Genomic DNA, 57,116 nt, shown 5'->3' on the forward strand with positions numbered 1-57,116 from the left:
GACGGTGGTCGTCGTCTTGTCCCCGGTGTGGGTGAGGTCGTCGATGCCGGCCGACGCGGACGTCATGACGGCCTCTGTGCGCAGCGGGTTGATCTCCGAGACGGCGCCGACGAACGTGGTCTTGCCCACGCCGAAGCCGCCCGCCACCACGATCTTCGCGGAGGTGGTGGCCCGTCCCGCGTCAGAGCTTGCGAAGTCCACTGAGCACCCTTTCGAGCAGCGTCACATCCGGAGCGCCGCCGTTGTTCTCGTCGCCACCAGGCTGGTGAATGGCGACCATGCCGGCCTCGGCGAGGTCGGCCACCAGGATCCGGGCCACACCGAGCGGCATGTTCAGCAGCGCCGACACCTCCGCGACCGACTTGACCTCGCGGCACAGGTGGCAGATGCGCTGGTGCTCCGGGAGCAGCCCCATGAGCACGGCCGGGTCGGCCGTGGTGCTGATCAGCGCCTCTATGGCGAGCTGGTAGCGGGGCCGGGTCCGGCCGCCGGTCATGGCGTAGGGCCTCACCAGCGGCTGGTCGCCCTCGTCCCCGTACGGCTCCGCGTACGGATCATGATGGGCGGTGGGCGGGGTCATGAATCCTCCGGGCGGGACAGCAAGTCGGTCAGTCAAGCCGTCTGACGGGGCCGGTGGGGGGATTGTGGCGGCCGGACGGTGTTTTCGTGAGGTGGGTGGTGCCGGGGCCGGTCAGTGGAGCAGACTGCCCTGGAGTTCGGCGCGCAGGTCCGGGGTGAGTACCGCACCCGCGCGGTCCACGAGCAGTGCCATCTCGTAGCCGACGAGGCCGATGTCCGCCTCCGGGTGGGCCAGCACCGCGAGGGACGACCCGTCCGAGATGGACATCAGGAAGAGGAACCCGCGTTCCATCTCCACGACCGTCTGCGCCACGGTGCCGCCCTCGAAGATCCGGGACGCCCCGGCCGTCAGCGAGGTCAGCCCGGAGGCGACGGCCGCCAGCTGGTCGGCGCGGTCTCTCGGGAAGCCTTCGGACATCGCCAGCAGAAGGCCGTCGGCGGAGACCACCACCGTGTGGGACACCCCGGGGGTGTTGTCCACGAAGTTGGTGATCAACCAGTTCAGGTTCTGTGCCGCCTGGCTCATCGGACTCAACTAACGCTCCTGCTGGTGAGTGGGGCTCGGGAAGCTGCCGGTCTGGCCGCTGCCGGCCTGACGGCCCTGAGCGATGCCCCGACGGAGATTGGTCAGCCGGCCGCGTACGTCATCGGGCGCACGCGAGACCTGCGGACCGCTTTGGTGCTGTTGCTGCTGGGCGGTGCCGGGCACGAGGTTCGCCCGGGGCACGCGACGCGGCAGGCCGGAGGTGGTGACCCCGCCCGCGGCGGGCTGCCGTACGCGCTCGGCCTGCCGGACGAGTTCGTCGTTCGGCGAGGTGCGCCAGGAGCCGGTGTTCGACCCGGACCGCTGCGGAGCGGACGCGGGCGACTGCGACTGCGACTGCGACTGCGGCTGCGTCTGGGGCTGCTGCGGCGCGGGCGCGTTCTCCTGCTGCTGCTGGAACCAGTTGGTCTCCAGCGTGTCGAACAGCGGGGTACGACCGTCTCCCGGGCCACTGGCCGGCGGCAGGGCCTCCGGCTCGGTGCGGGCCGGGCGCTGCTGCTGCGGCGCGGCCGGGTGCGGCGCGCCGAAGTCGTCGTGACCGGCCGGCCGCGGACGCTCGAACTGCCCGGTGTGGCCGGGGTCCGGCCGGCCGGGAAGGGCGTGCTGTCCGGTGGAGCCGCCGTCGTAACCGCCGTCGTACGCCTGCGGGGCCTGCGGCGCCGGGAACTGGCCCGTGTGCCGGCCGCCGTTGTCCGGCCGGCCGGAGCCCGGCGCGCCGAACACGTCGGAGCGGGCGAACGAACCGGTGTCCTGCCGGGCACCGGGAGCGTCGAAGGGCCCCGCCTGCCGCTCGGCGTCCGGACGCGCGAACTGCCCCGTGTGGTGGGCGTTGTCGAGCTGCGGGTACTGACCAGTCTGTTGGCCGTTGTCGAGCTGCGGGTAGCCGCCGGTCTGCCGGCCGTTGTCCGGCTGCGGGAACTGGCCCGTCTGCCGCGTGTTGTCGAGCTGCGGGAACTGGCCCGTCTGCTGGGCGTTGTCCGGCTGCGGGTAGCCGCCGGTCTGCCGCCCGTTGTCCGGCTGCGCGAACCGGCCCGTCTGCTGGAGGTCGTCCGGGCGGGCGAACTGTCCCGTCTGCTGGGCGGAGTTGCCCGCGCCGGGCAGCTCCGGACGCTGGAACTCGCCGGTCGCGGCCGGACCCCGGTCGTCGACGCGGGGCATCTCCGCGGTCGAGCCCGGACCCTGCCGGTCGTCCACGCGCGGCATGTGCGAGGTCTGCGCCGGGTCCTGCTCGTCGTGGCCGCGCGGGGTGTCCAGCGAGGCACGGGACAGCGGGGCCTGGTCGGCCCAGCCCGGGGTGCGGGACTGCGGCTCGCCGCCGGGCAGTTCGGCCCGCGGGCCGCCGCGCGGCGGCAGCTGGGGGCGGCGCCCCTGGTCCGCCGGGCCGTCGGACCGCTTGCGGCCACGGCCGCCACGGCTGCCGTTGCCGCTGCCATTGCCGCCACCGCCGAACAGGTCCTGCTGCGGACCGTTCGGGTGGGCGGTCTGCAGACCCTGCGGCGCACCGGGCGCCTGACCGCCGCGGCCGCCCGCGCCGGAACCGGCCGGCATCCGGCCGCCCTGCTGCGGCGCGGCACCGGGACCGCCCTGCGGCCCGCGGGCTCCGCCCGGCGCACCGGGACGGCCGCCCTGGGCCGGGTTGGACAGCGCGGCGCGCGGACCCTGGCCGGGACCGGCCTGGCCGCGCGGGGCGGGACCGCCACCGAGCAGACCGCCACCGGCCGGGCCGCCACCGGCGTTGCCGGTCTGCCGCCTGGCCGCGGCCGCACCGGCGGCGGCCTGCGCGGCGGCGGGACCACCGGAGGACACGGGCGCGCCGGGCTTGCCCGGAACCGGCTTCCGGTCGCCCTGGGCGACGTCCACCGGCAGCATGACCAGCGCGGTCGTACCACCGGAGTCGGACGGGCGCAGCTGGATGCGGATGCCGTGCCGCTGCGAGAGCCGGCCGACCACGAACAGACCCATGCGGCGGGACACCGACACGTCCACGGTGGGCGGCGAGGCGAGCCGCTCGTTGATCGCCGCGAGGTCCTCGGGGGACAGACCGATACCGGTGTCGTGGATCTCGATCAGGACGCGGCCGTCGGGCAGCGCGTGACCGGTGACCTTGACCTTGGTCTGCGGGGAGGAGAACGAGGTCGCGTTCTCCAGCAGCTCGGCGAGCAGGTGCACGAGGTCGTTGACGACCCGGCCGGCGACCTGGGTGGTGGGGACGGCGGCCAGCTCGATGCGCTCGTACTGCTCCACCTCGGACGCGGCGGCACGCAGCACGTCGACCAGCGGGACCGGGCGGGTCCAGCGACGGCCCGGCTCCTCACCGGCGAGCACGAGGAGGTTTTCGCCGTTACGGCGCATACGGGTGGCGAGGTGGTCCAGCTTGAACAGCGAGGACAGCTGGTCCGGGTCGGCCTCGCGGGACTCCAGCTCGGAGATCAGCGACAGCTGGCGCTGGATCAGGCCCTGGGAGCGGCGCGAGAGGTTGGTGAACATCGCGTTGACGTTGCCCCGCAGCAGGGCCTGCTCGGCGGCGAGGCGGACCGCCTCGCGGTGCACGTCGTCGAAGGCCGCGGCCACCTGGCCGATCTCGTCGCGGGAGTGCACACCGACCGACTCCACGGAGGTGTCCACGTCCTGCGGGTCGGACTCGGAGAGCTGCTTGACCAGCTCGGGCAGACGGTCCTGGGCGACCTTGGTCGCGGTCTCCTGGAGCCGGCGCAGCGAGCGGATCATGGAGCGGGCCACGACGAACGCGCCGACCAGCGAGACACCGAGCACGAGCAGGATCAGCGCACCGGAGATGATGGCGTCACGCTGGGTGGCGCTCTTCAGCTCGCGGGCCTTCTGCTCCATCTCCTCCAGGAGCGTGTGCTCGATCTTCTTCATCTGCTCGATCTTGGTCGAGCTGTCGTCCACCCAGTCCTTGTAGGAGCGCGCCGGCAGCTGCTGGAGGCCGTCGGGGGACTCGAAGGAGCGCTTGGCGTAGGTGTCGGCCGCCTCGATCGTCGGGTTGCCCTCGTCGATCGGCTTCAGCAGCTCCTCGGCGTTCTGGTCGGCGTAGATCTTCCGGAAGATCGCCAGCTCGGAGTTCTCGCTCTCGTACGCCGACTGGCCGTAGAGGCGGTCGTTCTCGGAGAGGTCGCCCTTGGTGGAAGGGGTCGCCGGCAGCGCGGCGGCGATCATGGCCCGCTGTACGGAGGCGTACTCCTTGGCGGTGGAGAAGGCCGCCAGGGCGCGGGTACGGGAGATCATCTCCGGGTTGCTGGACGCCTCGGCCATGTCCTGGGAGAGGCCGATCAGCTGGGTGATGAGCCGGTGGTACGACTCGACCGTCTGGGAGGCGTTCTGCTTCGACCCGTACGCCTTCTGGCGGATCTTGGCCAGGTCGTCCAGCTGGTTGGCGAGGCCGACGAGCGCGTCACGCACGCCCTGGAGCTTGCCGTCCTTGCTCGCCGCGTCGATCTTCTCGGAGTCGTCCAGGAAGTCGTCGCGGGCCCGGTCGGTCTTCTGCTGGTAGGCCTTGATCTGGTAGTCGCTGGAGTTCAGACCGCCGCGCGCCAGCGGGCCGGCGGACTGGTCGCGCTCCTCCTGGAGCGCCGCGGCCAGCTCGGTGGCCTGCTTGGTCATCTCCGTCAGCAGCTTCATGTTGTCGAGCTGCTGGATGTCGTTCAGGTTCTCGTTGATGCGCAGGGCGCCCAGCGAGGTGGCCGCCACCACGGGGAGCGCGAGCAGCGAGACCAGGCGGGTGGAGATGCGCCAGTTGCGCAGGTGCAGCCGGGAACCGGAGCCGACGGAGCCGCCCGGGGCGGGCTTCACGGTCGGCGTGGGGGCGCCGGAGGGAGCCGTCTTCGCGGGGGCCGACAGGGCGGGGGCGCCGGGGCGTCCGCCGCCGTCCTTGGCCGGGGCCGGGTTCGGACCCTGGGCGTGCTGGGGCGTCGAACCGCGGTCGGTCCCGCCGTGCGGCTCCGGCTCCGCCGAAGCGCTGCCATCCCTCTTGAAACGTCCCTGCACTAGCGTCGCAACCTCTGGACCAGGCGCCCCTCCGCGTGAACGGAGGGACACGGTGTCGGCGTTGTGGGGAGCGCCCTGAATACGCCCCCCGGGTGGTCTTGAGTGACCGGCGCTGGCTTCCCCCTGTCTCGCCGCCACTCGGCGCTGTGTCGCGCCCCCTGTGCGCCGGCTCGATCCCGCGGCGGTCCGTGGAATTCCAGCACAGTGCAGGATCTCCAACAAGGGCGGCGGGCCGAGCTGTGACCTCTGTGACAACCTGTGAGGGATGGGTTACCAGCCGTTGAGTCATATTCGGTCGAAAACGGGCATACATCGGCGAGTTGCCGGTGGGTGCCAGGTGTCCCAGTCGCCATGATCAGGAGCGGAATGATGGCTTCAGGGGTCCAATGTCCGTTTCGTTAGGACCGATTGGCGGCCGGAATTGACCGGTTTGCCCATGAGTTGGTGAGCAAACTCACACACTTCTCGGGGACAGTTGGCGACTTCGTCGGGGAATCGGATGTTTAGCCTGACGCTTTACAAGGCGGGCGACTCTGCCAACCCACTCCACCAGAGGGCACAGGACGACAACGGTGAAGACGACGATGATGTTCCGCAAGATAGCCAACCCGCGACGCACGACCCTGGCGCACCTGAAGGACGCCGGCGAGCTGCACACGCCCGAGCTGCCGGAGCACCCCGTCGACCTCCCCGCCCAGACCGCCAACCCCCGGCGCACCGTCCTCATGGACGTCCCGGTGGGCTCGGGGGCCCCGGCGGGCGAGTGACCGACGGCTTCACCGGGCGCGGCCGGAGGGATCCACGAAGATCCCCCGGCCGCGTTCGTACGCAGTGACCCGCCTCTGACCTGCGGCGACACCCCCAGCAGCGGTGAGCGTCCTATAGCTCCGATAACCTGGGGCGTCAATACGCCGGTTCTCAGTGAGGGGCGCGAGCATCCCGTGCGCATCGCCAGGTTCTCCATCGACGGGAACGTAGCCTTCGGCGCGGTCGAGGGCGACAAGCAGGACGAACTCGTCCTCGACATCATCAAGGGCATCCCGTTCGCGGACTTCGAGCTGTCCGGGACGAAGGTGCCGCTCAGCAAGGTCAGGCTGCTCCCGCCGGTGCTCCCCAACAAGGTCGTGGCATTCGGCCGCAACTACGCCGAGCACGCCCGCGAGCTGGGCAACGAGGTGCCCGAGGCACCCTTCGCCTTCTTCAAGCCGTCCACCTCGGTGATCGGCCCCGGCGACGAGATCCGGTACCCGTCGTTCTCCCAGGAGCTGCACCACGAGGCCGAGCTGGCCGTCGTCATCGGCCGCATGTGCCGCGAGGTCCCGCGCGAGCGCGTGAAGGACGTCATCCTCGGCTACACCTGCGCCATCGACGTCACCGCCCGTGATGTGCAGCGGCGCGAGAAGCAGTGGGCCCGGGCCAAGGGCTTCGACAGCTCCTGCCCGCTCGGCCCCTGGGTGGAGACGGACCTGGACCTCGCCCGCGCGAACGATCTGACCATCCAGCTCACCGTCAACGGCGAACAGCGCCAGCTGGGCCGCACGAGCGAGATGATCCACCCGATCGAGGACCTGGTCGTCAACATCTCGGAGGCCATGACGCTGCTCCCCGGCGACGTCATCCTCACCGGAACCCCCGCGGGGGTCGGCCCCCTGAACGTCGGCGACGAGGTCGCCGTCACCATCGAAGGCATCGGCACTCTCACCAACAAGGTTGTCAAGCGTGGCTAGCGCATCCTCCCCCAAGCTCTCGGCTCCGCTCGAGCAGGGGGGACCCCCGTCAGCAGTCCGTGTCCGTTTCTGCCCCTCGCCCACCGGTAACCCGCACGTGGGCCTGGTGCGCACCGCCCTGTTCAACTGGGCCTTCGCCCGGCACCACCAGGGCACCCTGGTCTTCCGCATCGAGGACACCGACGCGGCCCGCGACTCCGAGGAGTCCTACAACCAGCTCCTCGACGCGATGCGCTGGCTCGGCTTCGACTGGGACGAGGGCCCCGAGGTCGGCGGCCCGCACGCGCCGTACCGCCAGTCGCAGCGGATGGACATCTACCGGGACGTCGCCCGGAAGCTCCTGGACGGCGGCTACGCCTACCACTGCTACTGCTCCCAGGAGGAGCTGGACACCCGCCGCGAGGCCGCCCGCGCCGCCGGCCGGCCCTCCGGCTACGACGGCCACTGCCGGGACCTGAGCGCCGAGCAGGTCGAGCAGTACCAGGCGCAGGGCCGTGAGCCCATCGTGCGCTTCCGGATGCCGGACGAGGCGATCACGTTCACCGACCTGGTCCGCGGCGAGCTGACCTTCACCCCGGAGAACGTGCCCGACTACGGCATCGTGCGCGCCAACGGCGCCCCGCTGTACACGCTGGTCAACCCGGTCGACGACGCGCTGATGGAGATCACCCACGTCCTGCGCGGCGAGGACCTGCTCTCCTCCACCCCGCGCCAGATCGCGCTGTACAAGGCGCTGATCGAACTGGGCGTCGCCCAGCGCGTCCCGGAGTTCGGCCACCTGCCGTACGTGATGGGCGAGGGCAACAAGAAGCTGTCCAAGCGCGACCCGCAGTCGTCGCTGAACCTCTACCGCGAGCAGGGCTTCCTGCCCGAGGGCCTGCTCAACTACCTCTCCCTGCTGGGCTGGTCGCTCTCCGCGGACCAGGACATCTTCACGATCGAGGAGATGGTCCGGGCCTTCGACATCTCCGATGTGAACCCCAACCCGGCCCGCTTCGACCTGAAGAAGTGCGAGGCGATCAACGGCGACCACATCCGCATGCTGGATGTGAAGGAGTTCGCCGAGCGCTGCCGGCCGTGGCTGAAGGCCCCGTTCGCGCCGTGGGCGCCGGAGGACTTCGACGAGGCCAAGTGGCAGGCGATCGCCCCGCACGCCCAGACCCGTCTGAAGGTCCTGTCGGAGATCACCGCCAACGTCGACTTCCTGTTCCTGCCGGAGCCGGTCGAGGACGAGGCGTCGTGGGCGAAGGCGATGAAGGAGGGCAGCGACGCCCTCCTGCGCACCGCCCGGGAGAAGCTCCAGGCGGCGGACTGGTCCTCGGCGGAGTCCCTGAAGGAGGCCGTCCTGGCCGCCGGCGAGGCGCACGGCCTCAAGCTCGGCAAGGCCCAGGCCCCGGTCCGCGTGGCCGTCACCGGCCGCACGGTCGGCCTCCCCCTCTTCGAGTCCCTGGAGATCCTGGGCAAGGACAAGACGCTGGCCAGGATCGACGCGGCCCTGGCCAAGCTCACCGCGTAACCGACACCACCCACACGTGAGGGGCGGCCCCGGACCCCCGGGCGCCGCCCCTCACGCGTGTCACTGTCACTGGTCGCCGACGCTCGGTGACCGCCCGGATTCCGCGTTCTTCCGGAACGGTTCGGGGTCCGGCGGTACCGTCGGTCCCATGGCGATCAGAGCCGTCGTCTGGGACGTGGACGACACCCTCTTCGACTACACGAGCGCGGACCGGGAGGGCATGCGGGCCCATCTGCTGGCCGAGGGGCTGCTCGGCGCGCACGGCGGCGTGGAACGGGCCCTGCTGCGCTGGCGGGAGATCACCGACGTCCAGTGGGCCCGGTTCTCCGCCGGAGAGGTGGACTTCGTCACACAGCGACGCGACCGCACCCGCGTCTTCCTGGGGCGGGACCTGACCGACGCCGAGGCCGACGCCTGGTTCGAGCGCTATCTGGCCCACTACGAGGCCGCCTGGAGCCTGTTCCCGGACGTCCTGCCCGTCCTGGACGCCCTCGCGGCCGGCTACCGGCATGCGGTGCTCTCCAACTCCAGTCTCACGGTCCAGGAGCACAAGCTGCGCACCCTCGGCCTCCTCGACCGCTTCGAATCCGTCCTGTGCGCCGCCGAGCTGGGCGTCTCCAAGCCGCAGGCCGGCGCCTTCCACGCGGCCTGCGAGGCGCTGGGGCTGCCCCCGCACGAGGTGGCCTACGTCGGCGACCACCCGGAGATCGACGGCAGGGGCGCCGCCGAGGCCGGGCTGCTGTCCGTGTGGATCGACCGCGGAACCGTCCTCGTACGGCCCGCCGGACAGCCCGTCGCGCACCGGATCTCGACCCTCGCCGAACTCCCGGCGCTCGTCCGCGCCGATACCCGTTTTGGAGCCCCGTCCACCTTCGGGTAATGTTCTTTCTGCGCCGAGGGGCGCGGGCCGAAAGGCCGAAGCCCCGAGGAGCAAGCTAGAACGAGATCCCCTCCACAGGGGCTTGAGTTCCAGTGGCCTATGGTGTAATTGGCAGCACGACTGATTCTGGTTCAGTTAGTCTTGGTTCGAGTCCAGGTAGGCCAGCTCGCAGAGCTTATCTGCAAAGCCCCCGTTGTGTAGCGGCCTAGCACGCTGCCCTCTCAAGGCAGTAGCGCCGGTTCGAATCCGGTCGGGGGTACTGATCTCGATCTTGTCGGGATCGCTAGGGCCCCCGTTGTGTAGCGGCCTAGCACGCCGCCCTCTCAAGGCGGTAGCGCCGGTTCGAATCCGGTCGGGGGTACTGACTGGTCTAAACCATCATTGGTCTATGGTGTAATTGGCAGCACGACTGATTCTGGTTCAGTTAGTCTTGGTTCGAGTCCAGGTAGACCAGCTCGGATCTGCGGCGTTGCACTGCAAACGCTTGTAAGATCCACGCCCCCGTTGTGTAGCGGCCTAGCACGCCGCCCTCTCAAGGCGGTAGCGCCGGTTCGAATCCGGTCGGGGGTACGCACAGGGAAGGCCCTCCACCTCGGTGGAGGGCCTTCGCCGTATCTCCGGCCCGCGGCTCACTCGAAGCCGTACCGCCGTGCCGTCTCCTCCTCCTGGGCCAGCCGGTGCAGGGCCCGGAGCAGCGGCTCGTTGAGGATCGCCGCGAGGACCGCGGTCTCGATCCGCTCCGCCTCCGACGGCTGGGCCTCCAGGTTGTCCAGGTCCAGGACGGCCGTGCGGTGCATCAACTCCGCGTACGGCGCGAGCCGTTCCGCCCCCCAGTCGTAGCCGAGCCGGCGCAGCGCGGCCACCGCCACCACCAGTGAGCGGTAGGCGGGGGAGATGGTCGTGAGCAGCTTGGCGTTCTGCCAGCCCAGCCGGTCCAGGAGCGCGGCGACCTCCCGGTGCGCGGCCCGGACGTACTCGTCGTCCTCGTCCGGCTCCGGCACCTGCGGCAGCGCCCACAGGGCCGCGCCCAGCCGGATGGACCGGCCCAGGGAGTCGTCGTCCACGTGCCCCAGGACCTCGCGCACGGTCGACACCGGCAGCCGGCCCACCTGGATCATCGCCCGCACCAGGCGCAGCCGGCGCAGATGTTCCTCGCCGTACTCGGCCGTCGTGGCGTTGATCTGGCGGCCGGGCGGCAACAGCCCTTCGCGCAGGTAGTACTTGATCGTCGCGGTGGACACACCGCTGTGTCTGCTCAGCTCGGCAAGTCGCATCCCTTGCGCCCCTTCTTGGATAGCGGCACTATCTAAGCAGCGGCCCTTGGATAGCGCCGCTCACCAATGAGGGGGAAGTCATGGTGTCCCGTACCACCGCCGACGCGCGGGGCGAGGTCGTCGTCCTGCTGATCGGCATGCGCGTCAACCGTTTCCTGGCCGTGCGGCTGTGGCTGCCCGTGATGCTGGGGATGTTCCGCATGTTGCGGGAACTGGAGAAGGACCCCGCGCGGGGCCTGCTGACCAAGGTGCTGCTGACGGCGTCACCGCGGACGTACTACGTCGTGCAGTACTGGGAGTCGAAGGAGAAGCTGTACGCCTACGCGACGGCGCCGGACGCGTTCCACCACAAGGCGTGGACGCGGCTCAACCGCCTGGAGCGGGCCGGGAGGCTGCGCGGGCAGGTGGGGATATGGCACGAGACGTACGTCGTGCCGGAGGGGTCCTACGAGGCGGTCTACGGCGACATGCCGGCGTTCGGGCTGGCCGCCGCGCACGGTCAGGTTCCGCTGGAGAAGCGGGGCCGTTATGCCAGGGACCGGTTCGCCCACCGGTCGGGGGAGGGGGCGGGCGTGTAGTCGCCCAGGGGGGCAGGGGGTGCCCCTTGAAGTGAAGGGATCGGCCCGCCCCCGGGAAGAACCTGCCGCGGCGTTGAGGCGGCCTTCCTAGGGCGGGGCGATCCCGTGCGGTCCGTGCTGTCAGCCCGAGCGGCGCAGGGCCTCCGAGAGGCGGGCCGCGGCGTCGATGACCGCCTGGGCGTGCATGCGGCCCGGGTGGCGGGTCAGGCGCTCGATGGGGCCGGAGACGGAGACGGCGGCCACCACGCGGTTGGAGGGCCCGCGCACGGGCGCCGAGACGGACGCGACGCCCGGCTCGCGCTCACCGATGGACTGGGCCCAGCCGCGCCGCCGTACGCCGGACAGGGCCGTCGCCGTGAAGCGGGCGCCCTGCAGGCCCCGGTGCAGCCGCTCCGGCTCCTCCCAGGCGAGCAGGATCTGCGCCGAGGAGCCCGCCTTCATGGTGAGCGTGGAGCCGACCGGGACCGTGTCCCGCAGGCCGGAGAGACGTTCCGCCGCGGCCACACAGATCCGCATGTCACCCTGGCGCCGGTAGAGCTGGGCGCTCTCGCCGGTGACATCACGGAGGTGGGTGAGCACGGGGCCCGCCGTGGCCAGCAGCCGGTCCTCGCCCGCCGCCGCCGCGAGCTCGGCGAGGCGCGGGCCGAGGATGAACCGGCCCTGCATGTCGCGTGCCACCATGCGGTGGTGTTCCAGGGCCACGGCCAGGCGGTGGGCCGTGGGTCGTGCCAGTCCGGTCGCTCCGACCAGACCCGCGAGGGTGGCCGGACCGGACTCCAGGGCGCTCAGGACGAGGGCCGCCTTGTCCAGAACGCCGACGCCGCTACTGTTGTCCATGCAACGATACTCACGTCTCACTCTGTGAAACGCAAGTTCAATTTTCCGTGGAACGCGCCACCCTGGAACCACACGGCGGCCCGAGGACCAACGGGCCTGGCGGTGGACGCCCTAAATCACGACGTTCAGGGGCCCGGTAAGGGCAGCCACCGCCCCTCAAGATCTCTAGTTGGGTCGGTGGACGCTTGCCGGCCGGAGGGAAAGCGATGGGTAGGACACTCGCGGAGAAGGTCTGGGACGACCACGTCGTCCGGCGCGCCGAGGGCGAGCCCGACCTCCTCTACATCGATCTGCACCTGCTGCACGAGGTGACCAGCCCCCAGGCCTTCGACGGCCTGCGCAAGAGCGGCCGGAAGGTCCGCCGCCTCGACCTCACCATCGCGACCGAGGACCACAACACCCCGACCCTCGACATCGACAAGCCGATCGCCGACCCGGTCTCCCGCGCCCAGCTGGAGACCCTGCGCAAGAACTGCGCCGAGTTCGGTGTGCGGCTGCACCCGCTGGGCGACGTCGAGCAGGGCGTCGTCCACGTCGTCGGCCCGCAGCTGGGCCTGACCCAGCCCGGCACCACGGTCGTCTGCGGCGACTCGCACACCTCCACGCACGGAGCCTTCGGCGCGCTGGCGTTCGGCATCGGCACCTCGCAGGTCGAGCACGTGCTGGCCACCCAGACGCTGCCCATGGCCCGCCCGAAGACCATGGCCATCACCGTCGAGGGCGAGCTGCCCGACGGCGTGACCGCCAAGGACCTGATCCTGGCGATCATCGCGAAGATCGGCACCGGCGGCGGCCAGGGCTACATCCTGGAGTACCGCGGCTCCGCCATCGAGAAGCTCTCGATGGAGGCCCGGATGACCATCTGCAACATGTCGATCGAGGCCGGTGCCCGCGCCGGCATGATCGCCCCGGACGAGACCACCTTCGAGTACCTCAAGGGCCGCCCGCACGCCCCCGAGGGCGCCGACTGGGACGCGGCCGTGGCGTACTGGAAGACCCTGCGCACCGACGACGACGCCGTCTTCGACGCCGAGGTGGTCATCGACGCCGCCGAGCTGTCGCCGTTCGTCACCTGGGGCACCAACCCCGGCCAGGGCGCGCCGCTTTCGGCGTCCGTCCCCGACCCGGCTTCGTACGAAGACGCTTCGGAGCGCCTGGCCGCCGAAAAGGCCCTGGAATACATGGGGTTGGCGGCCGGACAGCCGCTGCGCTCCATCGACGTGGACACCGTCTTCGTAGGCTCGTGCACCAACGGCCGCATCGAGGACCTGCGCGCCGCCGCCGGCATCCTGCGCGGCCGCAAAGTCGCCGACGGCGTACGGATGCTGGTCGTGCCCGGCTCCGCGCGGGTCGGTCTGCAGGCCGTCTCCGAGGGCCTGGACGTGGTCTTCAAGGAGGCCGGCGCCGAATGGCGGCACGCGGGCTGCTCGATGTGCCTCGGCATGAACCCCGACCAGCTGGCCCCGGGCGAGCGCTCCGCCTCCACCTCCAACCGCAACTTCGAGGGCCGGCAGGGCAAGGGCGGCCGTACGCACCTGGTGTCGCCGCAGGTCGCGGCCGCGACCGCCGTCCTGGGCCACCTGGCCTCGCCCGCCGACCTGACCGACGCCCCCGCGCCCGCTGGAGTCTGAGAATCATGGAAGCCTTCACCACCCACACCGGCCGGGCCGTCCCGCTGCGCCGCAGCAACGTCGACACCGACCAGATCATCCCCGCCCACTGGCTCAAGAAGGTCACCCGCGACGGCTTCGAGGACGGGCTGTTCGAGGCCTGGCGCAAGGACCCCGAGTTCGTGCTCAACCGGCCCGAGCGGCAGGGCGCCACGGTCCTGGTCGCCGGCCCCGACTTCGGCACCGGCTCCTCGCGCGAGCACGCCGTCTGGGCGCTGCAGAACTACGGCTTCAAGGCCGTGATCTCCGCCCGTTTCGCCGACATCTTCCGCGGCAACTCGCTGAAGAACGGTCTGCTCACGGTGGTCCTGGACCAGAAGATCGTGGACGCCCTGTGGGAGCTCACGGAAGCGGACCCGACCGCCGAGGTCACGGTGGACCTCGAGGCGCGTGAGGTGCGCGCCGAGGGCATCACCGCCTCCTTCGAGCTGGACGAGAACTCGCGCTGGCGGCTGCTGAACGGTCTGGACGACATCTCCATCACGCTGCGGAACGAGCCGGACATCGCCGCTTACGAGGAGGGGCGCCCCGCCTACAAGCCGCGCACGCTCCAGGTCTGATCCGGCGGCCGGCCAGGCCCCCACAGGGTCGGATTTCGGCCACCTCGGCACCCCGTTTGTACCCCCGGTCGCCACGATCGGGGGTACAGCCATGTCTGCCCCCGGGCGCACCGGCCGCACCCTGCGGATTCTCTCAACTTGCCGTGTTAAGAAGGGCGTTGATTGGGTACGTGAGTGCTGTGTTCGGCTCCTTCGCAAGTGCCTGGAAGGCCAATTGAGGCGGTAGTTACCCCCCTGCGCAGGCGACAACTCGCCCCAGATGGCACAATCTGTGCATGGAACACGACGGCCAACTCCAGCTCTATACGGCGGTCGCGAACCAACTCAAGGAAGCGCACGCAAGGGTGCGCGCACTGCAAGTCCCGGAGGGCGTACGGGTGGCGCTGACCCGGAAGCTGCTGGTCATTACGGCCGCGGCCAAGCACGACCTCGCCGACGCGGCAAGGCGGCTCGATCGGTTCACTGCGGATCTCGACGCGGGTCGGATCCCCGAAGAGGACCGTTGAAACCGTCCGAGACGGCCGAGTCCGTTGCGGCACAAGGGTGATAAGCCCGTTTCGTGTTTGATTTGCGGTATATATCTGCCTAACGTGCGAAAAAGCTTGAACACTTTCGTTCTGGCGATGTCTCCGAAGGGGAAGACGTGAACAAGGCGCAGCTCGTAGAAGCGATTGCCGACAAGTTGGGCGGCCGCCAGCAGGCCGCCGATGCTGTCGATCATGTCCTGGACGCCATCGTCCGCGCGGTCGTCGCGGGCGAGCGGGTCTCGGTCACCGGCTTCGGGTCCTTCGAGAAGGTGGACCGCCCCGCCCGTTACGCCCGCAATCCTCAGACGGGCGAGCGGGTTCGGGTCAAGAAGACCTCCGTGCCGCGTTTCCGCGCCGGTCAGGGCTTCAAGGACCTGGTGAGCGGCTCGAAGAAGCTCCCGCGCGGTGGCGAGGTCGCCGTGAAGAAGGCGCCGAAGGGCAGCCTGTCCGGCCCGCCGCCCACCATTGCCAAGGCCGCCGGCAAGAAGGCCGCGGCCAAGAAGACGACGACGGCCGCGGCGAAGAAGACCACGGCGAAGAAGGCGACGCCGGCGAAGAAGACGACGACGGCCGCCGCGAAGAAGACCACGGCGAAGAAGGCGCCCGCCGCAAAGAAGACCACGGCGACCGCCAAGACCACCGCGGCCAAGAAGACCACCGCCAAGAAGGCCCCGGCGAAGAAGGTCACCGCGAAGAAGGCCCCGGCCAAGAAGTCGACGGCCCGCAAGACCACCGCCAAGAAGACGACCGCCCGCAAGGCGACGTCGTAAGGCCGCCAGGGCACTCACGCGCCGGGCCGGACTCCCCAGGGGAGCCCGGCCCGCGGCGTGTGCAAGGGCGGTTACAGGGTCTGAAGGGTCACGAGGGTGATCCGCGCCGCGTCCCCCTCGCCCTCCGTCTCGATCCGCACCCGCTGCCCGGGGCGGAGCAGCAGCAGCCCGCCGGCGTCGAACGCGGCGGCGTCGAAGGGCACGGGGGTGCCGTCGTCGAGGAGCACCTGTCCGCTGCGGGTCTCCGGGTCGTAGGTGTATGCGGTGGCCTGCATGGCCGTCAGCCTAGTGGGAATCCCCGGAGCCCGGGATCAGCAGCCCCGCCGCCACCGCCGCCGTGAACCGGCCCACCCCCAGCGCCAGGGCCGCGCGCAGGTCCGCGCCGGTGTCCACGTCCTGCCGTACCGAATCGACCCCCGCCGGCGCCAGTTCCGCGGCGCCGGAGGCCCGGTGGCGGGCGCGGGAATCCACGCCGAACGCCGGGCGCAATTCCCGGCCGCCGGTTGCCGCCAGCAAAGTCGTGCCCACCCCGGCCGCGTCCGGCAGAAAAGCCCGGGGGAATTCCGTGGCGGCGGCCAGCACCCGGGACAGTTCCGCCGGGCGCAGGGCCGGCAGATCGGCGTTCAGGGCCGCGACGGCGGCACCGGGACGCCGCCGCCGCACGGCCGCCGCGCCATGGGCCAGCGCGGCGTTCAGACCGCCGCCGGGGACGTCCGGGACGATCCGCGCGCCGAGCGCCGCCAGTTCCCGGCCGGCCAGCTCGTCGTCCGTGACGACCGCCACATCCGGCACCTCCGCGCAGGCCAGCGCCGCGGCCACCGTGTCCTGCGCGAACGCCAGCGCCAGCCCCGGGCGCACCCCGTCACCGGCGGTGTCCGCGAGCCTGCTCTTCGCCCGGGCCAGGGGCTTCAGCGGGATGACCAAGGTCCACTGCACCGGCGTACCGTCCCTCCCTCGTCCCGTTCATTGTCACCTGGGCTCTCCGGTGTCCCGGGAGGCGGGGCGTACGGTGTTCTCGACAGACCGGCGGCCCGGGGCCACACTTGTGCGACCCCCGCCGGGGTGGCAGTCCTAGAGGAAGGTGTCCTTGTGCCCCGCCGCAGAATCGGCTTCTGGTACCGCTTCGCCGCGGTGATCTGCAAACCGCCGCTGGTGGTTCTGATCAAGCGGGACTGGCGTGGAATGGAGCACATTCCGGCCGAGGGCGGATTTATCACCGTGGTGAACCACAATTCCCACGTGGACCCCTTCGCATACGCGCACTATCAGTACAACACCGGACGGGTTCCGCGATTCCTGGCGAAGAGCGGCCTTTTCAAGAAGGGATTGGTCGGCGCCGCCATGCGCGGCACCGGACAGATCCCCGTCTACCGCGAGTCGACCGACGCGCTCAGTGCCTTCCGGGCCGCCATCGACGCCGTCGAACGCGGCGAGTGCGTCGCCTTCTACCCCGAGGGCACCCTCACCCGCGACCCCGACGGCTGGCCCATGACCGGCAAGACCGGCGCCGCCCGGGTCGCCCTGCAGACCAGGTGCCCGGTCATCCCGGTCGCCCAGTGGGGCGCCAACGAACTGCTGCCGCCGTACGCCAAGAAGCCGAACCTCTTCCCGCGCAAGACGCACCACGTCCTGGCCGGCCCGCCCGTGGACCTCTCCCGTTTCTACGGCAAGGAGATGACCCCGGACGTGCTGAAGGAGGCCACCGAGGTCATCATGGCGGCCATCACCCGGCTGCTGGAGGAGATCCGCGGCGAGAAGGCGCCCGAGACGCCGTACGACCCGCGCCGCGAGCGGATCGAGCAGCGGCGCCGCACCCAGGCGCAGGCACAGGCGCGGGGCAGGCAGACGGAAGGGCAGACCAAGTGAGCAAGCCTGTGCGGGCGGCCGTCATGGGCACCGGTTCGTGGGGCACCGCCTTCGGCATGGTGCTCGCCGACGCCGGCTGTGACGTGACCCTGTGGGCCCGCCGGCCCCGGCTGGCCGAGGCGGTCAACTCCACCCGGACCAACCCCGACTACCTGCCCGGCGTGGAACTCCCCCAGAACCTGCGCGCCACCGCCGACGCCGCCGAGGCGCTCGCCGGCGCGGACTTCACCGTGCTCGCGATCCCCTCCCAGACGCTGCGCGAGAACCTCGCCGAATGGTCCCCGCTGCTGGCGCCGGACACCGTCCTCGTCTCCCTGATGAAGGGCGTCGAACTCGGCTCCACCATGCGGATGAGCGAGGTCGTCGAGGACGTCGCCAAGGTCGGCGCCGACCGGATCGCGGTCGTCACCGGGCCCAACCTGGCCCGCGAGATCGCCGCCCGCATGCCCGCCCTGGCCGTCGTGGCCTGCACCGACGAGCGGGTCGCCCAGCGGCTCCAGGCCGCCTGCCACACGCCGTACTTCCGGCCGTACACCAACACCGACGTGGTCGGCTGCGAACTCGCCGGCGCGGTCAAGAACGTCATCGGCCTCGCGGTCGGCATCGCCGACGGCATGGGCCTCGGTGACAACGCCAAGGGCTCGCTCATCACCCGCGGCCTCGCCGAGACCACCCGGCTCGGCCTGGCGATGGGCGCCGACCCGCTGACCTTCTCCGGACTCGCCGGCCTCGGCGACCTGGTGGCCACCTGCTCCTCGCCGCTGTCCCGCAACCACACCTTCGGCACCAACCTCGGCAAGGGCATGACCCTCCAGGAGACCATCGCCGTCACCAAGCAGACCGCCGAGGGCGTCAAGTCCTGCGAGTCCGTGCTGGATCTGGCCCGCCGGCACGGTGTCGACATGCCCATCACCGAGACGGTCGTGGAGATCGTGCACGAGGGCAAGTCGCCGGTCGCCGCGCTCAAGGAGCTGATGGCCCGCAGCGCCAAGCCCGAACGGCGCTGAAACCGGCCCCTCCCACGCCCCCGCCGGGCCGTCCACGACGCTCCGCGACCATCCGTGCGACGCTGAGCGACGGCCCGGGAGCGCGCGCTGACTTGTCGTCTACCTCCAGGTACGCTCAACGCGATATGAGCACCGAGAACCTTCCCCAGAGCCCTGAGCAGCCGGCGCGCAAGCCGCGCGTGGCCGTCGTGTTCGGCGGGCGCAGCTCCGAACACGGGATCTCCATGGTCACCGCCGGCGCGGTCCTCACGGCCATCGACCGGACGAAGTACGACGTCCTGCCGATCGGCATCACGCGGGAGGGCCGCTGGGTGCTCACCGCCGACGAACCGGAGCGGATGGCCATCGCCGACCGCCGCACCCCCGAGGTCGCCGACCTCGCGGAGGAGCACGAGGGCGGCGTGGTGCTCCCCGTCGACCCCACCAACCGCGAGGTCGTCTACAGCGAGCCCGGCTCCGTGCCCAAGGCGCTCGGCGAGGTCGACGTCGTCTTCCCGGTGCTGCACGGCCCCTACGGCGAGGACGGCACCCTTCAGGGCCTGCTGGAGCTGTCCGGGGTGCCCTACGTCGGCTCGGGCGTGCTCGCCTCGGCCGTCGGCCAGGACAAGGAGTACATGAAGCGGATCCTCGCCTCCTACGGGCTCAAGGTCGGCCCGTACCTGGTGATCCGCCCCCGCGAGTGGGCCCGGGACGAGTCCGCCGCCCGCAAGAGGATCGTCGACTTCGCCGGCGAGCACGGCTGGCCGCTGTTCGTGAAGCCGGCACGCGCGGGCTCCTCCATCGGCATCACCAAGGTCGACGGCCTGGCCGGCCTGGACGAGGCCATCGCCGAGGCACAGCGCCACGACCCGAAGATCCTGATCGAGGCCGCCGTACGGGGCCGTGAGATCGAGTGCGGCGTCCTGGAGTTCGAGGACGGCCCGCGCGCCTCCGTCCCGGCCGAGATCCCGCCGCCGGACGCGCACGCGTACTACGACTTCGAGGCCAAGTACATCGACTCCACGCCCGGTGTCGTCCCGGCCCCGCTCACCGAGGAGCAGACCGCCGAGGTGCGGCGGCTCGCGGTCGAGGCGTTCGAGGCGACCTCCTGCGAGGGCCTGGTCCGCGCGGACTTCTTCCTCACTGAGGACGGCGAGTTCGTGATCAACGAGATCAACACCATGCCCGGTTTCACGCCGATCTCGATGTACCCGCAGATGTGGCAGGCGACGGGCGTGAGCTACCCGGAGCTGATCGACCGCCTGGTGCGGGCGGCGCTGCGCCGCCCGACCGGACTGCGCTGAGCCCGCGACCGGATCAGTGCCGCATGGAGGCGATCCCCTCCGGGATCGCCTTCTTCACGGCCGGCGCCAGGTCCATCAGCACCTGCGCGCTGTCGTCCGGCCCGGACAGCTTCTTCGGCAGGGTCACCTGCACATAGACGCGGCGCTCGGACGTGGTGAACCGCCACGTCCCGTCGTCCTGCTTCTCCATCAGCCAGTCGACGCCGTCGACCCCGCCGCCGATCGCGTCCGGATCCTGCCCGAGGGCCACCTTCGGATCGACCATCTTGGGCGGCCGGGGAATGCCGCAGCGCAGTATGATCGCCGGGCTTCCCCAGGCCGCCGTGTAGGCGGACGGGGGCTCCGGGTCCCGGCGGGGCTGTCCGTCCACCTTCCGTGGCAGCGCCTTGTCCAGGTCCCGGCAGAGCGGGGCGGTCCGCGCGTCCGGGGTGGGCACCGCCACGGTGTCGCTGTCGTCCGTCGCGGAGCAGCCCGCGACCGCGACGAGCAGGGCCACTGCGAGCAGGCCGAGGGGCCGGTGACGGAAGATGTTCACCGGCCAAGCGTAGACGGGGGCTACAGATGCACGACCGGGCAGGTCAGAGTGCGCGTGATGCCGTCCACTTGCTGGACTTTCGCGACCACCATGCGGCCGAGTTCGTCCACCGTGTCGGCCTGGGCGCGCACGATCACGTCGTACGGACCCGTCACGTCCTCGGCCTGGATCACTCCAGGGAGCTTGCTGATCGTCTCGGCGACGGTCGACGCCTTGCCGACCTCCGTCTGGATCAGGATGTACGCCTGTACCACGGAACCTCCAGGGCGGCCACGAGGATCATGTGGGGAAAAGGAACGCCACGGTATCGCGTCGCCGCGCCCCGCGGGGAGACCTCCGGGACGCGGGCTTGCGTGGTGAGGCGCGGCCATGGCGGATGTTGACGGTCACCCGGACCGTACGGACGGTCACCGCGGCCGTGTCGGGGGCCCCGGCGACCGCGGCGACGGACACCTCGACCGTATCGGGGACACTGAAGACGCGCGACCGGGCACGGCATGGGAGAGAAAAGGGGAGCAAGGGACATGAAGGGCACTGTTGGTGAGCTCGGGGAGTTCGGGCTCATCAGGGAGCTCACCTCCCGTCTCACCAGTACGCCGGCGGTCCGGGTCGGTCCCGGCGACGACGCCGCGGTGGTCGCCGCGCCCGACCGCCGGGTGGTGGCGAGCACCGACATCCTGCTGGAGGGCCGGCACTTCCGCCGTGACTGGTCCACCGCCTACGACGTGGGCCGCAAGGCCGCCGCGCAGAACCTCGCCGACATCGCCGCGATGGGCGCCGTCCCCACCGCGCTGCTGCTCGGCCTGGTCGTCCCCGCCGAACTGCCGGTCACCTGGCCCACCGAGCTGATGGACGGCCTGCGCGACGAGTGCCAGGTCGCCGGCGCCTCCGTGGTCGGCGGGGACGTCGTACGCGGCGACACCATCATGGTGTCGATCACCGCGCTCGGTGATCTGCGCAACCACGAGCCCGTCACCCGGGCCGGCGCCCAGCCCGGCGACCTGGTGGCCGTCACCGGCTGGCTGGGCTGGTCCGCCGCCGGGTACGCGGTGCTCTCCCGCGGCTTCCGCTCCCCGCGTGCCTTCGTGGAGGCGCACCGGCGCCCCGAGCCGCCGTACCACGCGGGCCCGGCCGCCGCCTCGCTCGGCGCCACCGCGATGTGCGACGTGAGCGACGGCCTGATCGCCGACCTCGGGCACATCGCCGAGGCCAGCAAGGTCCGCATCGACATCCGCTCCGGCGCGATCGACATCCCCACGCAGATGCACGACATCGGCCAGGCCGTCGGCGTGGACCCGCTGCAGTGGGTGCTGACCGGGGGAGAGGATCACGCGATCGTGGCCACCTTCCCGCCGGACGTCAAGCTCCCGGCCCGCTGGAAGGTCATCGGCGAGGTCCTCAACCCCTCCGCGCTGCCCCAGGTGACGGTCGACGGGGCGCCCTGGACCAGCAAGGGCGGCTGGGACCACTTCGGGGACATCGAGTCATGATCCCCAGGGTGCTCACGGTGGCGGGCTCCGACTCCGGCGGCGGCGCGGGGATCCAGGCCGACCTGAAGACGATGCTGGCGCACGGCGTGCACGGCATGAGCGTGCTCACCGCGGTGACCGCGCAGAACTCCCTTGGTGTCCAGGGCGCCTGGGAGCTGCCCGCGGCGGCGGTCCGGGCCCAGTACCGCAGCGTCGTGGACGACATCGGCGTCCAGGCCGTGAAGACCGGCATGCTGGCCTCCGCCGAACTGGTCGAGACGGTCGCCGAACTGCTCTCCGGCACGGACGCGCCGGCCGTGGTGGATCCGGTGGGCGTCTCCAAGCACGGTGACGCGCTGCTCGCCGCCTCCGCGCTGGACGCCGTCCGCACCAGGCTGCTGCCCGCGGCGACCGTGGCCACGCCCAACCTGGACGAGGTGGCGCAGCTCACGGGGATACGGGTGGAGTCCGAGGCGGATCTGCGCCGGGCCGCGGCCGCCGTGCTGGCCTACGGGCCGCGCTGGGTGCTGATCAAGGGCGGGCATCTGCCCGGGGACGCCGTGGACCTGCTCACTGACGGCTGTGAGGAGCACCTGCTGCGCGCTCCCCGGCACGACAACCGGCACACCCACGGCACCGGCTGCACCCTCGCCTCCGCGATCGCCTGCGGGCTGGCCCTGGGCAGGTCCGTACCGGAGGCGGTCATGGCGGCCAAGGAGTACGTCACCGGGGCGATCGCCGCCGGGTTCGCCCTCGGTGCCGGGATCGGGCCGGTGGATCACGGGTGGCGGTTCAGGGGCTGAGCCCGCACGGGGGCAAGGCAAAAAGCCGGTCCACCGTGAGGTGGACCGGCTCTGTGCAGCGAACCAGGCAGTGGCCGCGCGCTCAGCTGTAGCGTCAGCGCGAGACCTTGCCGGCCTTGATGCACGAGGTGCAAGCGTTCACGCGCTTCGGCGTCCCGCCGACCACGGTACGCACACGCTGGATGTTCGGGTTCCAGCGGCGGGACGTACGGCGGTGCGAGTGCGAGATGTTGTTGCCGAAGCCCGGCCCCTTGCCGCAGACGTCGCAGTTGGCAGCCACGGGTCACTCCAAAGACTTCAGATGCACTTACGGTTGATCCCGGCATGCCGGGATCAAGATCCTAGGATCTGAGATCTGATTGGCGTTGCCAGGGGAATGGCCCGATCAGGATCGGGCAACCGGAGCAGCATACAACGGCTGCGCCAGTACAACGAAACTACCATGGCTGATCAGGCTCCCGCTCCCGGCCCGCTTCCGGAGGACACCGGTCCGGGGTCTACGCTGCGTCCGACGTACGGCCGGGTCAGGGAGGCGCAGGTGGCGCAGGTGCCGCAGACATTCTTCGATGCTCTCGCGGTGCGTACCTGGTGCTCCCTGGCGCTCCGGGCGCTGGGCCGGGCCCGGGAGGAGATCGACGCGATCAACGTCTACCCGGTGGCCGACGGCGACACCGGGACCAATCTGTATCTGACCCTGGAGTCGGCGGCCACGGCCGTGGAGGCGGTGTTCGCCGGGTACGAGACCGGCCGCGCGGAGCCGTCCCTCGGCGACGCGGCCCGCGCGATGGCCCACGGCGCGCTGATCGGGGCCCGGGGCAACTCCGGCACGATCCTGGCGCAGCTGCTGCGGGGCATGGCCCAGGTGCTCGCCGAGGCCGGTGAGTCCGCCGCCGGTGAGTCCTCCGCCGTCTCCCGCGCCGACGGCCCCGGGCTGCGGCTGGCCCTGCGCCGGGCCGCCGACTCCGCCCGGCAGGCCGTGGCACACCCCGTCGAGGGCACGGTGCTGACGGTCGCCTCGGCCGCCGCCGAAGCCGCGGAGGAGGCCGGGGACGACTGCCGGACGGTCGCGCGCGCCGCCTACGAGGGCGCGCGGGCGGCCCTGGCGGCGACTCCGGACCAGCTGGGCGTGCTGCGGCGGGCCGGGGTGGTCGACGCGGGCGGCCGGGGCCTGGTGACGGTGCTGGCCGCGCTGGTGGAGGCGGTCACGGGGGAGGCGGTACGGGAGACGGCGGGGGGTGTTTCCGGCGCCCGGTCAGCCGGTCCCGCCGGGTCTGCTGGTTCCGCCGGGTCTGCTGGTCCTGCCGGGTCTGCCGGGCCTTCTGGTCATGGTGCCGGGGGCGCCGGTCACGGGGCCGGGGCCGCCGGGGCGTGCGCAACCGGTGGCGGCACGGAACCGGCCTGCCAGGACGAGGCCGGGGACGGCCGGGGGGAGGCCGGGGGGCCCGCCTTCGAGGTGATCTACCTGCTGGAGGCCGACGACGCGGCCGTGGCCCGGCTGCGCGCTCGGCTCGACGCCCTCGGGGACTCCCTGGTCGTGGTCGGCGGCGACGGACTGTGGAACGTCCATGTGCACGTCGACGACGCGGGCGCCGCCGTGGAGGCCGGCGTGGAGGCCGGCCGGCCCTACCGGATCCGGATCACGCACTTCGGGCACGGCGAGCCGCACCCCGGCCGGGAACGCCCGTCCCGCGCACCCGCCCAGCGGGCGGTCGTCGCCGTCGTACCGGGCGAGGGGCTGGCCGGGCTGTACGGCGAGGCCGGCGCGACCACCGTCCTCGCGCGCCCCGGGGAGCCGCCCGCCAGCGGGGAGCTGGTGCAGGCGGTACGGCGGGCCCACGCGCGCGAGGTGGTCCTGCTGCCCAACGACGCCGAGCTGCGCCACACGGCCGCCGCCGCGGCCGAGCAGGTCCGCACCGAGGGCATCCGGGTGGCCCTGATCCCGACCCGCTCGGCGGTCCAGGGCATCGCCGCGCTCGCCGTGCACGAGCCGCGGCGCCGGTTCGACGAGGACGTGGTCCAGATGACCGCGGCGGCGGGCGCCACCCGGTACGCCGAGGTCGTCGTCGCCGAGCGCCGGTCCTGGACCACGGCGGGCATCTGCCAGGCCGGGGACGTGCTCGGCCTCATCGACGGCGACGTCGCGGTGATCGGCACGGACGTCACCGCCACCGCCCGTACCGTCCTGGACCGCATGCTCCAGTCCGGCGGCGAGCTGGTCACCCTCGTCGTCGGCGACGAGGCCCCGGAAACCGCCGCCGCGCACCTGGAGGCCCGGGTACGGGAGTCCTACCTGGCCGTGGACACGGTGGTGTACCACGGCGGCCGGCAGGGGGCGCTGCTGCTCATCGGCGTGGAGTGACGCGGGGCCGGGTGGTGGTGGCTCAGTCCCGTTCCGTGCCCGGTCCCCCTGGTCCTTCCGGTCCCTCGCGTCCCTCCTGTGCCGCTTGGAGCATCTGGGCCGCCTCCGCACGCCGTGCGCTGACCGTCTCGTCCCCGTCGTCGGCGCCCTCGTAGACCGCGAGCACCGCACGCGCGCGTGCCTCCGCCCGTTCCGGACGGCCGAGGTCGGCCTCCAGCCAGCCCGCGCCCAGTTCCGCGCCGGTACGGCCGTGCAGCCCGGCGGCACCGAGCGTGGTGAACACCGCCACGGCCCGGGTCATCTGCTCCAGCGCCGCCTCGAACGCGGCCCGGATCGCCGCGTCCTCGGCCTCCTCGGACGCCGAGCGGGCCAGCAGCTCGGCGAACTGCCGGTACGTTCCGCCGAGTTCCGTGGCCAGCTCCGTACGGTCCGCGCCCCGGGCCGCCGCCAGCGCCGTCTCGCACTCGCGCACCGCCTCCGTCATCAGCGCCCGCGCGGATGCCGCGCCGGTCTCCCCGCCCAGCGCCAGCCAGGCTCGGGCGCGCAGCGAGCGGACCAGGAACGGGGCGTTGCCGAGCGCCCGCCACAGGTCGCCCGCGCGCGCGTAGGCCCGGTCCGCCTCCGCGGCGAGACCGGCGCTGCCCAGCGACTCGGCGGCGAGGTGGGCGAGCGTCGCGTGGTCCTGCTGCTCGGGCCAGTGCCGGGCCAGCTCGGCGGCCCCGAGCCACTCCTCGGCGGCGGCCCGGTGCTCGCCCAGCTCGCCCAGGCAGTCCCCGAGCCACCAGCGGGCCTGGACCACCGCCTCGTCGCCGTGTGTGCCGGGGCTCAGGTCGGCCAGCGCGGACCGAAGCACCTCGGCGCCCTCGGCGTACCGGCCCCGGCGCAGCAGGAACCCGCCCAGCTGCTGCCGGGCCCAGGCGCCCAGGGTGGCGCCCTCGCCCGCCTCGTCGGCCCAGTACGCGGACTCCAGCGCGTGCCCGGCGGCCTCGGCGGGAGCGTCCAGGGCGCCGAGCACCTCGGCGAGCTGGAGGTGCAGCTGTGCCCGTCCGACCGGCTCCACGTACGGGCCGCCGTGCTCCAGCGCCGCCCGCAGCGCGCGTTCGGCCCCGGTGAGATCACCGGCCTGGTGGGCGAGGGCGGCGACCTGGACCTCGTACTCCACGGCGAACCACGGCAGCCCGGCGGCCACGTACTCGTCGGCGGACCGGCGGAACAGCTCCGCCGCCCGCCGCGCGTCCCCGGTCATCCCGGCCAGCTCGGCGAGCATCCCCCGCGCTTCGGCGGCCCGTGCCGCCAGCCGTACGTCGCCCTCGTCGCGCCCCTCGACGAGCGCCAGCACCTCCCGCACGGCCGCCTCGGCATCGGCGACCGCCTGCCCGAGGCCCGCACGGGAACGACGGACACCGGCACCGACACCGGCGCCGGCACCACGGCCGTCCGCACCGCCCGCCCACGCGCCGGCCCCGTCCTCCGCACCGTCACCGGGCATCCAGGCTTCCGCCGCCGCCCCCTGCCCGTCGTCCGTGCCGGGGGTCCGGGCGTCTGCGGTGTCCTGCCCGCCGTCCGTCCCGGGCGTCCGGGTGCTCGCGGCCTCCCGCCCGCCGTCCGGGCCCGGCCCCCAGCCGTCCGCCGCCTCCTGCCCGCCGTCCGCGCCGGTCTCCAGGGCGCCCGTGGCGGGGCCGCCGGTGTTCCGCCCGGCATCCCGGGCACCCCCTGGGTCTCGGGCACCCCCGGCGTCCTCGGGACCGCCGGCGTCCAGCCCACCCGCGTCCCCGTGGTCCAGGCCCCCGGTGCCCCCCTCGGCCGCCGCGTGGACCCGGCGCATCAGGATCCGGGCCCGGCTGATCACCACCGACGCCGTCTGCCGTACTCCCGTGCCCTCGTCGGCGTACAGGGCGAGAACCTCGTCGTACAGCCGGGTCACCGTGGTCAGGGCCGGCTCGACCTCGCCCGCCAGGGCGCGGACGTACGCCGCACGCGCGCGTGCCGCCAGGGCCTCCCCGGGGTCGCCCGCCTCCGCGTACAGCCGTGCCGCGCGCTCGAAGAGGGGGAGTCCCTCGGGGCCGCGGGCCATCGCCTCGTGGTCGGCGATCTCCGCGCGGTCGCGCGGCTCCAGTTCGCCGTCCCGGGCGGCCCGGGCGACCGCCGCCCACGCCTGGAGCGCGTGCGGACGCAGGGTCCCCGACTGCCGCCGCGCCTCGGCGAGCAGCGCCGGCAGACCGGGCTCCTCGGTGGCCTCGGGCGCCGGGGGTGTGGCCGGGGGCGCCACGGCGGGCCGTGCCGTGCGCACGCCCAGCGGCAGCCGGTCCACCAGCGGGCGCTGGTCCATCCGCGCCCGGACCCGGTCACCGACGGCGAACGTGCCGTTGCGGCGGTCGAACCGCGCGGCGAGCTCCGTGGCCTCCACGCGCGCGTGCGCGGCGAGTTCCCGCGCGGTCCAGCTCCGCCCGGCCGGCCCCGGCACCCGCCGCCCGCCCAGCCCCCGCTCGGTCAGCCGGTCCATCAGCAGCGCCACCACGGTCAGGAAGTCCAGCCTGCTGCGCGGATGCCCGCTGTCGGTGAAGTACGCCGGCCGCCCGGCCAGCAGCTCCAGGCCGCGCGCCTCGTTCCCGGTCAGCGCGCAGAACTCGACATGGTCGGCGTACGCGCCCCGCATGCTCTCCATCGGGCGCACCAGCCGGAAACCGCGCAGATGGTGTGCGCGGGCCTCGTCCACCCGGCCGAGCCGCAGCAGCGGGGCCAGCGAGGAGGCCAGCACGGAGTGCGGCTCGTGCGCGCAGGCGAACTCGCCCTCCAGCACCGGCCGCCACAGCCGGAGCGCCTCGGCGTCCCGGCCGCACCGGACCTGCCAGACGCCCCGCGCGTGCAGCTCGCAGGCGGGGCAGTCGGCCATCCGGTCCCGGTCGGCGGCCAGCCACGCCGCGTACGCCCGCTGTGCGCGCGGGATGTCCCCGATGTGCGCGGCCACGCTGAACTCGGCGCTGCGCACGGCCCGTTCGGAGTGCCCGGCGAGCCGGTAGCGGCGCTCCATCTCGCCGAGCCACTTCTCGATCGACGCGAGCGGGATGTGCGGCTGGTCCAGCATGCCCGCCGACATCCACTTGAAGGCCCAGTGCAGCGCGTGCGTCTCGTGCTCGTCGAAGTCCTCGGGCCGTGCGTCCCACATGCGCAGCAGCCGCGCGAACGGGACGAACATCTTGTCCTTCTCGGAGCTGTAGTGGCAGACCTTCAGCTGGTGTCCGAGCGCCTCGATCACGGCGAGCGGGACGTCCAGCCGCTCCGCCTCGGCGAGCAGCTCCTCCGCGCGCGCGTTGCGGGCCGGACCCTCCGGCTGCTCGGAGTTCTCCGCCAGCGCCTGCCGCAGCGCGTCGATGTCCGTGATCTCACTCATCGTCCGTCCCCCTCCCCGTGGGGCGCCCGTGCGAGCAGCCCGATGAACGCCCGGTCGAGCGGCGCCGGGCCGGCCGGCCGCAGCGGGCGCCGCGCCCTCGGCGGCGCCTGCCCGTGCAGCGCCCCGGTCGCGGTGCCGATCGGCTCCGGAGTGCCGAGCGAACCGATTTTGCGCACCAGTGGGTTCAGCCGGTCCGGCACCGGACGCGCGTACGGGGCGCTGCCGCGCGGTGCGTCCAGGATGCCCGCCCGCCGGCCGTCGGTGCGCACCCCGTCCGCGTGCGGCCGCACCCGGGCCGGGGCGTCCGGCTCGGCGGCCCGCTGGACGGTGACGGCGTCCGCGGTCTGCCGCGGCAGCCCGCGTGGAGGGACCCCGGGGCCGGGACAGAGGTGGCGGGAGAGCGGTTCCGCCAGGCCACGCGGACCGACCTGGAAGGTGTGGGGCGGGTGGGGTGTGTGAGGTGACCGGGGTTGGGGTGCGCGGGGTGCCTGTGGGCTGTGGGAATCCATCGTCACTGCGCCGCGGGGGGCGTGCGGAGCGGCGCGGGGTCGGGCGGTCCCGGCGGGGCGGTGACCGCGAAGGATGGCCTTGAGCGCGCCATCCTAGGCCCCGATCAGCGCGCCTGACCAGGAGTTTCCCTGATGTTTACGGCATCCCGGCCGGGCGGCGCGGGGCGTGGTCTACGGCATTGTCAGTGCCGTGGTGTGCAATTGATGGCGTGCCCGCACTGCAAGAACCGCTCAAGAAGGTGCTCGGCGCCGCCACCGCGAAGGTGATGGCCGAGCACCTCGGCCTGCACACCGTCGGCGATCTGCTGCACCACTACCCGCGCAGATACGAGGAGCGCGGCCAGCTCACCCACCTCGCCGACCTCCCCATGGACGAGCACGTCACGGTGGTCGCCCAGGTCGCCGACGCCCGGCTGCACAGCTTCGCCTCGGCCAAGGCCCCCCGGGGCAAGGGCCAGCGCCTGGAGGTCACGATCACGGACGGCAGCGGCCGGCTCCAGCTCGTCTTCTTCGGCAACGGCGTGCACAAACCCCACAAGGAACTGCTGCCGGGCACCCGCGCGATGTTCGCCGGCAAGGTCTCCGTCTTCAACCGCCGCCTCCAGCTCGCCCACCCGGCCTACGAGTTGCTGCGGGGCGACGGTGACGAGGCCGTCGAGTCCTGGGCCGGCGCCCTGATCCCGATCTACCCCGCGACCGCCAAACTGGAGTCCTGGAAGATCGGCAAGGCGGTCCAGACGGTGCTGCCCAGCGCCCAGGAGGCCCTCGACCCGCTGCCCCACTCCCTGCGCGCCGGCCGCGGCCTGCTCCCGCTCCCCGAGGCCCTGCTCAAGATCCACCGGCCGCACACCAAGGCCGACATCGCCGACGCCCGCGCCCGCCTGAAGTGGGACGAGGCATTCGTCCTCCAGGTCGCCCTGGCCCGCCGCCGGCACGCCGAGACCCACCTGCCCGCCGTGCCCCGCGTGGCCGGCCCGGACGGCCTCCTCGCGGCCTTCGACGACCGTCTGCCCTTCACCCTCACCGAGGGCCAGCAGAAGGTCTCCCGCGAGATCTTCGACGACCTCGCCACCCCCCACCCCATGCACCGCCTGCTCCAGGGCGAGGTCGGTTCGGGAAAGACGATGGTGGCCCTGCGCGCCATGCTCGCCGTCGTCGACGCGGGCGGGCAGGCGGCCATGCTCGCGCCCACCGAGGTGCTCGCCCAGCAGCACCACCGCTCCATCACCGAGATGATGGGCGAACTGGCCGAGGGGGGCATGCTGGGCGGCGCCGAGCACGCCACCAAGGTGGTGCTGCTCACCGGCTCGATGGGCACGGCGGCCCGCCGCCGGGCCCTGCTCGACCTGGCCACCGGCGAGGCCGGCATCGTCATCGGCACCCACGCCCTGATCGAGGACAAGGTGCAGTTCCACGACCTCGGCCTGGTGGTGGTGGACGAACAGCACCGCTTCGGCGTGGAGCAGCGCGACGCCCTGCGCGGCAAGGGCAAACAGCCCCCGCACCTGCTCGTCATGACGGCCACGCCCATCCCGCGCACGGTCGCCATGACGGTCTTCGGCGACCTGGAGACCTCCGTGCTGGACCAGCTCCCGGCCGGCCGCTCCCCGATCGCCAGCCATGTCGTCCCGGCCGCCGACAAGCCCCACTTCCTCGCCCGCGCCTGGGAGCGGGTCCGCGAGGAGGTCGAGACCGGACACCAGGCGTACGTGGTCTGTCCGCGCATCGGCGACGAGGAGGAGGATCCGAAGAAGGCCGGCAAGAAGCCCGCCGAGGGCGAGGAGAAGCGGCCCCCGCTGGCCGTGCTCGACGTGGCCGAGCAACTGGGCCGCGGCCCCCTCAAGGGCCTGAGGGTGGAGGTCCTGCACGGCCGTATGCACCCCGACGACAAGGACGCCGTGATGCGCCGCTTCGCGGCCGGCGAGACCGACGTCCTGGTGGCCACCACCGTCATCGAGGTCGGCGTCAACGTCCCGAACGCCACGGCCATGGTCATCATGGACGCCGACCGCTTCGGCGTCTCCCAGCTCCACCAGCTGCGCGGCCGGGTCGGCCGCGGCTCCGCCCCCGGCCTGTGCCTGCTGGTCACCGAGATGCCCGAGGCGAGCCCGGCCCGCCAGCGGCTGAACGCGGTCGCCGCCACGCTCGACGGCTTCGAGCTGTCCCGCATCGACCTCGAACAGCGCCGCGAGGGCGACGTGCTGGGCCAGGCCCAGTCCGGCGCCCGCTCCAGCCTGCGGGTCCTGGCCGTCATCGAGGACGAGGAGGTCATCGCGGAGGCGAGGGCGGAGGCGGCGGCGGTCGTGGCGGCCGACCCGGAGCTGGAGCGCCTCCCGGGCCTGCGCACGGCCCTGGACGCCCTGCTGGACGACGAGCGGGAGCAGTACCTGGAAATGGGGTGAGCCACACTGGACCTGAACCGACCCACGACCAAGGACCGAAGATGACCCGCGTGATCGCCGGCGCAGCCGGCGGACGTCGCCTCGCCGTCCCCCCAGGCACCGGCACCCGCCCCACCTCCGACCGCGCCCGCGAAGGTCTCTTCTCCACCTGGCAGTCCCTGCTGGGCGGTCCCCTGGACGGCGAGCGGGTCCTCGACCTCTACGCCGGCTCGGGCGCCGTGGGCCTGGAAGCCCTCTCCCGGGGCGCGAGTCACACCCTCCTGGTCGAAGCCGACGCCCGCGCGGCGCGGATCGTCCGCGAGAACGTGCGGAACCTGGGCCTGCCCGGCGCCGAGGTAAGGGCGGGCAAAGCGGAACAAGTCATCCGCACCGCACCCCCCGCCGAGCCGTACGACCTGGTCTTCCTCGACCCGCCGTACGCCGTCACAGATCACGATCTTCGCGAGATTCTGCTCACACTCCACTCGGAGGGCTGGCTCGCTGAGCAAGCGCTCGTCACCGTGGAGCGCAGCACCAGAGGCGGCGAATTCCACTGGCCGGACGGCTTCGAGGCGCTCCGGTCCCGTCGCTACGGCGAGGGAACGTTTTGGTACGGTCGCGCCGCCTCTACGTGCGAAGACGCACGATGACCGGACCGGAGAGCGAGGGATCACAAGTGCGCCGCGCCGTCTGTCCCGGGTCGTTCGACCCGATCACCAACGGACATCTCGACATCATCGCCCGAGCCTCCCGTCTGTACGACGAGGTCTACGTCGCGGTGATGATCAACAAATCCAAGAAGGGCCTGTTCGAGATCGACCAGCGGATCCAGCTGATCCGCGAGGTCACCTCCGATTACGCCAACGTCCGCGTCGAGTCCTTCCACGGCCTCCTCGTGGACTTCTGCAAGCAGCGCGACATCCCCGCCATCGTCAAGGGCCTGCGCGCCGTCAGCGACTTCGACTACGAACTCCAGATGGCGCAGATGAACAACGGCCTCACCGGCGTCGAGACGCTGTTCGTGCCCACCAACCCCACCTACAGCTTCCTGTCCTCCTCCCTCGTCAAGGAGGTCGCGGCCTGGGGCGGGGACGTCTCCCACCTGGTGCCGCCGCAGGTGCTGGAGGCGCTGAACCAGCGCCTCGCCAGGGACTGATGGGGCTACAGTCGTCCCGTCCGTCTCCGAACCGGCTGTAGAGAGTGGCGAGCACAGGTGGACGTGCAGAAGAAGCTCGACGAGATCGTCTCCACGGTCTCCGGCGCCCGGTCCATGCCCATGTCGGCGTCCTGCGTGGTCAACCGCGCCGAGCTGCTCGCGCTGCTCGAAGAGGTGCGCCAGGCGCTGCCCGGTTCCCTCGCCCAGGCGCGGGAGCTGATCGGCGACCGTGAGCAGATGGTCGAGCAGGCCCGGCAGGAGGCCGAGCGGATCATCGAGAGCGCGCACGCCGAGCGCGGCTCGCTGGTCGCCGGGACCGAGATCGCCCGCCGTGCCCAGGCCGAGGCCGACCGGATCCTGGCCGAGGCCCGCAAGGAGGCCGAGGAGATCCGCGCCGAGGCCGACGACTACGTGGACTCCAAGCTCGCCAACTTCGAGGTCGTCCTCACCAAGACGCTCGGCTCGGTCGGCCGGGGCCGCGAGAAGCTCCTCGGCACCGGCCCCGGTCTGGACGAGGAGGGCTACGCCGACGAGGACGCCCCCGAGCGCAGCCACGACCCGGAGACCCTGCGCCGCGACGCCGACGCCTACGTGGACGCCAAGCTCGGCGCCTTCGAGGCGGTCCTCGCCAAGACCCTGGAGGCCGTCGGCCGGGGCCGGCAGAAGCTGCACGGCCGGATCGCCACCGACGACCTCGGCGCGCTCGCCGACGACACCACGACCTTCCAGCACTCCAGCGACGCCGACTACCTCGCCGACCTCGCGGCCCTCGCGGACGACGACCGCGCGGCCCGGCGGCAGCCCGGCCCGGCCCGGCCCGCCTACGATCCCCAGCCCGCCTACGCCCCCGCCGCCGGCTACGGCCCGGCGGAAGGCGCCCCCGTCCAGCAGCCGGACCCGTACGCGGGCTTCCCGCAGCAGCCGGAGTACCCGCCGGCCCAGGACCCGTACGGCTACGGACAGACCGACCCCTACGGCTACCAGGGCTACGGCGCCCAGCAGACCCACCAGCCCCAGCAGGCCCACCAGTCCCCGCACCAGCCGCAGCCCGCGCATCAGCAGCCGCAGTCCCAGCCCCAGCAGTCCCAGCCCCAGCAGGGCTACGCCCTGGACGAGACCAGCCTCTTCGACACCAGCATGATCAGCGCGGAGCAGCTGCGGGCGTACGAGCAGGGCCGGGGCCTGTAGCCGGGGACCGGATTGGGCGCTGAGCGAAAGGTCCAGTATCCTGGCTGTTCGGTCGCGCATGCCCGCGATCACCGCTGCCCGGGACACCACCGGGCCGCGTCCCTTCGAGTTCGCAGATCGAAAGCAGGAATGGCTCCCAACGCCCGCCTCGACCACCGCAACCCCCTCGTGATCGACACGCACGAGCTGGGCCGGCGTCCTGGCGCGCTGCAGCGCCTGACCCGCGAGATCGACGCTCCCCGGGATCTCGGCATCCAGGGAGTCATCGGAGTGCCGGAAGGCAGCCCGGTGGAACTCGACCTCCGCCTGGAGTCGGTCATGGAAGGGGTGCTTGTCACAGGCACCGCCCGTGCAACGGCCGAGGGGGAGTGCGTAAGGTGTCTGGAGCCGGTCGGGCTGGAGCTCGAAGCGGACTTCCAGGAGATGTTCTCGTACCCTGACGCCGACGACCGGGGCCGTGTGATCGCGGAACCGGGCGACGACGCCGAGGACGACGAGGGCAGGCTCTTCATCGAGGACGGTCTGATCGACCTCGAACCTCTGCTGCGCGATGCGGTGGTGCTCGCACTGCCGATGCAGCCGGTGTGCCAGGACGACTGCCCGGGCCTGTGCTCAGAGTGTGGAGCGCGGCTCGCGGACGACCCGGACCACCACCATGACGCCGTCGACATCCGTTGGGCGGCTTTGCAGGGACTCGCCGGCACCATGAAGGACGGCGAGAAGGACGAGATGAGCGGCGCCGAAGCGGGCGTCGACGAGAAGCAGGAGAAGTAGCCGTGGCTGTTCCGAAGCGGAAGATGTCGCGCAGCAACACGCGCCACCGCCGGTCGCAGTGGAAGGCTGCGGTCCCCACCCTGGTTGCGTGCGAGCGCTGCCACGAGCCCAAGCAGCAGCACATCGCGTGCCCGTCTTGCGGCACCTACAACAAGCGCCAGGTCCTCGAAGTCTGAGTGGCTGGTGAGAGGCCCGATGACTGACGCGAAAGCAGCTAGTCCCCGCCAGCGCGGGGGTAGTCCGCAGGCCTCGTCCCACACGCTTCTGGAAGGGCGGCTCGGCTACCAGGTCGAGTCCGCCCTTCTGGTGCGAGCGCTGACCCACCGTTCCTACGCGTACGAGAACGGCGGTCTGCCGACGAACGAGCGGCTGGAGTTCCTCGGGGACTCCGTGCTGGGCCTCGTCGTCACGGACACGCTGTACCGCACCCACCCCGACCTGCCCGAAGGCCAGCTGGCCAAGTTGCGGGCCGCGGTGGTCAACTCGCGTGCGCTGGCGGAGGTCGGCCGCGGCCTGGACCTGGGCGCCTTCATCCGGCTCGGCCGGGGTGAAGAGGGCACGGGCGGCCGGGACAAGGCGTCCATCCTCGCCGACACCCTTGAAGCGGTGATCGGCGCGGTCTATCTCGACCAGGGCCTCGACGCGGCCTCCGAACTGGTGCACCGCCTGTTCGACCCGCTGATCGAGAAGTCCTCCAACCTCGGAGCCGGCCTGGACTGGAAGACCTCCCTCCAGGAGCTGACCGCGATCGAGGGGCTCGGCGTGCCCGAGTACCTGGTCACGGAGACCGGCCCCGACCACGAGAAGACCTTCACTGCTGCCGCCCGCGTCGGGGGCGTCTCGTACGGCACCGGCACCGGCCGCAGCAAGAAGGAGGCGGAGCAGCAGGCCGCCGAGTCCGCCTGGCGGTCCATCCGGGCCGCCGCGGACGAACGCGCCAAGGCGGCCAGGGAAGCGGCCGAGGAGCCCGTCCGCGAGACGGCCGACGCATCCGCCGAGGCGGTCGAGGAACCCGTCCGCGAGACGGCCGACGAAGCCGTCGAGGCGGCCGAGGAGTCCGTCAAGAACACCGACGCGTCCTCCGCCACCGCCTGACCCGAGCAGCACCCGAGCGCCCGCCCGGCCGTCCACGCCGGCGCGGGCGCTCGTACCGTCCACCGGTCCGTACGGTTCCCACCGGGGGTTTCGATGCCCGAGTTGCCCGAGGTCGAGGTCGTCCGGCGGGGCCTGGAGCGCTGGGTCGCCCACCGGACCGTCGCCGACACCGAGGTGCTGCACCCGCGTGCCGTGCGCCGGCACCTCGCCGGCCCCGACGACTTCGCGCACCGGCTCAAGGGCCACCACATCGGCACGCCCCGCCGGCGCGGCAAGTACCTGTGGCTGCCGCTGGAGGAGACCGGCCAGTCCGTCCTGGCCCACCTCGGCATGAGCGGGCAGCTGCTGGTGCAGCCCCATGACGCGCCGGACGAGAAGCACCTGCGCATCCGGATCCGGTTCGCCGACCGGCTCGGCACCGAACTCCGCTTCGTGGACCAGCGCACCTTCGGCGGGCTGTCGCTGCACGACAACACCGCCGACGGCCTGCCCGACGTCATCGCGCACATCGCCCGCGACCCGCTGGACCCGCTCTTCGACGACGAGGCCTTCCACCAGGCGCTGCGCCGCAAGCGGACCACCATCAAGCGGGCCCTGCTGGACCAGTCGCTGATCAGCGGCGTCGGCAACATCTACGCGGACGAGGCCCTGTGGCGCGCCCGCGTCCACTACGAACGCCCGACGGCGAACTTCACCCGTCCCGTCACGGCGGAACTTCTCGGCCACGTCCGCGACGTGATGAACGCGGCCCTCGCCGTCGGCGGCACCAGCTTCGACAGCCTGTACGTCAACGTCAACGGCGAGTCCGGCTACTTCGACCGGTCCCTGGACGCGTACGGCCGTGAGGGACTGCCGTGCAAGCGGTGCGGCACCCCCATGCGGCGCCGCCCCTGGATGAACCGGTCCAGCTACTTCTGCCCCAGGTGTCAGAGGGCGCCGCGCGTCTCGTCGTAGTGCGCGCGGGCCGCGAGGACGTCGTCCATCGCGCCCTCCACACAGTGGATGAGCGCCAGCAGCCGCTCGGCGACCCGGCGGCCCAGCGGCGTCAGCTCGTAGTCCACGCGCGGCGGATTCGTCGGCTGTGCCTCGCGGTGCACCAGGCCGTCCCGCTCCAGCGCGTGCAGGGTCTGGGACAGCATCTTCTCGCTCACCCCGTCGACGCGCCGGCGCAGTTCGTTGAAGCGCAGCGACCCCTCGTACAGCGCGCCGAGCGTCAGCCCGCCCCAGCGGCCCGTGACGTGCTCCAGCGTGCCGCGCGACGGGCAGGCCTTGGCGAAGACGTTGTACGCGAGGTCGTCGTGGTCCTGGGTGATGGCCGTCATACCTCAAGGGTACGCCCACACAGCGCTCACCAACAGGTTGCACTAACTGCTGGTTAGTGCTTTCCTTTGGTTACCGCAAGCGAGCCCGCTCCCTTGCCGAGCCGTGCCGTATTCCGCCGCTTTTCCAAGGAGTCCCCATGTCCACGCCCGTGGTGTCCATCGCCTACCACTCCGGCTTCGGCCACACCGCCGTCCTCGCCGAGGCCGTCCGCGCCGGTGCCGCCGACGCCGGGGCCGAGGTGCACCTGATCAAGGTGGACGAGATCACCGACGCCCAGTGGGAGACGCTGGACCGCTCGGACGCGATCGTCTTCGGCTCGCCCACCTACATGGGCACCGCCTCCGGCGCCTTCCACGTCTTCGCCGAAACCACCTCCCAGCGCTGGTTCGGCCGGGCCTGGCAGGACAAGCTGGCCGCCGGCTTCACCAACTCGGCGTCCAAGAGCGGCGACAAGCTGCACACCCTCCAGTTCTTCCAGACGCTGGCCGCCCAGCACGGCATGCACTGGGTGAACCTCGGCCTGCTCCCCGGCTGGAACAGCAGCACCGCCTCCGAGAACGACCTCAACCGCCTCGGCTTCTTCGCCGGCGCCGCCGCCCAGTCGAACAACGACCAGGGGCCCGAGGGCGTCCACAAGGCGGACATCGCCACCGCCGAGCACCTGGGCCGCCGGGTGGCGCAGACGGCGAAGACCTTCGCCCTGGGGCGCGCGGCGGCGTAGACCGTCCCCGGTCGGGTGTCCCGGGGCCGGTCGGCTCAGCTCCCGAACTCCAGCGCCCACCAGGGGCCGCCCGGACCGAGGTGGACCCCCGCGCCGAAGGTCGTGAAGCCGGGGTTCAGGATGTTGGCGCGATTCTCGGGGCTGTCCATCCAGGCCGCCAGCACGGCCGCCGCGTCCGCCTGCCCACGCCCGATGTTCTCCGCGCCGAGACCGGTGATCCCGGCCCGCGCCGCCCGGTCCCACGGCGACCTGCCGTCCGGGTCGGTGTGGGCGAAGAAGCCCCGCGCGGCCATGTCGTCGCTGAACGCCTCGGCCAGCCCGGTCAGCGCGGAGTTCGCCGCGAGCGCGCCGAGCCCGGCCTTCGCCCGCTCGTCGTTGACCAGCTTCAGCACCTCCGCCTCGACGGCGGCCTCCCGCGCCACGGTGTCCGTGGGGGAGGAGGGGGCGGGGGCCGGGGTCCCGGGCGTACGGGAGGGGGTCGCCGTAGGAGGTGCCGTACGGGACGGGGTGGCCTTCGGCTTGCTGGGCTTGGGCTTGGGCGCGGGCTCGGCCGGGGTGCCGGACGCGGACGGCTTGGCCGGGCCGGACGGTTCGGCCGGTGCGGGCGGCTCGGCAGGCTCGGTCCGTCCGGTTCCCGGCGTCTTGCGGGGAGCGGCCTTCGGCGACGGCTTTCCGGTGGTCGGCGACGGCTTCCGGGTGGCCGTCCGCGCCGGGGCCGAGCCGGCGGGCGCCGGCTTCGAGGCGGAGGCGGCGCCGGAGGGGGACGGGCCCGACGACCCGGTGGGCCGGCCGTCGCCGTCGCCGGAACCCGCCGTGGCACCACCGTCCCCGGAACCCGCCGTGGCACCCGCGCCGACGCTGCCCGAGGTGCCCCCCTGCTCGCTCGCCGTGTTGCCGGGGGAGGCCACGGCCCCCGGCCGCCGGCCGCCGGTGGTGTCCGTACCACCGCCGAGCCGGTAGTGCTCCAGGCCCGGCACCGCGCCGGAGCCCACCGCGGCCGCGCCGAGGACCACGGCCACGGACACCCCGAGCAGAGCGGCGCGCACCGGCCGTACGGCCTTGGACCAGCGCCGGTCGCCCCCACGCGCCTTGCCGCCCGCGTCCCCGCCCCCGGAGCCCGAGCCGGTCCCGGATCCGGACTCGGACGCGGCCGGCGCCGGCTCGTCGTCCGTGGCGAACAGATAGGCCCGCGCCTTCGCGGTGGCCTCGGCGTACGCCTCCGGGGCCGGGTACGGCCCGATGTCCGCGGGGACCGGGCGTTCCCCGGAGGGCGGGTGGTCGTGCGCGTGCCGAGGGTCGTGCGCGTGCCGAGGGTCGTGCGCGTGCCGAGGGTCGTCGCTTCCGGCGGCGGAGCGTCGGTGGCGTCCCATGATCGTTGCCCTCTTCCTCGTACGCGTTCCTCGTACGTGTGGCCGATCCGCTCCACTCCTTCGAGTGGGTTTCAGCCACGATTCACCGGGTCCGGACGGTACCCGATGTCGCCGGGGCGCGACGTGTCCCGGACGGCACCGGCCGGTTAGGTTGCACCCATGAGCGAGGACGTACGACTGGTCGCCTGGGTACGTGGACACGTGCAGGGCGTGGGATTCCGCTGGTTCACGCGGGCCAAGGCACTGGAGATCGGCGGGCTGAGTGGTTTTGCTCTCAATTTGGCCGACGGCCGGGTCCAGGTGGTCGCGGAGGGGTCGCGCGAGGGCTGCGAGGGGCTGCTGGACTGGCTCCAGGGCGCCGACACGCCCGGGCGCGTGGACGGTGTGACAGAGATCTGGGACACACCGCGCGGCGGTTACGACGGCTTCGCCATCCGCTGATCCGGTCCCGCCGCGCCCTCCGGCCGGGCCGCCGCGGGCGCCGCGGGCGCCCGCCGGGAGTGAAAACGCCCTGGTGGTTGCCAAGGCGAGCGGGGCATGGCAGGCTCCGCAGGTACTGCTGGTCGCCACGCCCTGAGGGGCCCGGAGAGCCACAGCACCGCCGTGTTCCCGGCCGTGCGCCCCGGTTTGCCCCCCAATACAGGGCGTGATCGTGTTGACCGTCAAACTTTTTGGTGAGACGCTGAAAGCCCCGCGCACCTTAGCTGTTTGGCATGGAACAACAGCAGAGCAACACCCGGATGTGCCAAGCACCGCGGGTGCGAATCCCTCACGACCCACACCGCATCGGTCGGTCACTCATTGTGGAGGACCATCCATCATGGCAAAGGCGCTTCTCGGTTACGTCGGCGGCTCCGACCCTCGACTCCTCGCCGAGATGCGACGGCTGCAGCAGCGTGTACAGGACCTGGAGTCCGAGCTCGGACGGATCCAGGCCGAGAACGAAGCGCTGACGGCTGCCGCCTCTCAGGAGAGGATCATGGAGAGCATCGACGCACACCAGGCGGAGCCTGCGCTCACCTGATCGCTGCATCAGCTCCACAACAGCAGAGACAGTGATCGGGTTGCCCGTATCAACCGCTCAGTTGATCGGACGACTGCGATCCAGTCGTCAGAGTAGCAAGGGACGCTTCGGCGTCCCTTCGTTCTTTACCCCCGCATCCTTTCACCTTCTTTAACATCTGGTGTGCCCTGCGTGGTCAATGACGAAACCGCGCGGCGGCGGGGGTTCGTCGGCCGAGCCGGAGCGGCGGGTAGAGTCCAGGGGCTGTGCACCTCAAGGCCCTGACCCTGCGCGGGTTCAAGTCGTTCGCCTCGGCGACCACGCTCCGGTTCGAACCGGGGATCACGTGTGTCGTCGGCCCGAACGGCTCGGGCAAGTCCAATGTCGTGGACGCGCTCAGCTGGGTCATGGGCGAACAGGGCGCCAAGTCGTTGCGCGGCGGCAAGATGGAGGACGTCATCTTCGCCGGCACCACCGGCCGCCCACCGCTCGGCCGCGCCGAGGTGTCCCTGACCATCGACAACTCCGACGGGGCCCTGCCCATCGAGTACGCCGAGGTCACCATCACGCGGACCATGTTCCGCAACGGCGGCAGCGAGTACCAGATCAACGGCGACACCTGCCGGCTGCTGGACATCCAGGAACTCCTCTCCGACTCCGGCATCGGCCGTGAGATGCACGTCATCGTCGGCCAGGGCCAGCTCGACTCCGTCCTGCACGCCGATCCCATGGGCCGCCGCGCCTTCATCGAGGAGGCGGCCGGGGTCCTCAAGCACCGCAAGCGCAAGGAGAAGGCGCTCCGCAAGCTGGACGCGATGCAGGCCAACCTCGCGCGCGTGCAGGACCTCACCGACGAACTGCGCCGCCAGCTCAAGCCCCTGGGCCGGCAGGCGGCGGTGGCCCGCCGGGCCGCCGTCATCCAGGCCGACCTCCGCGACGCCCGGCTGCGGCTGCTCGCCGACGATCTGGTGCGGCTGCGTGCGGCCCTCCAGGCGGAGATCGCCGACGAGGCGGCGCTGAAGGAACGCAAGGACACCGCCGAGCGGGAGCTGAGGAAGGCCCTGCACCAGGAGGCCCTGCTGGAGGACGAGGTCCGCCGGCTCACCCCGCGGCTGACGCGCGCCCAGCAGACCTGGTACGAGCTGTCCCAGCTCGCCGAACGCGTCCGCGGCACGATCTCCCTGGCCGACGCCCGGGTCAGGAGCGCCACCTCCGCCCCGCCCGAGGAGCGGCGCGGCCGGGACCCCGAGGACCTGGAACGCGAGGCCGCCCGCGTCCGGGAACAGGAGGCCGAGCTGGAGGCCGCCCTCGAAGCGGCGCGGCGGGCGCTGGACGACACGGTCGCGCACCGCGCCGAACTGGAGCGCGAGCTGGCCGTGGAGGAGCGCCGGCTGAAGGACGTCGCCCGCGCCATCGCGGACCGCCGCGAGGGCCTTGCCCGCCTTTCCGGGCAGGTCAACGCGGCCCGCTCGCGCGTCGCCTCCGCCCAGGCGGAGATCGACCGGCTCGCCACGGCCCGCGACGAGGCGCGGGAACGGGCGGTGCGCGCGCAGGAGGAGTACGAGGCCCTGCGCGCGGAGGTCGACGGCCTGGACGCGGGCGACGCCGACCTGGCCGAGCGGCACGAGGCCGCGAAGCGGGAGCTGGCGGACGCGGAGGCCGCCCTCGGCACGGCGCGCGACGCCCTCACCGCCGCCGAGCGCAGCCGCGCGGCCACCCAGGCCCGCCACGAGGCGCTGGCGCTGGGCCTGCGCCGCAAGGACGGCACCGGCATACTGCTCGGCGCGCGCGACCGCCTCACCGGCATCCTCGGCCCGGCGGCGGAACTCCTGAGGATCACCCCGGGCTACGAGATCCCGCTGGCGGCGGCCTTCGGCACGGCGGCCGACGCCCTCGCCGTCACCACCCCGGCGGCAGCGACCGAGGCCCTGACCCTCCTCCGCAAACAGGACGCCGGCCGAGCCACCCTCCTCTTGACCCAAGCCCCGGAAGAGGCCCCCCAAAGCGACACGGGCAACGGCGCGGGCGACCACGACGCACCCGCACCCGTCCACGGTGGGACAGCGCCCCGAAGGGGCGCGGGGAACTGCGCGGGTGACCACGACGCTCCCGCACTTGTCCACGGCGGGACGGCGCCCCATAGGGGCGCGGGGAACGGCGCGAGCAACCACGACGTACCCGCACTCGACCACGGCGGGACAGCGCCCCACAGGGGCGCGGGGAACTGCGCGACGAGCCACGACGCTCCCGCACCCGACAACGGCGACCCAGCCCCCCAACCCGGCGTACCCCTCTTCGCCGCCACCCTCGTCCACGGCCCCGCCGACCTCATGCCCGCCGTCCGCCGCGTCCTGCGCGACATCGTCGTGGTCGACACCCTGGCCGACGCCGAGACCCTGGTCCGCGCCCGCCCCGACCTGACCGCGGTCACCGCCGAAGGCGACCTCCTCGGCGCCCACATCGCGCACGGCGGCTCCGCGGGCGCCCCCAGCCTGCTGGAGGTCCAGGCCTCCGTGGACGAGGCCGCGGCCGAACTGGCCGAGCTGGAGGTCCGCTGCCGGGAGCTCGCCGAGGCGCAGCGCGCGGCGGCCGAGCGCCGTACCCGGGCCGCCACCCTCGTGGAGGAGCTCGGCGAGCGGCGCCGCGCCGCCGACCGGGAGAAGTCGGCCGTCGCCCAGCAGCTCGGCCGCCTGGCCGGCCAGGCCCGCGGCGCCGCAGGCGAGGCCGAGCGGTCGGCCGCGGCCGCGGCCCGCGCGCAGGAGGCGCTGGAGGCGGCCGTACAGGAGGCCGAGGAGCTGGCCGAGCGGCTGGCCGTGGCCGAGGAGGCACCGGTGGAGGAGGAGCCGGACATCTCGGTCCGGGACCGGCTCGCCGCCGACGGGGCCAACGCCCGGCAGACCGAGATGGAGGCCCGCCTCCAGGTCCGTACGCACGAGGAGCGGGTCAAGGGGCTCGCCGGACGCGCCGACGCGCTCGACCGGGCGGCCCGCGCCGAACGCGAGGCACGCGCGCGTGCCGAGCGGCGCCGGGCCCGGCTGCGCTACGAGGCGGCCGTGGCCGGGGCCGTCGCCTCCGGCGCCCGGCAGCTGCTGGCGCATGTGGAGGTGTCCCTCGCCCGCGCCGAGCAGGAGCGCGCCGCCGCCGAGGCCGCCAAGGCCCGGGGCGAGCGGGAGCTGGCCGCCGCCCGCGCGGCCGGCCGTGAACTCAAGGCCGAACTCGACAAGTTGACGGATTCGGTCCACCGTGGCGAGGTACTCGGCGCCGAGAAGCGGCTGCGCATCGAGCAGCTGGAGACGAAGGCGCTGGAGGAACTGGGTGTCGAACCGGAGGGACTGGTGGCCGAGTACGGGCCGCACCAGCCGGTGCCGCCCTCGCCCCCCGCCGACGGCGAGCGGCTGCCCGAGGACCCCGGGCACCCGCGCAACCGGCCCCGTCCCTTCGACCGCGCCGAGCAGGAGAAGCGGCTCAAGGCGGCCGAGCGGGCGTACCAGCAGCTGGGCAAGGTCAACCCGCTGGCGCTGGAGGAGTTCGCCGCGCTGGAGGAGCGGCACAAGTTCCTCGGCGAGCAGCTGGAGGACCTGAAGAAGACCCGCGCCGACCTGCTCCAGGTGGTGAAGGAGGTCGACGAGCGCGTCGAGCAGGTCTTCACCGAGGCCTTCCGGGACACCGCCCGCGAGTTCGAGGGCGTCTTCGGCCGGCTGTTCCCCGGCGGCGAGGGCCGGCTGGTGCTGACCGATCCGGCGAACATGCTGACCACGGGCGTGGACGTGGAGGCGCGTCCGCCGGGCAAGAAGGTCAAGCGGCTCTCCCTGCTGTCGGGCGGCGAGCGCTCGCTGACCGCGGTGGCGCTGCTGGTGTCGATCTTCAAGGCCCGGCCGAGCCCGTTCTACGTCATGGACGAGGTCGAGGCCGCGCTGGACGACACCAACCTCCAGCGGCTGATCGGGATCATGCGGGAGCTCCAGGAGAGTTCGCAGCTGATCGTGATCACGCACCAGAAGCGGACAATGGAGGTGGCCGACGCGCTCTACGGCGTGTCCATGCAGGGCGACGGCGTCTCCAAGGTCATCTCCCAGCGGTTGCGCTAGCCCCTTTTCCCGGGTTCACCAGGGATCCCTTCAAGATCATCTCGTGGATCGTTCAGTTCTTGAACGCAAGATCGTCAGACGTATCTGAAAACTCACAGTCGTTGAACTATTGACTTCGAAACTTGAAGGCATAGTCTCTGCAACGTTGCTTTTACCTTCAGGTGTGAGTGGACCGCCCGTATGCGCCACTGGAGACCTGTAAGGGCTCGCCCCCACCCGGCAGCGTTGCCGTGGCCCGAGGAGTTACACCGTGACCAGCACAGCGCAGGCACCTCAGTCAGGAGCCAGGTCGGCTCACCCCGAACATCTCGGGCACGTCATCTTCATCGCGGCGGCTGCCGCCATGGGCGGCTTCCTCTTCGGCTACGACAGCTCCGTGATCAACGGCGCCGTCGAGGCCATCCGGGACCGTTACGACGTCGGCTCCGCCGCCCTCGCCCAGGTCATCGCGATCGCGCTGATCGGCTGCGCCATCGGCGCCGCCACCGCCGGCCGCATAGCCGACCGCATCGGCCGCATCCGCTGTATGCAGATCGCCGCCGTCCTGTTCACCGTCAGCGCCGTCGGTTCCGCGCTGCCGTTCGCGCTGTGGGACCTCGCCTTCTGGCGCGTCATCGGCGGCTTCGCCATCGGCATGGCCTCCGTGATCGGCCCGGCCTACATCGCCGAGGTCGCCCCGCCCGCCTACCGCGGCCGGCTCGGCTCCTTCCAGCAGGCCGCGATCGTCGTCGGCATCGCCGTCTCCCAGCTGGTCAACTGGGGTCTGCTCAACGCGGCCGGCGGCGACCAGCGCGGCAAGCTGATGGGCCTGGAGGCCTGGCAGGTCATGCTCGGTGTGATGGTCGTCCCGGCCGTCCTCTACGGCATGCTGTCCTTCGCGATCCCCGAGTCCCCCCGCTTCCTGCTCTCCGCCGGCAAGCGTGAGCGCGCCCGGGAGATCCTCGCCGAGGTCGAGGGCAAGGAGACCGACCTCGACGCCCGCGTCGCCGAGATCGAGCACGCGATGAAGAGCGAGCACAAGTCCTCCTTCAAGGACCTGCTCGGCGGCTCCTTCTTCTTCAAGCCGATCGTCTGGATCGGTATCGGCCTGTCGGTCTTCCAGCAGTTCGTCGGCATCAACGTCGCGTTCTACTACTCCTCGACGCTGTGGCAGTCGGTCGGCGTCGACCCGTCGGACTCGTTCTTCTACTCCTTCACCACCTCGATCATCAACATCGTCGGCACCGTGATCGCGATGATCTTCGTGGACCGCGTCGGCCGCAAGCCGCTCGCCCTCATCGGCTCGGTCGGCATGGTCGTCGGCCTGGCGCTGGAGGCCTGGGCGTTCAGCTACGACCTGGTCGACGGCAAGCTGCCGAGCACCCAGGGCTGGGTCGCCCTGATCGCCGCCCACCTGTTCGTCCTCTTCTTCGCCCTGTCCTGGGGCGTGGTGGTCTGGGTCTTCCTCGGCGAGATGTTCCCGAACCGGATCCGCGCCGCCGCCCTCGGTGTCGCCGCCTCCGCGCAGTGGATCGCCAACTGGGCCATCACCGCGAGCTTCCCGTCGCTGGCCGACTGGAACCTCTCCGGCACCTACGTGATCTACACCGTCTGTGCCGCCCTCTCCATCCCGTTCGTCCTGAAGTTCGTCAAGGAGACGAAGGGCAAGTCCCTGGAGGAGATGGGCTGAGCCTCGTAGCGAGGCTTCCCGAACTCGGGGAGAAGGGCCAAGACCCCGCTGCCCTCTCCTCGTACCGTCCGCCGCCCCCGGTCCAGGCCACCCGCCCGGACCGGGGGCGGCGGTGTTCCTGCCGCCCGGGCGCCCCGGCTCAGCCCCCCAGCGCCGGGACGACCCGCTCCGCGAACAGCCGCAGGCTGCGCCAGCCCTCCTCCACCGGCATGCCGCCCGCCAGCGGGTGCAGCACCAGGCTGTCCAGGCCCTGCGCCAGACACTGCTCCGGGGTGAGGATCCGGTACACGCCCTCCGCGCGCAGCTCCGCCACCGTCGTGGCCGCCGACCGCACCGCCGAGCGGATCCCGGCCGACTGCCAGGAGGCGTAGGTGCGGGCCTCGTGCAGCAGATGCCCGCCGTACTCGGCCCACGCCCGGTCCGGGTCCTCGGCGAGATGGAGCAGCGGCGTCTCGGCGGCCGGCATCATCGTCCAGCCCTCGGTGCCGTACTCGGCGAGCCGCTCCTTGTAGTACGCCTCCAGTTCCGGCAGGTGCGCGCTCGGGAAGAACGGCAGGCCGAACCGGGCGGCCCGGCGCGCGGCGGCCCTGGAGGAGCCGCCGACCAGCAGCAGGGGATGCGGCCGGGTGTACGGGCGCGGGGTGAGCCGCACCCTGCGGCCCCGGTGGTCGAACTCCTCACCGGTCCACGCCGTCAGCAGCGTCCGGAGCAACTCGTCCTGGAGCCGGCCGCGCCGGCCCCAGTCGACGCCGAACATCGCGTACTCCTCGGGCCGGTAGCCGATCCCGGCCACGGTCACCAGCCGGCCGCCGCTCAGCAGATCCAGCACGGCGATGTCCTCCGCCAGCCGCAGCGGATCGTGCAGCGGGCCGATCACCGCCGACACCGTCACCGCGATCCGTCGGGTGGCCCCGAGCACCGCGCCCGCGAAGACGAACGGCGACGGCAGCCAGTTGTTCTCCGCGCCGTGGTGCTCCTCGGTCTGCACGGTGGCGATCCCGTGCGCGTCCGCGTAGCAGGCCATCTCCACCGCGGCCCGGTAACGGGCGGACAGGGCGTCGGGAGGGGCGCCGGGCGCGACGAGGTTGAAGCGTACGACCGTGACGGGCATGCGAAGTCCCCCTCCGGTACGGCTCGGTGGAGGGGGACGTTAGCTGACGGTACGTCAGATGGCCAGGGGGCCGGCCGGTGTCAGACGCCGGTGGCCGCGGGCTGCCCGGCGATCTCGTCGGCCGCGGGCGCGGTGGCCGTCGCCGGCTTCGGCAGCACCAGGTACAGCACGCCGGAGATCACGACCGTGGCGACCCAGCCGAGGCCGTACTCGCCGATCACGTTGTTCGTCGCCAGCGGGCCGGTGAACCAGTCCGAGGTGGTGAACATCAGACCCGACACCAGGCCGACCGCCCAGGCGGCCACGGCCGCGGGGGAGAAGCCGCCCTTGTACCAGTAGGCGCTGGTGCGGGTGGTGTCGGCCATGGCCCGGCCGTCGTACTCGGTGCGGCGCAGCATGTCCGCGCCGAACACACCGACCCACGCGGAGAAGGCGACCGCCAGCAGCGACAGGAAGGCGATGAAGGAGCCCATGAAGCTGGTCGCCACCAGCATCAGCACCCCGCCGAACACCAGCGAGATCACCGCGTTCACCGAGACCGCCCAGTGCCGCGGCACCTTGATGCCGAGGGTCTGCGCGGTGAAGCCCGCCGAGTACATCGACATCGAGTTGATCAGCAGCATGCCGATCAGCGCGATGAACAGGTACGGCACCGCGATCCACGTCGGCAGGATCTCGCCCAGGAAGGACACCGGGTCGCTGGCCGAGGCCAGGTCCGGGGTGGACACCGCCATCACCGCGCCCATCAGCACCATCGGCAGCACGACGACACCGGCGCCGCCCACCGCCGTCCCCACGATCGCCTTCGAGGACGCCGTACGCGGCAGATAGCGGGTGAAGTCCGGGGCCGAGGGGATCCAGCTGACACCGCCCGCCGCGATCATGCCGACGCCGGTGATCACCGAGGCCGTGGAACCGGCGCTGTGGTCCATCACCTTCGACCAGTCGGTGTCCACCACCAGATAGCCCAGCACCAGCACCGAGAAGACGCCGAAGAAATAGGTCGCGTACTTGTTGCACTTCTGCACGGCGTTGATGCCGAGCCCGGAGATCGCGAAGGTCGCCACGACGAACGCCAGCAGCATCACCATGTCCAGCACGTTGTTCGCCTTGATGCCGAACAGGATGTCCAGGATGGTGAGCATCGCGTACGCACCGGTCACCGCGTTGATCGTCTCCCAGCCCCAGCGCGCGACCCAGATCAGCGAACCGGGCAGCAGGTTGCCGCGCTGCCCGAAGACCGCGCGCGACAGCGCCATGCCGGGCGCACCGCCCCGCTTGCCCGCGATGCCGATCAGGCCGACCAGGCCGTACGACACGATCGGCGCGGCCACGGCGACGATCAGGGCCTGCCAGAAGTTCAGGTGGTAGGCGACGACGAGGCTCGCGCCCATCGTCAGCAGCAGGACGCTGATGTTCGCGCCGACCCAGGTGGGGAACAGCTGCCGCGGACGCGCGGTGCGCTCGTGGTCGGGGACCTGCTCGATACCGCGGGTTTCGAGAGCGCCTTCGGTCTCGGCGGATTTGCTCATGGAAGAGGTGCCTGACATGGGGGGACAAGGTGACGTGGGGACTCTACGCGCGTGGATAGAGGTGCCACCATCGTACTTTGCTCCGAGTCCTCGCGTTAAGTGGCCTTTGTCTCTCGGAGAAAGCCACAAACGGGGTTCTCGGGGACCCCATGGCCGATACTGGTCGGGTTATGGAAACCGTCATCCTTGCTGTAGTCATCGCCGTGGTCGTGCTCGGCGCGCTCGGCGGGCTGATCGTGGGCAGCCGGCGCCGGAAGCCGCTGCCCCCGCCGCCCCCGAAGGCGCCCGACATCACCGCGCCCCCGGCCGAGCCGCACGTCGGCGAAGAGGCCGAGACGCCGCGCGACGAACCGCGCCGGACGATCGAGGAGGTGGATCTCCCGGGCGGCCCCGCGGTCGTCGTCGAGGAGCCCCCCGCCGTCGAGGCTCCCGAGATCGAGATCGAGGTCCCGGAGCCCACCGCGGGCCGGCTCGTCCGGCTGCGCGCCCGCCTGTCCCGCTCGCAGAACGCCCTGGGCAAGGGCCTGCTCACCCTGCTCTCCCGCGAGCACCTGGACGAGGACACCTGGGAGGAGATCGAGGACACGCTGCTCACCGCCGACGTCGGCGTGCAGCCCACCCAGGAACTGGTCGAGCGGCTGCGCGAACGCGTCAGGGTGCTCGGCACCCGCACCCCCGAGGAACTGCGCGGCCTGCTCCGCGAGGAACTCCTCAACCTGGTCGGCACCGACCTCGACCGCACGGTGAAGACCGAGCCCGAGGACCGCAAGCCCGGCATCGTGATGATCGTCGGCGTCAACGGCACCGGCAAGACCACCACGACCGGCAAGCTCGCCCGGGTCCTGGTCGCCGACGGCCGCAGCGTCGTGCTGGGCGCCGCCGACACCTTCCGTGCCGCCGCCGCCGACCAGCTCCAGACCTGGGGCGAGCGCGTCGGCGCCCACACCGTGCGCGGCCCCGAGGCCGGCGACCCCGCCTCCGTCGCCTTCGACGCGGTGAAGGAAGGCAAGGAGATGGGCGTCGACGTGGTGCTCATCGACACCGCCGGCCGCCTGCACACCAAGACCGGCCTCATGGACGAGCTGGGCAAGGTCAAGCGTGTGGTGGAGAAGCACGCGCCGCTGGACGAGGTGCTGCTCGTCCTGGACGCCACCACCGGCCAGAACGGCCTGGTGCAGGCCCGGGTGTTCGCCGAGGTCGTGGACATCACCGGCATCGTGCTGACCAAGCTGGACGGTACGGCCAAGGGCGGCATCGTGGTCGCCGTCCAGCGCGAGCTGGGCGTGCCGGTCAAGCTGGTCGGGCTCGGCGAGGGCGCGGACGACCTCGCGCCGTTCGAGCCGGAGGCGTTCGTGGACGCGTTGATCGGCGACTGAGCCGTCCCGGGAACGTTCCCGGCTGAGAAGCGTGAGCGCCCGTCCCCCCGGTGCGGTGGGGGCGGGCGCCGATCTCTTCCCGGCCGCTCCTACCCCCGCGACCGGTGTGCCACATAAGCCAGCGCCCCCAGCAGCAGCCGGGCCGCCGGAGGCCGGGTCGCGGAGTCCAGCGCGGGCGGGCGCAGCCAGCGCACCGGGCCCAGGCCGCCCCGGTCGGAGGGCGGGGCGGTGATGTACGTCCCCGGGCCGAGGCCGCGCAGGTCCAGCGTGGCCGGGTCGTCCCAGCCCAGGCGGTACAGCAGCCGGGGCAGGTCGGCGGCGGCGCCGGGGGCGACGAAGAAGTGGGCGCGGCCGTCCGGGGTGGCGGTGACCGGGCCCAGGGGCAGGCCCATCCGCTCCAGGCGGACCAGGGCGCGGCGGCCGGCCGGCTCCGACACCTCCAGGACGTCGAACGCCTGGCCGACCGGCAGCATCACGGAGGCGCCCGGGAACTCGGACCAGGCCTTGCTCACCTCGTCCAGCGTGGCCCCGGCCGGGACCGGGGGCGCGAAGTCCAGCGGATGCGCGCCCGGCGCCGCGCAGTCGCGCCGCCCGCACGAACAGGCGCCCCCGGCGGCGCGTGCTCCCGGCACCACGTCCCAGCCCCACAGTCCGGTGAACTCGGCGACGGTGGTGCACTCCGCCAGGCGCCCGCGCCGACGCGTGCCGGAGCGGATCTCGCGGATGCCGCCGATCGTGAAGCCCATGCCCCCTCCAACGGGTCCTGCGCGCCGGTGGTTACGACACGGAACGAGACGGAAGCGGAACGTAACATTACGGCTCCGCCTGCCCGCGTGGTGATGGGGCCAATGCGGCGCCTTGGAGCGTGCTGGGTGGCATTTCGCGCTCCGTGCGCCCCTGGGTGCATCACTCCGCCGGCTTCCGCCCGTCCCCCGTAAGTACAACGCGCGGAGCCATTCGTGTGCGCATTCGAAGGGGTGGCGAATGGTGGCGTTTCCGGTACGCCCGGGGTTGGAGGGTGATCGCGAGATTACTCTGAGTGTGCGAGTTCACGGGGGCGCATGCGCGCGCGGGTATGCCGGAGGCAAGCCGCCTGCTCGTTCGAAGGGTGACAATCGCCGGACAGGAGGCGTTATTTACCGGCATTCTGATAAGGCTTGGCGCACCAGGTGACAAGTGGTCTCAGGAAATGGGGGCATCCCAGTGGGCGGCAACGGCGGTAGCGGTACGAGCGCTGAAAAGCGCCCCAACGAGCTGCTCGGCTCGTGGTTCGTGCGCAGCGGCTGGTCCAAGGGCGAGCTGGCCCGGCAGGTGAACCGCAGGGCACGCCAGTTGGGCGCCAACCACATCTCGACCGACACCTCGCGGGTGCGCCGCTGGCTCGACGGGGAGAATCCCCGGGAACCGATCCCGCGCATCCTGTCCGAGCTGTTCTCCGAACGCTTCGGCTGCGTCGTCTCCGTCGAGGACCTCGGCCTGCGCACCGCCCGGCAGTCGCCCGCCGCCTCCGGGGTCGACCTGCCCTGGACCGGCGCCCAGACGGTCGCCCTGCTCGGCGAGTTCTCCCGCAGCGACCTGATGCTCGCCCGGCGCGGCTTCCTCGGCACCTCCCTCGCCCTGTCCGCCGGCCCCTCCCTGATCGAGCCCATGCAGCGCTGGCTCGTGCCCACCCCCGGCTCCCCGGCCCCCGCCGAGCCCGCCCCCGTGCTCGACTCCCGCCGGCCGGGCCGGCTCTCCCAGCCCGAGCTGGAGCTGCTGGAGTCCACCACGCGCATGTTCCGCAAGTGGGACGCCCAGTGCGGCGGCGGACTGCGCCGCAAGGCGGTCGTCGGCCAGCTGCACGAGGTCACCGACCTGCTCCAGGAACCCCAGCCCGAGGCCACCACGCGCAAGCTGTTCCAGGTCGCCGCCGAACTGTCCCAGCTCGCCGGCTGGATGTCGTACGACGTCGGCCTCCAGCCCACCGCGCAGAAGTACTTCGTGCTCGCCCTGCACGCCGCCAAGGAGGCCGGCGACAAGCCGCTCGGCTCCTACATCCTGTCCAGCATGAGCCGCCAGATGATCCACCTCGGCCGGCCCGACGACGCCCTGGAACTGATCCACCTCGCCCAGTACGGCAGCCGTGACTGCGCCGGCCCGCGCACCCAGGCCATGCTGTATGCGATGGAGGCCCGCGCCTACGCCAACATGGGCCAGCCCGGGAAGACCAAGCGGGCCGTCCGCCTCGCCGAGGACACCTTCGCCGAGATCGACGAGTGGGACGAGCCGGACCCCGACTGGATCCGCTTCTTCTCCGAGGCCGAGCTGTACGCGGAGAACTCCCACTCCTTCCGCGACCTCGCCTACAACGCCGGGCGCAGCCCCAGCTACGCCTCCCTCGCCGAACCGCTGATGCGGCGCGCGGTGGAGCTGTTCGCCAAGGACTCCGAGCATCAGCGGTCGTACGCGCTCAACCTCATCGGCATGGCCTCCGTGCACCTGCTCCAGCGCGAGCCCGAGCGCGGCACGGAGTACGCGGCGAAGGCCCTGGACATCGCCAAGAAGGTCCGTTCCGAACGGGTGAACACCCGTATCCGCAAGACGGTCGGCACGGCCGTGCGCGACTACGGCGAGCTGGCCGCCGTGGTCGACCTCTCCGAGAAGCTCGCCGCCGACCTGCCGGAGGCCGCCGAGGCCGGCTGACCCCGGTCCCCCCAGCCCCGGCCGCGGCCGGTCCTCGCGAACCGCCCGACTCGGCTCCCCCATGCCAGGTCGTCGAGAGGACCGCCGCGGCCGGTCCGTTCCCCCCGCGGGGATCACCCCGCGGAAGGTTGCGCCACGATAACGACCGGCGCGGCCCGGTATCTCCCGCTTCATCGACGCGTAACACACAGGGCGCCTTCGTCACCCCGGCGAAACAACGAGGGGCTTCCACCGAAACCGCGCTGCGCGAGTCTCGTGGCGCACAACCGGCCCACCCCTCACCCGACCGGACCGCTCAGGCACCGCCCGCACGGGGCCGTACCAATCGACGAGGAGACGCCGATGGCACCAGCCATCATGCTTGCGGCGGACGCGCCCAGACTGTCGTCCGCCAACACAGGCTTCATGCTCATCTGTTCCGCCCTGGTGATGCTCATGACCCCGGCCCTCGCCTTCTTCTACGGAGGCATGGTCCGCGTCAAGAGCACCCTGAACATGCTGATGATGAGCTTCATCAGCCTCGGGATCGTCACCATTCTGTGGGTGCTCTACGGCTTCTCCCTCGCCTTCGGCAACGGCAACAGCCTGATCGGCTACAACGCCGACTGGATCGGCCTCAGCGACATCGGCCTCACCGAACTCTGGGACGGCTACACCATCCCGGTCTTCGTCTTCATGGTCTTCCAGCTGATGTTCGCCATCCTCACCCCCGCCCTCATCAGCGGCGCCCTCGCCGACCGGGTCAAGTTCTCCGCGTGGGCCCTCTTCGTCGCCCTGTGGGCCACCGTCGTCTACATCCCCGTCGCCCACTGGGTCTGGGCCTCCGACGGCTGGGCCTTCAAGCTGGGCGTGATCGACTTCGCGGGCGGTACGGCGGTCCACATCAACGCCGGTGCGGCGGCGCTCGGTGTCATCCTCGTCATCGGCAAGCGCGTCGGCTTCAAGCGGGACCCCATGCGCCCGCACAGCCTCCCGCTGGTCATGCTCGGCGCCGGTCTGCTCTGGTTCGGCTGGTTCGGCTTCAACGCCGGCTCCTGGCTCGGCAACGACGACGGCGTGGGCGCGCTGATGTTCGTCAACACGCAGGTCGCCACCGCCGCCGCGATGCTGGCCTGGCTCGGCTACGAGAAGATCCGGCACGGCGCCTGCACCACCCTCGGCGCCGCCTCCGGCGCGGTCGCCGGCCTGGTCGCCATCACCCCCTCCGGCGGCGCGGTCTCCCCGCTCGGCGCGATCGCCGTCGGCGCCATCGCCGGCGTCGCCTGCGCCGCGGCCGTCGGCCTGAAGTTCCGGTTCGGCTACGACGACTCCCTCGACGTCGTCGGCGTCCACATGGTCGGCGGCATCCTCGGCTCCCTGCTCGTCGGCTTCTTCGCCACCGGCAAGGGCCAGTCCACCGCCACCGGCGTCTTCTACGGCGACCACAGCTTCGACCAGCTGTGGAAGCAGTGCGCGGGCGTCTTCGCGGTCCTCGCCTACTCCCTGATCGCCTCCGCCGTCCTCGCCTTCCTCCTCGACAAGACCCTCGGCATGCGGGTCCCCGAGGACGAGGAGATCTCCGGCATCGACCGGGCCGAGCACGCCGAGACCGCATACGACTTCAGCGGAGCGGGCGGCGGCGTCGCCGGTACCGCCGCCGCTGCCCCGGCCGCCGCGCAGACCCGGAAGGTGGACGCATGAAGCTCATCACCGCAGTCGTCAAGCCCCACCGGCTCGACGAGATCAAGGAAGCCCTCCAGGCCTTCGGCGTGCACGGGCTCACCGTCACCGAGGCCAGCGGCTACGGCCGGCAGCGCGGCCACACCGAGGTCTACCGCGGCGCCGAGTACACCGTCGACCTCGTCCCCAAGGTCCGCGTGGAGGTACTGGCCGAGGACGACGACGCCGAGCAGCTGATCGAGGTCATCGTCAAGGCCGCCCGCACCGGCAAGATCGGGGACGGCAAGGTGTGGTCCCTGCCGGTGGAGACCGCCGTCCGCGTCCGCACCGGCGAACGCGGTCCGGACGCGCTCTGACCAGCACCGACAGGAAGAGGAGTCGCCGGGTGACGGGCACGGACACGCACACAGGGACAGAAGACCCGGGGACCGGCGGCTACGCGGCGGCCCGGCTGCGCCTCCTCACCGAGGACGCGCGGTCCGGGCCGCCGCGCCGTTCCGCCCTCGCCGGACTCACCGACGACTGGCTCGCCGGACTGTTCGGCGCGGCCGCCGGCCCGGCCCGGGGCGTCTGTCTCGTCGCCGTCGGCGGCTACGGCCGCGGCGAGCTGTCCCCGCGCAGCGACCTCGACCTCGTCCTGCTGCACGACGGCTCCGACCCCGCCGCCGTAGCCGCCCTCGCCGACCGGATCTGGTACCCCGTCTGGGACCTCGGCCTCGCCCTCGACCACTCCGTGCGCACCCCCGCCGAGGCCCGCGCCACCGCCGCCGAGGACCTGAAGGTCCAGCTCGGCCTGCTGGACGCCCGCCACCTGGCCGGCGACACCACCCTCACCGCCGGTCTGCGCACCGCCGTCCTCACCGACTGGCGCAACCAGGCCCCGAGGCGCCTGCCCGAACTCCGCGAACTGTGCGCCGAGCGCGCCGCCCGCCAGGGCGAACTGCGCTACCTGCTCGAACCCGACCTCAAGGAGGCCCGCGGCGGCCTCCGCGACGCCACCGCGCTGCGCGCCGTAGCCGCCTCCTGGCTCGCCGACGCCCCGCGCGAGGGACTGGCCGACGCCCGCCGCCGCCTGCTCGACGTCCGCGACGCCCTCCACCTGGCCACCGGCCGCGCCACCGACCGGCTCGCCCTCCAGGAACAGGACCAGGTGGCCGCCGGGCTGGGCCTGCTCGACGCCGACACCCTGCTGCGCCAGGTCTACGAGGCCGCCCGCGTCATCGCGTACGCCGGCGACGTCACCTGGCGCGAGGTGGGCCGCGTCCTGCGCGCCCGCGCCGTACGGCCCCGGCTGCGCGCGATGCTGGGCGGCGGACGACCGGCCGCCGAACGCTCGCCGCTGGCCGAGGGCGTCGTGGAACAGGACGGCGAGGTGGTGCTCGCCCGCGCCGCCCGCCCCGACCGCGACCCCGTCCTGCCACTGCGCGCCGCTGCCGCCGCCGCACAGGCCGGCCTCCCGCTCTCCCTGCACGCCGCCCGGCGCATGGCCGCCACCGCGCGCCCGCTGCCCACCCCCTGGCCCGCCGAGGCCCGCGAACAACTGGTCACCCTGCTCGGCTCCGGCCGCCCGACCGTCGAGGTCTGGGAGGCGCTGGAGGCCGAGGGCCTGATCGCCCGCCTGCTGCCCGACTGGGAACGGGTCCGCTGCCGCCCCCAGCGCAACGCCGTCCACATCTGGACCGTCGACCGGCACCTCATCGAGACCGCCGTGCGCGCCTCCGCCCTCACCCGCCGGGTCGGCCGCCCCGACCTGCTCCTGGTCGCCGCCCTGCTGCACGACATCGGCAAGGGCTGGCCCGGCGACCACTCGGTGGCCGGCGAGATCATCGCCAAGGACGTCGCCGCGCGGATCGGTTTCGACCGCGCCGACGTCGCCGTGCTGGCCACGCTGGTCCGCCACCACCTGCTGCTCATCGAGACCGCCACCCGCCGCGACCTGGACGACCCCGCCACCGTCCGCTCCGTCGCCGACGCGGTCGGCACCCAGAGCACCCTGGAGCTGCTGCACGCCCTCACCGAGGCGGACGCCCTCGCCACCGGCCCGGCCGCCTGGTCCTCCTGGCGCGGCAACCTCGTCGCCGACCTGGTCCGGCGCGTCTCCGGGGTCCTCGCCGGGGCCGCCCCCGACGAGCCCGAACCCGCCGCGCCCACCGCCGAGCAGGAGCGCCTCGCCATCGAGGCCTTCCGCACCGGCGGCCCGGTCCTCGCCCTGCGCGCCCAGACCGAACCCGTGCCCGGCACGGAGCCGCCGCCCGGCGAACCGGAACCCCTGGGCGTCGAGCTGCTCATCGCCGTACCCGACCAGCCGGGCGTCCTGCCCGCGGTCGCCGGGGTCCTCGCCGTGCACCGCCTCACCGTCCGCACGGCGGAGCTGCGCGCCCTGCGGCTGCCGGACGACGTGGACGACGACGGCACGATCCTCCTGCTCGACTGGCGGGTCGCCGCCGAGTACGGCTCCCTGCCCCAGGCGGCCCGGCTGCGCACCGACCTCGTCCGCGCCCTGGACGGCACCCTGGACATCGCCGGCCGGCTCGCCGAACGCGACGCCGCCTACCCCCGCCGGCGCGGCTGGACCGCCCCGCCGCCCCGGGTCACCGTGGCTCCGGCCGCCTCCCGCCACGCCACGGTGATCGAGGTCCGCGCCCAGGACGCGCCCGGCCTGCTGCACCGCATCGGCACGGCCCTGGAGAAGGCGGGCGTACGGGTGCGGAGCATGCACGTGTCGACGCTGGGCGCGAACGCCGTGGACGCCTTCTACGTCACGACGGGCACGGGCGCGCCGCTGCCCGGGGAGGACGCGGGGTCGCTGGCGCGGGTACTGGAGGAGACGTTGCGGGGGTGACCTTCCCGGCCAGGGCCGATCCGCTTGCGGAGCCAGATACTCTTGAGGGCGACCCAGCTTCCGACTCTGAGGACCGACGCCGCCGTGTTCGATACTCTCTCCGACCGTCTCTCAGCCACCTTCAAGTCCCTCCGGGGCAAGGGCAGGCTCAGCGAGGCGGACATCGACGCCACGGCACGTGAGATCCGCATCGCGCTCCTCGAAGCCGACGTGGCCCTCCCTGTCGTCCGTTCGTTCGTCAAGAAGGTCAAGGAGCGGGCGCTCGGGGTCGAGATCTCCAAGGCGCTCAACCCGGCGCAGCAGTTCATCAAGATCGTCAACGACGAGCTGGTGGAGATCCTCGGCGGCGAGACCCGCCGCCTCCGCTTCGCCAAGCAGCCGCCCACCGTGATCATGCTGGCCGGTCTCCAGGGTGCCGGTAAGACCACCCTCGCGGGCAAGCTCGGCCGGTGGCTCA

The 57,116-nt window shown here is 72.3% G+C and carries 51 protein-coding genes, 5 tRNA genes and 1 pseudogene (1 of these 57 cut by a window edge); 39 read left to right on the plus strand and 18 right to left on the minus strand.

The window, feature by feature from the left end; all coding sequences use genetic code 11:
• The 4 genes and pseudogenes from IE251_RS30065 to IE251_RS30080 form a co-directional block, all read right to left on the minus strand.
• Positions 1–201 (minus strand): annotated as a pseudogene (locus IE251_RS30065) (ATP/GTP-binding protein); the annotation flags it as partial.
• Positions 182–580 carry a DUF742 domain-containing protein gene (locus tag IE251_RS30070; RefSeq protein WP_030612634.1) on the minus strand — a complete coding sequence of 133 codons (399 nt, stop codon included), beginning with the start codon at positions 578–580 and terminating at the stop codon, positions 182–184. The gene IE251_RS30070 and the pseudogene IE251_RS30065, both read right to left, overlap by 20 nt.
• Before the next feature lie 111 nt (positions 581–691).
• Complete coding sequence (locus IE251_RS30075) at positions 692–1,105, minus strand: roadblock/LC7 domain-containing protein (RefSeq protein ID WP_014675212.1); 414 nt, start codon at positions 1,103–1,105, stop codon at positions 692–694.
• A gap of 9 nt (positions 1,106–1,114) precedes the next feature.
• Complete coding sequence (locus IE251_RS30080) at positions 1,115–5,128, minus strand: sensor histidine kinase (RefSeq protein ID WP_189756147.1); 4,014 nt, start codon at positions 5,126–5,128, stop codon at positions 1,115–1,117.
• A gap of 572 nt (positions 5,129–5,700) precedes the next feature.
• Here IE251_RS30080 and IE251_RS30085 point away from each other — a divergent pair.
• The 9 genes from IE251_RS30085 to IE251_RS30125 all read left to right on the plus strand — a co-directional run bounded on the left by IE251_RS30085 (position 5,701) and on the right by IE251_RS30125 (position 9,821).
• Positions 5,701–5,895, plus strand: a complete 195-nt coding sequence (locus IE251_RS30085) for a hypothetical protein (protein WP_030785253.1) — start codon at positions 5,701–5,703, stop codon at positions 5,893–5,895.
• Between the two features lie 174 nt (positions 5,896–6,069).
• Entirely contained in the window at positions 6,070–6,855 is a 786-nt protein-coding gene (locus IE251_RS30090; RefSeq protein ID WP_189756148.1) for a fumarylacetoacetate hydrolase family protein, read from the plus strand.
• Positions 6,848–8,371, plus strand: a complete 1,524-nt coding sequence (gltX, locus tag IE251_RS30095) for a glutamate--tRNA ligase (protein ID WP_189756149.1) — start codon at positions 6,848–6,850, stop codon at positions 8,369–8,371. Before IE251_RS30090 ends, gltX begins: the two co-directional genes overlap by 8 nt.
• Positions 8,372–8,519: 148 nt before the next feature.
• On the plus strand, positions 8,520–9,251 hold the full coding sequence (locus tag IE251_RS30100; RefSeq protein WP_189756150.1) for an HAD family hydrolase: 732 nt from the start codon (positions 8,520–8,522) through the stop codon (positions 9,249–9,251).
• A gap of 93 nt (positions 9,252–9,344) precedes the next feature.
• Positions 9,345–9,416, plus strand: a tRNA-Gln gene (locus IE251_RS30105).
• A 21-nt stretch (positions 9,417–9,437) separates the two neighbouring features.
• A tRNA-Glu gene (locus tag IE251_RS30110) sits at positions 9,438–9,510 on the plus strand.
• Positions 9,511–9,539: 29 nt separating this feature from the next.
• Positions 9,540–9,612 (plus strand) — tRNA-Glu (locus IE251_RS30115).
• Positions 9,613–9,633: 21 nt separating this feature from the next.
• Positions 9,634–9,705 (plus strand) — tRNA-Gln (locus IE251_RS30120).
• Between the two features lie 43 nt (positions 9,706–9,748).
• A tRNA-Glu gene (locus IE251_RS30125) sits at positions 9,749–9,821 on the plus strand.
• Between the two features lie 59 nt (positions 9,822–9,880).
• Here the strand turns inward: IE251_RS30125 and IE251_RS30130 are convergent.
• Positions 9,881–10,525, minus strand: coding sequence for a MerR family transcriptional regulator (locus IE251_RS30130; protein ID WP_189756151.1), 645 nt, complete (start codon positions 10,523–10,525; stop codon positions 9,881–9,883).
• Positions 10,526–10,605: 80 nt separating this feature from the next.
• Here IE251_RS30130 and IE251_RS30135 point away from each other — a divergent pair, with 80 nt between their 5' ends.
• Positions 10,606–11,103, plus strand: a complete 498-nt coding sequence (locus IE251_RS30135) for a DUF4188 domain-containing protein (protein ID WP_189756152.1) — start codon at positions 10,606–10,608, stop codon at positions 11,101–11,103.
• Between the two features lie 120 nt (positions 11,104–11,223).
• Here IE251_RS30135 and ndgR read toward each other — a convergent pair whose 3' ends face one another.
• On the minus strand, positions 11,224–11,940 hold the full coding sequence (gene ndgR, locus IE251_RS30140) for an IclR family transcriptional regulator NdgR (protein ID WP_023546516.1): 717 nt from the start codon (positions 11,938–11,940) through the stop codon (positions 11,224–11,226).
• Between the two features lie 206 nt (positions 11,941–12,146).
• Here ndgR and leuC point away from each other — a divergent pair, with 206 nt between their 5' ends.
• The 4 genes from leuC (at position 12,147) to IE251_RS30160 (ending at position 15,467) form a co-directional block, all read left to right on the plus strand.
• A complete protein-coding gene (gene leuC, locus IE251_RS30145; protein ID WP_189756153.1) occupies positions 12,147–13,571 on the plus strand; it encodes a 3-isopropylmalate dehydratase large subunit in 1,425 nt (474 codons plus the stop codon).
• 5 nt (positions 13,572–13,576) lie between these two features.
• Positions 13,577–14,170, plus strand: a complete 594-nt coding sequence (gene leuD, locus IE251_RS30150) for a 3-isopropylmalate dehydratase small subunit (RefSeq protein WP_189756154.1) — start codon at positions 13,577–13,579, stop codon at positions 14,168–14,170.
• A gap of 275 nt (positions 14,171–14,445) precedes the next feature.
• Positions 14,446–14,676 (plus strand): SCO5555 family protein, encoded by a 231-nt coding sequence (locus IE251_RS30155; RefSeq protein ID WP_030785228.1) that lies wholly within the window; start codon positions 14,446–14,448, stop codon positions 14,674–14,676.
• A 137-nt stretch (positions 14,677–14,813) separates the two neighbouring features.
• Positions 14,814–15,467, plus strand: coding sequence for an HU family DNA-binding protein (locus IE251_RS30160; protein WP_030785225.1), 654 nt, complete (start codon positions 14,814–14,816; stop codon positions 15,465–15,467).
• Between the two features lie 71 nt (positions 15,468–15,538).
• On the opposite strand, the gene IE251_RS30165 is transcribed toward IE251_RS30160, so the two are convergent.
• Entirely contained in the window at positions 15,539–15,742 is a 204-nt protein-coding gene (locus IE251_RS30165; protein WP_030785223.1) for a hypothetical protein, read from the minus strand.
• Between the two features lie 10 nt (positions 15,743–15,752).
• Positions 15,753–16,403, minus strand: coding sequence for a 2-phospho-L-lactate guanylyltransferase (gene cofC / locus IE251_RS30170; protein ID WP_189756155.1), 651 nt, complete (start codon positions 16,401–16,403; stop codon positions 15,753–15,755).
• Positions 16,404–16,556: 153 nt separating this feature from the next.
• On the opposite strand from cofC, the gene IE251_RS30175 reads away from it, so the two are divergent.
• The 3 genes from IE251_RS30175 to IE251_RS30185 all read left to right on the plus strand — a co-directional run bounded on the left by IE251_RS30175 (position 16,557) and on the right by IE251_RS30185 (position 19,623).
• Positions 16,557–17,333 carry a lysophospholipid acyltransferase family protein gene (locus IE251_RS30175; RefSeq protein WP_030785219.1) on the plus strand — a complete coding sequence of 259 codons (777 nt, stop codon included), beginning with the start codon at positions 16,557–16,559 and terminating at the stop codon, positions 17,331–17,333.
• Positions 17,330–18,340 (plus strand): NAD(P)H-dependent glycerol-3-phosphate dehydrogenase, encoded by a 1,011-nt coding sequence (locus IE251_RS30180; RefSeq protein WP_030785217.1) that lies wholly within the window; start codon positions 17,330–17,332, stop codon positions 18,338–18,340. The genes IE251_RS30175 and IE251_RS30180 overlap by 4 nt, the downstream gene beginning before the upstream one ends.
• Before the next feature lie 125 nt (positions 18,341–18,465).
• On the plus strand, positions 18,466–19,623 hold the full coding sequence (locus tag IE251_RS30185) for a D-alanine--D-alanine ligase family protein (protein WP_189756156.1): 1,158 nt from the start codon (positions 18,466–18,468) through the stop codon (positions 19,621–19,623).
• 13 nt (positions 19,624–19,636) lie between these two features.
• Here IE251_RS30185 and IE251_RS30190 read toward each other — a convergent pair whose 3' ends face one another.
• Both IE251_RS30190 and IE251_RS30195 read right to left on the minus strand, forming a co-directional pair.
• Positions 19,637–20,158 (minus strand): DUF3515 domain-containing protein, encoded by a 522-nt coding sequence (locus IE251_RS30190; protein WP_189756157.1) that lies wholly within the window; start codon positions 20,156–20,158, stop codon positions 19,637–19,639.
• 20 nt (positions 20,159–20,178) lie between these two features.
• Positions 20,179–20,412 (minus strand): Lrp/AsnC family transcriptional regulator, encoded by a 234-nt coding sequence (locus tag IE251_RS30195; protein ID WP_030612688.1) that lies wholly within the window; start codon positions 20,410–20,412, stop codon positions 20,179–20,181.
• Between the two features lie 270 nt (positions 20,413–20,682).
• Here IE251_RS30195 and IE251_RS30200 point away from each other — a divergent pair, with 270 nt between their 5' ends.
• Entirely contained in the window at positions 20,683–21,648 is a 966-nt protein-coding gene (locus IE251_RS30200; protein ID WP_189756158.1) for a thiamine-phosphate kinase, read from the plus strand.
• The gene (gene thiD, locus IE251_RS30205; RefSeq protein WP_189756159.1) at positions 21,645–22,430 is read left to right on the plus strand and encodes a bifunctional hydroxymethylpyrimidine kinase/phosphomethylpyrimidine kinase; all 786 of its coding nucleotides are present in this window, start codon (positions 21,645–21,647) and stop codon (positions 22,428–22,430) included. Before IE251_RS30200 ends, thiD begins: the two co-directional genes overlap by 4 nt.
• Positions 22,431–22,524: 94 nt before the next feature.
• Here the strand turns inward: thiD and rpmB are convergent, their stop codons facing one another.
• Complete coding sequence (gene rpmB / locus IE251_RS30210) at positions 22,525–22,710, minus strand: 50S ribosomal protein L28 (protein WP_003993230.1); 186 nt, start codon at positions 22,708–22,710, stop codon at positions 22,525–22,527.
• A 258-nt stretch (positions 22,711–22,968) separates the two neighbouring features.
• Between rpmB and fakA the strand changes: the two genes are divergently transcribed.
• Positions 22,969–24,789 (plus strand): DAK2 domain-containing protein, encoded by a 1,821-nt coding sequence (fakA, locus tag IE251_RS30215; RefSeq protein ID WP_189756160.1) that lies wholly within the window; start codon positions 22,969–22,971, stop codon positions 24,787–24,789.
• Positions 24,790–24,811: 22 nt separating this feature from the next.
• Here the strand turns inward: fakA and IE251_RS30220 are convergent, their stop codons facing one another.
• The gene (locus IE251_RS30220; RefSeq protein WP_189756161.1) at positions 24,812–28,180 is read right to left on the minus strand and encodes a tetratricopeptide repeat protein; all 3,369 of its coding nucleotides are present in this window, start codon (positions 28,178–28,180) and stop codon (positions 24,812–24,814) included.
• Positions 28,177–28,449, minus strand: coding sequence for a hypothetical protein (locus IE251_RS30225; protein ID WP_189756162.1), 273 nt, complete (start codon positions 28,447–28,449; stop codon positions 28,177–28,179). The genes IE251_RS30220 and IE251_RS30225 overlap by 4 nt, the downstream gene beginning before the upstream one ends.
• Positions 28,450–28,889: 440 nt before the next feature.
• On the opposite strand from IE251_RS30225, the gene recG reads away from it, so the two are divergent.
• From recG to mutM, 8 genes are all read left to right on the plus strand, one after another.
• Positions 28,890–31,091, plus strand: a complete 2,202-nt coding sequence (recG, locus tag IE251_RS30230) for an ATP-dependent DNA helicase RecG (protein WP_189756276.1) — start codon at positions 28,890–28,892, stop codon at positions 31,089–31,091.
• 41 nt (positions 31,092–31,132) lie between these two features.
• Entirely contained in the window at positions 31,133–31,720 is a 588-nt protein-coding gene (rsmD, locus tag IE251_RS30235) for a 16S rRNA (guanine(966)-N(2))-methyltransferase RsmD (RefSeq protein ID WP_189756163.1), read from the plus strand.
• Between the two features lie 26 nt (positions 31,721–31,746).
• Positions 31,747–32,226 (plus strand): pantetheine-phosphate adenylyltransferase, encoded by a 480-nt coding sequence (coaD, locus tag IE251_RS30240; RefSeq protein WP_229897012.1) that lies wholly within the window; start codon positions 31,747–31,749, stop codon positions 32,224–32,226.
• A 57-nt stretch (positions 32,227–32,283) separates the two neighbouring features.
• Positions 32,284–33,414, plus strand: coding sequence for a F0F1 ATP synthase subunit B (locus IE251_RS30245; RefSeq protein ID WP_189756165.1), 1,131 nt, complete (start codon positions 32,284–32,286; stop codon positions 33,412–33,414).
• Between the two features lie 129 nt (positions 33,415–33,543).
• The gene (locus IE251_RS30250) at positions 33,544–34,188 is read left to right on the plus strand and encodes a YceD family protein (protein WP_189756166.1); all 645 of its coding nucleotides are present in this window, start codon (positions 33,544–33,546) and stop codon (positions 34,186–34,188) included.
• Between the two features lie 2 nt (positions 34,189–34,190).
• Complete coding sequence (gene rpmF / locus IE251_RS30255) at positions 34,191–34,364, plus strand: 50S ribosomal protein L32 (protein WP_003951102.1); 174 nt, start codon at positions 34,191–34,193, stop codon at positions 34,362–34,364.
• Between the two features lie 19 nt (positions 34,365–34,383).
• Positions 34,384–35,283 (plus strand): ribonuclease III, encoded by a 900-nt coding sequence (rnc, locus tag IE251_RS30260; protein ID WP_189756167.1) that lies wholly within the window; start codon positions 34,384–34,386, stop codon positions 35,281–35,283.
• Positions 35,284–35,376: 93 nt separating this feature from the next.
• Entirely contained in the window at positions 35,377–36,237 is an 861-nt protein-coding gene (gene mutM / locus IE251_RS30265) for a bifunctional DNA-formamidopyrimidine glycosylase/DNA-(apurinic or apyrimidinic site) lyase (protein WP_189756168.1), read from the plus strand.
• Here the strand turns inward: mutM and IE251_RS30270 are convergent.
• Positions 36,210–36,605 carry a winged helix-turn-helix transcriptional regulator gene (locus IE251_RS30270; RefSeq protein WP_030785174.1) on the minus strand — a complete coding sequence of 132 codons (396 nt, stop codon included), beginning with the start codon at positions 36,603–36,605 and terminating at the stop codon, positions 36,210–36,212. The two genes, mutM and IE251_RS30270, sit on opposite strands and share 28 nt — an antisense overlap.
• A gap of 137 nt (positions 36,606–36,742) precedes the next feature.
• Here IE251_RS30270 and IE251_RS30275 point away from each other — a divergent pair, with 137 nt between their 5' ends.
• Positions 36,743–37,327: a flavodoxin family protein gene (locus IE251_RS30275; RefSeq protein ID WP_189756169.1), complete on the plus strand. Its 585-nt coding sequence runs from the start codon at positions 36,743–36,745 to the stop codon at positions 37,325–37,327.
• A 35-nt stretch (positions 37,328–37,362) separates the two neighbouring features.
• On the opposite strand, the gene IE251_RS30280 is transcribed toward IE251_RS30275, so the two are convergent.
• Entirely contained in the window at positions 37,363–38,697 is a 1,335-nt protein-coding gene (locus IE251_RS30280; protein ID WP_189756170.1) for a CAP domain-containing protein, read from the minus strand.
• Between the two features lie 159 nt (positions 38,698–38,856).
• Between IE251_RS30280 and IE251_RS30285 the strand changes: the two genes are divergently transcribed.
• From IE251_RS30285 to IE251_RS30300, 4 genes are all read left to right on the plus strand, one after another.
• Positions 38,857–39,138: an acylphosphatase gene (locus tag IE251_RS30285; RefSeq protein ID WP_189756171.1), complete on the plus strand. Its 282-nt coding sequence runs from the start codon at positions 38,857–38,859 to the stop codon at positions 39,136–39,138.
• Between the two features lie 379 nt (positions 39,139–39,517).
• Complete coding sequence (locus IE251_RS30290) at positions 39,518–39,721, plus strand: hypothetical protein (protein ID WP_030612740.1); 204 nt, start codon at positions 39,518–39,520, stop codon at positions 39,719–39,721.
• A 245-nt stretch (positions 39,722–39,966) separates the two neighbouring features.
• Positions 39,967–43,788, plus strand: a complete 3,822-nt coding sequence (locus tag IE251_RS30295) for an AAA family ATPase (RefSeq protein ID WP_189756172.1) — start codon at positions 39,967–39,969, stop codon at positions 43,786–43,788.
• A gap of 250 nt (positions 43,789–44,038) precedes the next feature.
• Positions 44,039–45,457 (plus strand): sugar porter family MFS transporter, encoded by a 1,419-nt coding sequence (locus IE251_RS30300; protein ID WP_189756173.1) that lies wholly within the window; start codon positions 44,039–44,041, stop codon positions 45,455–45,457.
• A gap of 139 nt (positions 45,458–45,596) precedes the next feature.
• Here IE251_RS30300 and IE251_RS30305 read toward each other — a convergent pair whose 3' ends face one another.
• Entirely contained in the window at positions 45,597–46,568 is a 972-nt protein-coding gene (locus tag IE251_RS30305) for an LLM class flavin-dependent oxidoreductase (RefSeq protein WP_189756174.1), read from the minus strand.
• An 80-nt stretch (positions 46,569–46,648) separates the two neighbouring features.
• Positions 46,649–48,100: a cytosine permease gene (locus IE251_RS30310; protein ID WP_189756175.1), complete on the minus strand. Its 1,452-nt coding sequence runs from the start codon at positions 48,098–48,100 to the stop codon at positions 46,649–46,651.
• Positions 48,101–48,270: 170 nt separating this feature from the next.
• Here IE251_RS30310 and ftsY point away from each other — a divergent pair, with 170 nt between their 5' ends.
• The gene (gene ftsY / locus IE251_RS30315) at positions 48,271–49,476 is read left to right on the plus strand and encodes a signal recognition particle-docking protein FtsY (protein WP_189756176.1); all 1,206 of its coding nucleotides are present in this window, start codon (positions 48,271–48,273) and stop codon (positions 49,474–49,476) included.
• Between the two features lie 89 nt (positions 49,477–49,565).
• Here ftsY and IE251_RS30320 read toward each other — a convergent pair whose 3' ends face one another.
• A complete protein-coding gene (locus tag IE251_RS30320) occupies positions 49,566–50,222 on the minus strand; it encodes a bifunctional DNA primase/polymerase (protein WP_189756177.1) in 657 nt (218 codons plus the stop codon).
• Between the two features lie 457 nt (positions 50,223–50,679).
• Here IE251_RS30320 and nsdA point away from each other — a divergent pair, with 457 nt between their 5' ends.
• The 5 genes from nsdA to ffh all read left to right on the plus strand — a co-directional run.
• The gene (nsdA, locus tag IE251_RS30325; protein WP_189756178.1) at positions 50,680–52,158 is read left to right on the plus strand and encodes a transcriptional repressor NsdA; all 1,479 of its coding nucleotides are present in this window, start codon (positions 50,680–50,682) and stop codon (positions 52,156–52,158) included.
• Positions 52,159–52,500: 342 nt separating this feature from the next.
• Positions 52,501–53,838 (plus strand): ammonium transporter, encoded by a 1,338-nt coding sequence (locus IE251_RS30330; RefSeq protein WP_189756179.1) that lies wholly within the window; start codon positions 52,501–52,503, stop codon positions 53,836–53,838.
• Positions 53,835–54,173 (plus strand): P-II family nitrogen regulator, encoded by a 339-nt coding sequence (locus IE251_RS30335; protein ID WP_030612756.1) that lies wholly within the window; start codon positions 53,835–53,837, stop codon positions 54,171–54,173. The genes IE251_RS30330 and IE251_RS30335 overlap by 4 nt, the downstream gene beginning before the upstream one ends.
• A gap of 29 nt (positions 54,174–54,202) precedes the next feature.
• Positions 54,203–56,659 (plus strand): [protein-PII] uridylyltransferase, encoded by a 2,457-nt coding sequence (locus IE251_RS30340; protein WP_189756180.1) that lies wholly within the window; start codon positions 54,203–54,205, stop codon positions 56,657–56,659.
• A gap of 84 nt (positions 56,660–56,743) precedes the next feature.
• Positions 56,744–57,116, plus strand: partial view of a signal recognition particle protein gene (gene ffh, locus IE251_RS30345; protein ID WP_189756181.1) — the start only. Its footprint extends 1,181 nt past the window's final position; 373 of the gene's 1,554 nt are visible here — the first part of the coding sequence; the start codon lies at positions 56,744–56,746; its stop codon lies beyond the right edge, outside the window.

The organism is Streptomyces eurythermus, assembly GCF_014649115.1.
GTDB classification, from domain to species: Bacteria; Actinomycetota; Actinomycetes; order Streptomycetales; family Streptomycetaceae; genus Streptomyces; species Streptomyces eurythermus.

Coding starts and splice junctions, on each gene's coding strand:
- IE251_RS30275 (WP_189756169.1), top strand. CDS start 36,743: ATGTCCACGCCCGTGGTGTCCATCGCCTACCACTCCGGCTTCGGCCAC.
- IE251_RS30290 (WP_030612740.1), top strand. CDS start 39,518: ATGGCAAAGGCGCTTCTCGGTTACGTCGGCGGCTCCGACCCTCGACTC.
- IE251_RS30200 (WP_189756158.1), top strand. CDS start 20,683: ATGAAGGGCACTGTTGGTGAGCTCGGGGAGTTCGGGCTCATCAGGGAG.
- IE251_RS30075 (WP_014675212.1), bottom strand. CDS start 1,105: ATGAGCCAGGCGGCACAGAACCTGAACTGGTTGATCACCAACTTCGTG.
- IE251_RS30250 (WP_189756166.1), top strand. CDS start 33,544: ATGGCTCCCAACGCCCGCCTCGACCACCGCAACCCCCTCGTGATCGAC.
- IE251_RS30285 (WP_189756171.1), top strand. CDS start 38,857: ATGAGCGAGGACGTACGACTGGTCGCCTGGGTACGTGGACACGTGCAG.
- thiD (WP_189756159.1), top strand. CDS start 21,645: ATGATCCCCAGGGTGCTCACGGTGGCGGGCTCCGACTCCGGCGGCGGC.
- IE251_RS30165 (WP_030785223.1), bottom strand. CDS start 15,742: ATGCAGGCCACCGCATACACCTACGACCCGGAGACCCGCAGCGGACAG.
- IE251_RS30310 (WP_189756175.1), bottom strand. CDS start 48,100: ATGAGCAAATCCGCCGAGACCGAAGGCGCTCTCGAAACCCGCGGTATC.
- ftsY (WP_189756176.1), top strand. CDS start 48,271: ATGGAAACCGTCATCCTTGCTGTAGTCATCGCCGTGGTCGTGCTCGGC.
- IE251_RS30155 (WP_030785228.1), top strand. CDS start 14,446: ATGGAACACGACGGCCAACTCCAGCTCTATACGGCGGTCGCGAACCAA.
- ndgR (WP_023546516.1), bottom strand. CDS start 11,940: ATGGACAACAGTAGCGGCGTCGGCGTTCTGGACAAGGCGGCCCTCGTC.
- IE251_RS30335 (WP_030612756.1), top strand. CDS start 53,835: ATGAAGCTCATCACCGCAGTCGTCAAGCCCCACCGGCTCGACGAGATC.
- IE251_RS30070 (WP_030612634.1), bottom strand. CDS start 580: ATGACCCCGCCCACCGCCCATCATGATCCGTACGCGGAGCCGTACGGG.
- rnc (WP_189756167.1), top strand. CDS start 34,384: ATGACTGACGCGAAAGCAGCTAGTCCCCGCCAGCGCGGGGGTAGTCCG.
- rsmD (WP_189756163.1), top strand. CDS start 31,133: ATGACCCGCGTGATCGCCGGCGCAGCCGGCGGACGTCGCCTCGCCGTC.
- IE251_RS30220 (WP_189756161.1), bottom strand. CDS start 28,180: ATGAGTGAGATCACGGACATCGACGCGCTGCGGCAGGCGCTGGCGGAG.
- leuD (WP_189756154.1), top strand. CDS start 13,577: ATGGAAGCCTTCACCACCCACACCGGCCGGGCCGTCCCGCTGCGCCGC.
- IE251_RS30305 (WP_189756174.1), bottom strand. CDS start 46,568: ATGCCCGTCACGGTCGTACGCTTCAACCTCGTCGCGCCCGGCGCCCCT.
- IE251_RS30270 (WP_030785174.1), bottom strand. CDS start 36,605: ATGACGGCCATCACCCAGGACCACGACGACCTCGCGTACAACGTCTTC.
- IE251_RS30130 (WP_189756151.1), bottom strand. CDS start 10,525: ATGCGACTTGCCGAGCTGAGCAGACACAGCGGTGTGTCCACCGCGACG.
- leuC (WP_189756153.1), top strand. CDS start 12,147: ATGGGTAGGACACTCGCGGAGAAGGTCTGGGACGACCACGTCGTCCGG.
- IE251_RS30280 (WP_189756170.1), bottom strand. CDS start 38,697: ATGGGACGCCACCGACGCTCCGCCGCCGGAAGCGACGACCCTCGGCAC.
- IE251_RS30185 (WP_189756156.1), top strand. CDS start 18,466: ATGAGCACCGAGAACCTTCCCCAGAGCCCTGAGCAGCCGGCGCGCAAG.
- IE251_RS30135 (WP_189756152.1), top strand. CDS start 10,606: ATGGTGTCCCGTACCACCGCCGACGCGCGGGGCGAGGTCGTCGTCCTG.
- IE251_RS30330 (WP_189756179.1), top strand. CDS start 52,501: ATGGCACCAGCCATCATGCTTGCGGCGGACGCGCCCAGACTGTCGTCC.
- IE251_RS30100 (WP_189756150.1), top strand. CDS start 8,520: ATGGCGATCAGAGCCGTCGTCTGGGACGTGGACGACACCCTCTTCGAC.
- IE251_RS30320 (WP_189756177.1), bottom strand. CDS start 50,222: ATGGGCTTCACGATCGGCGGCATCCGCGAGATCCGCTCCGGCACGCGT.
- mutM (WP_189756168.1), top strand. CDS start 35,377: ATGCCCGAGTTGCCCGAGGTCGAGGTCGTCCGGCGGGGCCTGGAGCGC.